51 protein-coding genes, 1 riboswitch and 1 other annotated feature (1 of these 53 running past the window's edge) are annotated in these 57,671 nt (G+C 35.0%); of the genes, 4 read left to right on the top strand and 47 right to left on the bottom strand.

The genetic code is table 11. From position 1 onward, the window contains the following. From JN09_RS05010 to JN09_RS04895, 24 genes are all read right to left on the bottom strand, one after another. A protein-coding gene (locus tag JN09_RS05010; RefSeq protein WP_204433382.1) for a 3'-5' exonuclease crosses the window boundary here: on the bottom strand, positions 1 to 507 show its 5' portion. The gene continues 168 nt to the left of window position 1, outside the view; only the first 507 of its 675 coding nucleotides appear in the window; the start codon lies at positions 505 to 507; the stop codon falls past the left edge of the window. A gap of 1 nt (position 508) precedes the next feature. Beyond that, the gene (gene holA, locus JN09_RS05005; RefSeq protein ID WP_204433380.1) at positions 509 to 1,459 is read right to left on the bottom strand and encodes a DNA polymerase III subunit delta; all 951 of its coding nucleotides are present in this window, start codon (positions 1,457 to 1,459) and stop codon (positions 509 to 511) included. A 36-nt stretch (positions 1,460 to 1,495) separates the two neighbouring features. After that, positions 1,496 to 3,574, bottom strand: coding sequence for a ComEC/Rec2 family competence protein (locus JN09_RS05000; RefSeq protein ID WP_204433378.1), 2,079 nt, complete (start codon positions 3,572 to 3,574; stop codon positions 1,496 to 1,498). Then, complete coding sequence (locus JN09_RS04995) at positions 3,543 to 4,046, bottom strand: helix-hairpin-helix domain-containing protein (RefSeq protein WP_204433376.1); 504 nt, start codon at positions 4,044 to 4,046, stop codon at positions 3,543 to 3,545. The genes JN09_RS05000 and JN09_RS04995 overlap by 32 nt, the downstream gene beginning before the upstream one ends. A 65-nt stretch (positions 4,047 to 4,111) precedes the next feature. Then, the gene (locus tag JN09_RS04990) at positions 4,112 to 4,759 is read right to left on the bottom strand and encodes a class I SAM-dependent DNA methyltransferase (protein ID WP_204433374.1); all 648 of its coding nucleotides are present in this window, start codon (positions 4,757 to 4,759) and stop codon (positions 4,112 to 4,114) included. 1 nt (position 4,760) lies between these two features. Continuing rightward, on the bottom strand, positions 4,761 to 5,075 hold the full coding sequence (gene rsfS / locus JN09_RS04985; RefSeq protein WP_204433372.1) for a ribosome silencing factor: 315 nt from the start codon (positions 5,073 to 5,075) through the stop codon (positions 4,761 to 4,763). Then, positions 5,072 to 5,626: a bis(5'-nucleosyl)-tetraphosphatase (symmetrical) YqeK gene (yqeK, locus tag JN09_RS04980; protein ID WP_204433368.1), complete on the bottom strand. Its 555-nt coding sequence runs from the start codon at positions 5,624 to 5,626 to the stop codon at positions 5,072 to 5,074. The genes rsfS and yqeK overlap by 4 nt, the downstream gene beginning before the upstream one ends. Further along, positions 5,626 to 6,669: a GTPase gene (locus tag JN09_RS04975; RefSeq protein ID WP_204433366.1), complete on the bottom strand. Its 1,044-nt coding sequence runs from the start codon at positions 6,667 to 6,669 to the stop codon at positions 5,626 to 5,628. The genes yqeK and JN09_RS04975 overlap by 1 nt, the downstream gene beginning before the upstream one ends. Further along, entirely contained in the window at positions 6,656 to 7,210 is a 555-nt protein-coding gene (locus JN09_RS04970; protein ID WP_204433361.1) for a YqeG family HAD IIIA-type phosphatase, read from the bottom strand. The genes JN09_RS04975 and JN09_RS04970 overlap by 14 nt, the downstream gene beginning before the upstream one ends. Before the next feature lies 1 nt (position 7,211). Beyond that, complete coding sequence (gene greA, locus JN09_RS04965; protein WP_204433360.1) at positions 7,212 to 7,688, bottom strand: transcription elongation factor GreA; 477 nt, start codon at positions 7,686 to 7,688, stop codon at positions 7,212 to 7,214. 59 nt (positions 7,689 to 7,747) lie between these two features. Beyond that, positions 7,748 to 8,386: a M48 family metallopeptidase gene (locus tag JN09_RS04960; protein WP_204433359.1), complete on the bottom strand. Its 639-nt coding sequence runs from the start codon at positions 8,384 to 8,386 to the stop codon at positions 7,748 to 7,750. Continuing rightward, positions 8,383 to 9,567 carry a peptidase U32 family protein gene (locus tag JN09_RS04955; RefSeq protein ID WP_204433358.1) on the bottom strand — a complete coding sequence of 395 codons (1,185 nt, stop codon included), beginning with the start codon at positions 9,565 to 9,567 and terminating at the stop codon, positions 8,383 to 8,385. Before JN09_RS04955 ends, JN09_RS04960 begins: the two co-directional genes overlap by 4 nt. Next, the gene (locus tag JN09_RS04950; protein ID WP_204433357.1) at positions 9,564 to 10,445 is read right to left on the bottom strand and encodes a peptidase U32 family protein; all 882 of its coding nucleotides are present in this window, start codon (positions 10,443 to 10,445) and stop codon (positions 9,564 to 9,566) included. The genes JN09_RS04955 and JN09_RS04950 overlap by 4 nt, the downstream gene beginning before the upstream one ends. Next, positions 10,442 to 11,023 carry an O-methyltransferase gene (locus JN09_RS04945; RefSeq protein ID WP_204433355.1) on the bottom strand — a complete coding sequence of 194 codons (582 nt, stop codon included), beginning with the start codon at positions 11,021 to 11,023 and terminating at the stop codon, positions 10,442 to 10,444. Before JN09_RS04945 ends, JN09_RS04950 begins: the two co-directional genes overlap by 4 nt. After that, complete coding sequence (locus JN09_RS04940; RefSeq protein ID WP_204433353.1) at positions 11,001 to 11,291, bottom strand: DUF1292 domain-containing protein; 291 nt, start codon at positions 11,289 to 11,291, stop codon at positions 11,001 to 11,003. Before JN09_RS04940 ends, JN09_RS04945 begins: the two co-directional genes overlap by 23 nt. Further along, positions 11,291 to 11,713 carry a Holliday junction resolvase RuvX gene (gene ruvX, locus JN09_RS04935; protein ID WP_204433352.1) on the bottom strand — a complete coding sequence of 141 codons (423 nt, stop codon included), beginning with the start codon at positions 11,711 to 11,713 and terminating at the stop codon, positions 11,291 to 11,293. Before ruvX ends, JN09_RS04940 begins: the two co-directional genes overlap by 1 nt. Further along, the gene (alaS, locus tag JN09_RS04930; RefSeq protein ID WP_204433400.1) at positions 11,713 to 14,301 is read right to left on the bottom strand and encodes an alanine--tRNA ligase; all 2,589 of its coding nucleotides are present in this window, start codon (positions 14,299 to 14,301) and stop codon (positions 11,713 to 11,715) included. The genes ruvX and alaS overlap by 1 nt, the downstream gene beginning before the upstream one ends. Positions 14,302 to 14,348: 47 nt before the next feature. Further along, positions 14,349 to 14,529 (bottom strand) — a binding site (T-box leader). A 38-nt stretch (positions 14,530 to 14,567) separates the two neighbouring features. Next, a complete protein-coding gene (locus JN09_RS04925; RefSeq protein WP_204433350.1) occupies positions 14,568 to 16,052 on the bottom strand; it encodes a CotH kinase family protein in 1,485 nt (494 codons plus the stop codon). A 4-nt stretch (positions 16,053 to 16,056) separates the two neighbouring features. Then, entirely contained in the window at positions 16,057 to 16,923 is an 867-nt protein-coding gene (locus tag JN09_RS04920; RefSeq protein WP_204433343.1) for a phosphatase PAP2 family protein, read from the bottom strand. Then, positions 16,910 to 17,911 carry a patatin-like phospholipase family protein gene (locus JN09_RS04915; protein WP_204433340.1) on the bottom strand — a complete coding sequence of 334 codons (1,002 nt, stop codon included), beginning with the start codon at positions 17,909 to 17,911 and terminating at the stop codon, positions 16,910 to 16,912. Before JN09_RS04915 ends, JN09_RS04920 begins: the two co-directional genes overlap by 14 nt. After that, complete coding sequence (smpB, locus tag JN09_RS04910) at positions 17,908 to 18,366, bottom strand: SsrA-binding protein SmpB (protein WP_204433330.1); 459 nt, start codon at positions 18,364 to 18,366, stop codon at positions 17,908 to 17,910. The genes JN09_RS04915 and smpB overlap by 4 nt, the downstream gene beginning before the upstream one ends. Beyond that, entirely contained in the window at positions 18,323 to 20,377 is a 2,055-nt protein-coding gene (gene rnr, locus JN09_RS04905) for a ribonuclease R (RefSeq protein ID WP_204433321.1), read from the bottom strand. Before rnr ends, smpB begins: the two co-directional genes overlap by 44 nt. A 252-nt stretch (positions 20,378 to 20,629) precedes the next feature. Beyond that, entirely contained in the window at positions 20,630 to 20,911 is a 282-nt protein-coding gene (locus JN09_RS04900; protein WP_204433318.1) for a hypothetical protein, read from the bottom strand. 1 nt (position 20,912) lies between these two features. Further along, the gene (locus tag JN09_RS04895; protein WP_204433316.1) at positions 20,913 to 21,068 is read right to left on the bottom strand and encodes a hypothetical protein; all 156 of its coding nucleotides are present in this window, start codon (positions 21,066 to 21,068) and stop codon (positions 20,913 to 20,915) included. A gap of 83 nt (positions 21,069 to 21,151) precedes the next feature. Between JN09_RS04895 and JN09_RS04890 the strand changes: the two genes are divergently transcribed. Continuing rightward, positions 21,152 to 22,057 (top strand): helix-turn-helix transcriptional regulator, encoded by a 906-nt coding sequence (locus tag JN09_RS04890; RefSeq protein WP_204433314.1) that lies wholly within the window; start codon positions 21,152 to 21,154, stop codon positions 22,055 to 22,057. A gap of 54 nt (positions 22,058 to 22,111) precedes the next feature. Here the strand turns inward: JN09_RS04890 and eno are convergent, their stop codons facing one another. The 4 genes from eno to JN09_RS04870 form a co-directional block, all read right to left on the bottom strand. Beyond that, positions 22,112 to 23,407, bottom strand: coding sequence for a phosphopyruvate hydratase (gene eno / locus JN09_RS04885; protein WP_204433312.1), 1,296 nt, complete (start codon positions 23,405 to 23,407; stop codon positions 22,112 to 22,114). A 110-nt stretch (positions 23,408 to 23,517) separates the two neighbouring features. Then, entirely contained in the window at positions 23,518 to 23,991 is a 474-nt protein-coding gene (locus JN09_RS04880; protein WP_204433307.1) for a hypothetical protein, read from the bottom strand. A 22-nt stretch (positions 23,992 to 24,013) separates the two neighbouring features. Beyond that, positions 24,014 to 24,712, bottom strand: coding sequence for a hypothetical protein (locus JN09_RS04875; protein WP_204433305.1), 699 nt, complete (start codon positions 24,710 to 24,712; stop codon positions 24,014 to 24,016). 69 nt (positions 24,713 to 24,781) lie between these two features. Continuing rightward, positions 24,782 to 24,897, bottom strand: a riboswitch (FMN riboswitch). A gap of 34 nt (positions 24,898 to 24,931) precedes the next feature. Next, positions 24,932 to 25,654 (bottom strand): DUF3137 domain-containing protein, encoded by a 723-nt coding sequence (locus JN09_RS04870; protein WP_204433303.1) that lies wholly within the window; start codon positions 25,652 to 25,654, stop codon positions 24,932 to 24,934. 233 nt (positions 25,655 to 25,887) lie between these two features. Here JN09_RS04870 and gpmI point away from each other — a divergent pair, with 233 nt between their 5' ends. Together gpmI and JN09_RS04860 are read left to right on the top strand one after the other, a co-directional pair. After that, positions 25,888 to 27,426 (top strand): 2,3-bisphosphoglycerate-independent phosphoglycerate mutase, encoded by a 1,539-nt coding sequence (gene gpmI, locus JN09_RS04865; RefSeq protein WP_204433301.1) that lies wholly within the window; start codon positions 25,888 to 25,890, stop codon positions 27,424 to 27,426. Between the two features lie 120 nt (positions 27,427 to 27,546). Continuing rightward, a complete protein-coding gene (locus JN09_RS04860; RefSeq protein WP_204433299.1) occupies positions 27,547 to 29,625 on the top strand; it encodes an alpha-amylase family protein in 2,079 nt (692 codons plus the stop codon). 141 nt (positions 29,626 to 29,766) lie between these two features. On the opposite strand, the gene JN09_RS04855 is transcribed toward JN09_RS04860, so the two are convergent. The 16 genes from JN09_RS04855 to zupT form a co-directional block, all read right to left on the bottom strand. Beyond that, the gene (locus tag JN09_RS04855; RefSeq protein ID WP_204433297.1) at positions 29,767 to 30,096 is read right to left on the bottom strand and encodes a YolD-like family protein; all 330 of its coding nucleotides are present in this window, start codon (positions 30,094 to 30,096) and stop codon (positions 29,767 to 29,769) included. Further along, the gene (locus JN09_RS04850) at positions 30,089 to 31,354 is read right to left on the bottom strand and encodes a Y-family DNA polymerase (protein WP_204433292.1); all 1,266 of its coding nucleotides are present in this window, start codon (positions 31,352 to 31,354) and stop codon (positions 30,089 to 30,091) included. Before JN09_RS04850 ends, JN09_RS04855 begins: the two co-directional genes overlap by 8 nt. A 276-nt stretch (positions 31,355 to 31,630) precedes the next feature. Beyond that, positions 31,631 to 32,098: a methylated-DNA--[protein]-cysteine S-methyltransferase gene (locus JN09_RS04845; protein ID WP_204433286.1), complete on the bottom strand. Its 468-nt coding sequence runs from the start codon at positions 32,096 to 32,098 to the stop codon at positions 31,631 to 31,633. 60 nt (positions 32,099 to 32,158) lie between these two features. Beyond that, on the bottom strand, positions 32,159 to 33,043 hold the full coding sequence (locus JN09_RS04840; RefSeq protein WP_204433284.1) for a DUF4097 family beta strand repeat-containing protein: 885 nt from the start codon (positions 33,041 to 33,043) through the stop codon (positions 32,159 to 32,161). A gap of 2 nt (positions 33,044 to 33,045) precedes the next feature. Next, positions 33,046 to 33,564 carry a DUF1700 domain-containing protein gene (locus JN09_RS04835; RefSeq protein ID WP_204433282.1) on the bottom strand — a complete coding sequence of 173 codons (519 nt, stop codon included), beginning with the start codon at positions 33,562 to 33,564 and terminating at the stop codon, positions 33,046 to 33,048. A gap of 4 nt (positions 33,565 to 33,568) precedes the next feature. Continuing rightward, positions 33,569 to 33,871, bottom strand: a complete 303-nt coding sequence (locus JN09_RS04830; protein ID WP_204433280.1) for a PadR family transcriptional regulator — start codon at positions 33,869 to 33,871, stop codon at positions 33,569 to 33,571. A 93-nt stretch (positions 33,872 to 33,964) separates the two neighbouring features. Further along, positions 33,965 to 36,538: an ABC transporter ATP-binding protein/permease gene (locus tag JN09_RS04825; RefSeq protein WP_204433279.1), complete on the bottom strand. Its 2,574-nt coding sequence runs from the start codon at positions 36,536 to 36,538 to the stop codon at positions 33,965 to 33,967. 14 nt (positions 36,539 to 36,552) lie between these two features. Next, a complete protein-coding gene (locus tag JN09_RS04820) occupies positions 36,553 to 39,129 on the bottom strand; it encodes an ABC transporter ATP-binding protein/permease (protein ID WP_204433277.1) in 2,577 nt (858 codons plus the stop codon). Positions 39,130 to 39,182: 53 nt separating this feature from the next. Beyond that, positions 39,183 to 40,634 carry an MAC/perforin domain-containing protein gene (locus JN09_RS04815; RefSeq protein ID WP_204433274.1) on the bottom strand — a complete coding sequence of 484 codons (1,452 nt, stop codon included), beginning with the start codon at positions 40,632 to 40,634 and terminating at the stop codon, positions 39,183 to 39,185. 525 nt (positions 40,635 to 41,159) lie between these two features. Continuing rightward, positions 41,160 to 42,794, bottom strand: coding sequence for an EAL domain-containing protein (locus tag JN09_RS04810; protein ID WP_204433272.1), 1,635 nt, complete (start codon positions 42,792 to 42,794; stop codon positions 41,160 to 41,162). A gap of 117 nt (positions 42,795 to 42,911) precedes the next feature. Continuing rightward, entirely contained in the window at positions 42,912 to 50,597 is a 7,686-nt protein-coding gene (locus JN09_RS04805) for a beta strand repeat-containing protein (RefSeq protein ID WP_204433263.1), read from the bottom strand. Position 50,598: 1 nt separating this feature from the next. After that, a complete protein-coding gene (locus JN09_RS04800; protein ID WP_204433261.1) occupies positions 50,599 to 51,297 on the bottom strand; it encodes a hypothetical protein in 699 nt (232 codons plus the stop codon). Positions 51,298 to 51,317: 20 nt separating this feature from the next. Beyond that, positions 51,318 to 51,896, bottom strand: coding sequence for a hypothetical protein (locus JN09_RS04795; RefSeq protein WP_204433259.1), 579 nt, complete (start codon positions 51,894 to 51,896; stop codon positions 51,318 to 51,320). A gap of 19 nt (positions 51,897 to 51,915) precedes the next feature. Then, positions 51,916 to 52,491 (bottom strand): hypothetical protein, encoded by a 576-nt coding sequence (locus JN09_RS04790; protein WP_204433257.1) that lies wholly within the window; start codon positions 52,489 to 52,491, stop codon positions 51,916 to 51,918. Continuing rightward, complete coding sequence (locus JN09_RS04785) at positions 52,488 to 53,147, bottom strand: hypothetical protein (protein ID WP_204433255.1); 660 nt, start codon at positions 53,145 to 53,147, stop codon at positions 52,488 to 52,490. The genes JN09_RS04790 and JN09_RS04785 overlap by 4 nt, the downstream gene beginning before the upstream one ends. 161 nt (positions 53,148 to 53,308) lie before the next feature. Continuing rightward, positions 53,309 to 54,094 carry a zinc transporter ZupT gene (gene zupT, locus JN09_RS04780; RefSeq protein ID WP_204433253.1) on the bottom strand — a complete coding sequence of 262 codons (786 nt, stop codon included), beginning with the start codon at positions 54,092 to 54,094 and terminating at the stop codon, positions 53,309 to 53,311. Between the two features lie 431 nt (positions 54,095 to 54,525). Between zupT and JN09_RS04775 the strand changes: the two genes are divergently transcribed. Next, complete coding sequence (locus tag JN09_RS04775) at positions 54,526 to 54,753, top strand: hypothetical protein (protein WP_204433251.1); 228 nt, start codon at positions 54,526 to 54,528, stop codon at positions 54,751 to 54,753. Positions 54,754 to 55,363: 610 nt separating this feature from the next. On the opposite strand, the gene trhO is transcribed toward JN09_RS04775, so the two are convergent. From trhO to JN09_RS04760, 3 genes are all read right to left on the bottom strand, one after another. Beyond that, positions 55,364 to 56,311, bottom strand: coding sequence for an oxygen-dependent tRNA uridine(34) hydroxylase TrhO (gene trhO, locus JN09_RS04770; RefSeq protein ID WP_204433244.1), 948 nt, complete (start codon positions 56,309 to 56,311; stop codon positions 55,364 to 55,366). 377 nt (positions 56,312 to 56,688) lie between these two features. Then, positions 56,689 to 57,096 carry a DUF5071 domain-containing protein gene (locus tag JN09_RS04765; RefSeq protein WP_204433242.1) on the bottom strand — a complete coding sequence of 136 codons (408 nt, stop codon included), beginning with the start codon at positions 57,094 to 57,096 and terminating at the stop codon, positions 56,689 to 56,691. Between the two features lie 332 nt (positions 57,097 to 57,428). After that, the coding region (locus JN09_RS04760; protein ID WP_204433241.1) for a zinc ribbon domain-containing protein at positions 57,429 to 57,671 on the bottom strand (243 nt) is incomplete at its 5' end.

Below are 57,671 nucleotides of genomic sequence, written 5' to 3'. Positions count from 1 at the left end.
AGTAGCCTTGATATCATCAATCGCTCTATGCGTGTTTTTTACTTCTACGCCATAAGTAGAGACTGCATTGTCTAGCTTGTGTGGGAATGGGTGTCTATCCTTAAACATAGCCATAACGTCTAACAAGTCATTATTAAGTTCATATAGCGAATCCTTTTGACGTCTAAAAAGCGCCTTTAGAAACGCATGATCAAATGCAATATTATAAGCAACCAACAAAGTCTTTTCATCATACATGTCAAAAAATGCTTGAAAAGCTTCTTCTTCACTAATGCCCATAGTTAATAACATTTCATCGGTGATATTTGTGATTTCAGTGATTTTAGGTGGAAGAGGTTTATTTTGTCTAATTAAAACAGATAATTCTTTATCCATACGGTACTGCATCATTTTCGGGTCTCTTTTCAACAAAATCGCACCAATTTCGATGATGCGGTCTGTGTTGGGATATAACCCTGTTGTTTCAAAATCGAACAACAATATTTTTTCATATTTTTCTACTAACATCTTATACCTCCAACAAGAATAACTCTAGGCCAAGCTTTTTATCAATTCTACCAGATTTAATATCATAATCTAGGTTGGATAATCTTTCATAGAGAGATTCCAAGTCTACTTTTTTCATTTGTTGCGCATTTTTCACCATATAATATGCCTTAGCGGATTTTACACCAAAATACGATGCAATCATATCCTGTGTATAGCCCTTATCCAGTAACTGTCTGGATTGAATGGTTTCCTTAAGCTTTACAGAAATTGAACTGATAATTCGGATTGGATCCTCATTTTTTTCAAGTAAGTCGTAATACACTTCCAAAATGCGTTTTTTATTTCTCGCAATTACGGCGTTAGTGAGTTCAAATATATTCTCTTCTAGATTTCTACTAACCAATTGCTTAATGTCTTTAAGCGTTATTTTCTTTTCATCGAAAGCGAACAATCTAAGTTTTGCAATCTCGTTGTTTAATAGGGAAACATCATAATTGGTTCTTTCAAGTAATTCATCAATGGCTTGTTCATCAATTTGATATCTTAAAGCATCAAACTGAGCTTTGACATAAGGTTTAAACGCGTCCTTATCCATGTCTTTTACGGTTTCAATACGAATGTACTTCTTTGCCTCTTTAACAACGTTTAAGCTTGAATCTAGCGCTTTAGTTGTCATAAAAATAACCGTTGTGTCCTCATTCGGACTATGGAAGTAACGGATTAAATCTGGTAACAAGTCATCGGTTTTGTCTTCATAGAAAAACCACGGATTTTTTACCTTAATAATTTTTTTGTCAGCAAAAAAAGAAATTGTGTTCATTTCTTGTAAGAGTTGGTCCATAGATTGTTCTGTTAAATCATAAGATAGTACATTAAATGGATCTATGTCTAATGACTTTACTAAAGACTCAACAGCATTTTCGACTAAGAACATGTCATTGCCGGTGAATAAGTAAATCAAATCTGGCATGAAATCGCCCACTTTCTACTGTCAATTATACTACAATTAACCGTCTTTGTGTACCCTAATACGATATTTACGATCATAATATTTTAACCTAACGGTAATGGTGTTACTGTGTTTGGTTTGATAGATATATATGCCATTATCAAGGTATCTTGTTAGAATGGTTTTGTGAGGGTGTAAATATGTGTTTCCCGAGGATATAATCGCATATATCGGATTCACGTGATTAATGAACCGGCTAGATGACGAAGTGATTGAGCCGTGGTGGGGTACTTTTAGAAAATCACTTCCTAGTTCTTTTTTGTATTTATTAACCAAATCAACCTCTGCAGATTCTTCGATATCGCCTGTAAAAAGAAAACTAAAATCATTCATCTTGAGTTTTATTACTAAAGAGTTATTGTTGGCATTTTTATAGTCTTTTAGGGGGCCTAATATCGTCATTTCTATCCCACTACATGTTAATTTCTCACTAGGTCTTACGCGTTTAGTTTTATGACTACTATCGACAAGTAACGCCTCGATATCCTGCTCATAGTGACTGATGATTATCTCTGAAACATTGGCTGTTTCTAAAACATCATACATCTTTAAGTAATGATCTTCATGTCCATGGGAAATGATTAAATAATCGATATTAACGATATGGTTGTTTCTAAGGTATCCTTTAATGTCTCCATACGCATCGATGACGATGACACACCCATTGTGTTTAGATTCAATGATGGTTGTATCGCCTTGCCCAACATCCAAGAATGTCACCTGATCGTAAGGTTTTACGTATCTTATACAAGGAATCATATAAAGGAATAAAATAAGAAAAAAGCCTTTAAGTAATTTGTGTTTTGCTGATTCCTCTAAATAGATTAGCAGCCATAATACCATATAAATCAAAATTAATATGCCAGACAGTCTTGGAATTAAGAAGCCTATTTGATCCTGATTAATATATTCAAACAAGCTTATAATCGCTTTAAATCCCTCTTCTAACAACTCTGCAATCGGTCTAAATAAAGAGAACCATGCCAGTGGCATCAAGGTATAACTAAATACCCTCATGATGACTGGAGAAAACAGTAACGCTAAAGGATACATTCTACTTTGAATTTGCGATAAAAAGGGCAGTATTAAGAGTTGAATGTATATGGTTGTACCGACTGAACTCATAAAATCTGGTTTAGGACGTTCTAAAATGAAAAATAGACTAGAAATAAAGGTGAGCGGAAAAGCAATCGATTTAAGGTAAAAGGGATTTAATATGATCATTATCATAAATGTTAGAGATAACGCATCGAGTCGAGTTATCTTTTTATCGTTAATCACGAAGTACTCGTAGATTAAAAACTGTAAAGCAGCTCTTAATAACGATAACGGCATCTTTGTGATAAATAAATAAAATCCTAAGATGACTGTATAGCAAACTGTTCTTGTTTTCGGTTTAAAGGGCTTAAATAAGTATCCGCACATGGTCATCAAAATCTGAATATGTAACCCAGATAAAACGAACAAATGACTGATTCCCAATTTACTCAACGTGTCTTTATTCTCAAACTCATAATCCCCTAACACTAAGCTTTTGACAAAATATCGAGCATTAGTAGGTAAAGAATCCACATAAGTGTAAAGTCTATCCATTACCTTATAAGGGCTCTTTTCGACTTTGATTACCTCAAAATCGACATAGTTAAAATAGCCATTAATACCTTGGGACTTATAGTAATCATGAGCATCAAACCCATAAGTGAAGCGAGCATGATCATAAAGATTAGGTAATGTTTCAATCATAATAACTGACCCAATTTCAATTTCTTGATTCGACTTCAAATGATATTTCTTCGAATTACTCCTAATTGTGTAAACGAAAGGTTTATCTTCTGAAACCCAAAGTACACGATAATACCCATTAGGTTTAATCAAGGTTCTTGGCGTTTTTACTATGAGAAATCCAAGTAAGATGAACAAAAGCGATAACTTTAAAAGTTTATGCTTTCTCATGAAGAATACAAGTATTATCATAAGCAATAGATAGTACAGATTAAGCGCACTAAGTGCGCCAATTAGAAACCCAAACCCTAATAAATGTGTATTAGACGGTAATAAGGTTTTTAAGTTTTTCAAAGGTTTGATCGCCAATGCCAGATACTTGTTTTAAATCCGAAATCGTTAGAAATGCACCGTTTTTTTGGCGGTACTCGATGATTCTTTTAGCGGTTGCTTCACCGATACTAGGTAACATAACCAGTTCTTCTAGTGACGCAGTATTGATGTTTACTTTTTGAGTAACGGGTTCATCTTTTTTCTTAATTTCTATTCTAATGGAATCAAGAATTGGTTCCTTTAAGTTAATGGTAGATAAGTCCGCTTCAAGTTTAGGACCTAACGCGTAGTTAATCAGTTTCTCATAAGTTGTCCCAGACTCAACATAGTAAACACCTGGAAGATTGACTTCGCCATAAATCTCGACTTTAATTAGTTCAGGGACTACAATAGGTTGTAATTTTCTAGATTCTACCGGTTTATTGAGTAGTTTAGGGATAAAGATTAATAATAGTAAAAACAAAACGAACAAACCAACTTTGATTTTTTTCATTATATCACCCATTTAATGAATACAACGTAATACTATAAAAAAAAGTAAAACCAGTCGGTTTTACGTTATTTTTTTAAAGTTGCTTTGATATAGTGCTTACGTTCATCAGGACCTGCTAGCGTGATAACTTCCATTCCTAGATTCTCTAAAATGGATGTGTAGTATTTAAGTGGATAAATGGATTGTGTCACCTTGTAAGTTTCGGTTGTTGTTATCGAATGCTTTAAAGAGGCATTGTGTACGGACACTTTCCATTCATAATAAAATGGTTCAGTATCGGTTTCTATGTACCCATCCATCACGGATAAATACTCTTCTTTATAAACGTCAAACAAAAGCGTACCTTTGGCGTTTAGGGCATTTTTCAAATTCTTAAAAAGCCTTTTAGCCCCTTTGAAATAATTCACAACATCATTTAGCAAGATGATTTGGTCATACTTAGCTCTAATAGGTTCTCGTAAATCATGTTCATATAAATGTGCGTATAGGGCATTTTCTCTCATTTTATCCCTAGCAATTGCTAGTGATTCTGAGTCTAAGTCAATCCCACTCGCATGAAACCCTAGTTTTAATAGAGGAATTAGAAAAACACCTGTTCCACAGCCTGCATCCAAAAGTGACTTATTTGGATCAAGTTCTTTTACAATGAAATCTACAATTGGTCCGTAGTCGATGTCCTCAACCAAAGCTTCATAAACCTTTCCGAAACTCATGTTATAATTCGACTCTTTTTAACCCCATAAGGCGTTTATCGAAGCCATAGAAGTCTCTTTGTTCTTCCGAGAAGATATGGATGATAATATCCTTAAGGTCAACCAATAACCAACCACCTGTTTTACCTTCAATGCCTTTGATTTGATTAGGAAGTGCTTCTTTAAGGTAAGAAACCAAGGCGTTAGCTTGTCGTTCATTCGCGGTAGCCACAACCACATAATCGAAGAATGGCGAGGATTTCTCCATGTCATATACTCTGATGTCGGTTGGTTTAACCAATTCTAATGTTTTGATCGTTTTTTCTAATAAGTTCATTTCGTCTCCTTGTAATACTCTATACATTCTAGTTGTTCTATATGTGGTGTAACATTATCTTTTAAGAGGTGTTCTACCGTGAATTGAAGCGATAATAAATAAGCTTCTTTAAGGTCTTTTAGCGCACGTTCATAGACAATTTTTGCTTCTTTAAAGTGTCTATTTGGTTCCGAATAATCAGAAACAACGATAATCATGGTTTCCAAGTTCATATCTGGTTTACCCCACATATGGTATTGAATCGCCTCAATCACTTTCGGATCGTTTATCCCTAGGACTTTTTTTACATAGGCGGCTGCAGCCAGTGCGTGATAAACTACTTTGGTATCTTGATATTTCTTCACTAGCTCTAGATCATCAATCATTTCTACTTGAGATTCGATTGTATCGTACTTACATAAATCATGTAATAGTGCTGCTTGTTTCAAAACAAATGGGTCTCCACCATGAATTAAACCAAGTTCTAGAGCGCGTTCATATACGCCCTTTACATGTCGTATACGGTCTTTATGATCTCCAAGTTTTTCTAAAAGAATTCGTTCAAAATCCATTAGTATAACGCCTCACTTAATACCACCCTAAAGTCTTTAGGGGTATATACCTCGACGACTGCTGGTCCCATTAAATGGACAAAGGCAATGTCCGCAAATGCAACTTCGTACCTTTTAGCTTCTTTGATTCTAAAGACTTGTTTGACAAAGGTAGTTGACACACTATTTTTGAACAGGTGTTCTTTTCTTGAATCAAACTTTACGTAGGATGAATCGTATTTGGTTCTATGCAATTGCATCTTAGATGATGCATAAAAACTAATCCCCTTGAATCCACCTTCTAAGTAGGAAAATACCCCAATGCCATCTAGATAAACCGATTGTTGTTCGTCTAGTTGATAAATCGTTGGTTTAACTCTTGATTCAATCAATAGTTCTTTATAAGCCTCATATGGTAGAAATTCTGCAATACCACCGTCAAGGAAAATACCTGGGGTATCAATAATCTTTCGATCATTAAATGGCATGTCAAATTCTCCCTGTGTTAAACCTGGTTTTTTACCAGATAAAACGTTCGTTCTATGTTTCATTTTTTCAGCAATACGTCTAAATAGTAAGGATTTTCCTGAGTTTTGGAATCCTACTAAGTAAACATTTTGATGGTTTTGATAGTGACTAATCGTATCGATTAAAAGGTCAATATTATAGTTTTGAAGAGCAGAAACCGGAATTATTTCTTCAAAACGCATTTTAAGGATGTTTGCTTCTTCACGTATTTTATGAATCATTCGGTTGATATTTACACTTTTTTCAAGCGTATCTAGGTGGTTTAAAACGAGTATTGTTTTCGAATTTGGGAAATGTCTATCTAAACGATACTTCAGTCTTAATGACAAGTGATTAACACTTAGTACATAGATGATCAAAGCTTCTTCTTTAATCGTTGGCATATCGCCTTTTAAGATTTCTTGATTCGTTACTTTTGAGTAATTTTTCAAATTAAAACAATCCACACATAAATCATGTTCTATAGACTTGACATATCCTAAGGCTTTTTCGGTGTTTGTTTGTAGAATAACGCCACAACCACTACATTTTTTCATCTAAAAACCTCTCTTTATACAGTTCTTTATGGTGTTTTTTCGCCTTTTTCAAGAAAAAAGCTTCCATTTTTCGGTTAATTCGTGTTGGTAGGATGTCAGACTTTCTCATGATCGGATTCACAAAAATAGTGTAAAAACCCATTCGATTTCCACCTAAAATATCGGTCATGATTTGATCGCCAATGTTTATTACCGTGGTCTTATCGTTAACCCCCAACAGTTTAAGTGCTTTCTTAAACCCTTTTTTAAGAGGCTTACGAGCACTCGCTAAATATGGGTACTTTAAATCCTTTGAAAAGAGTGATACCCTTTGTTTATTGTTGTTAGAGATTAATAGGATTTTAAAGCCAATTTGTTCGATTTCATTGAGTAGGTTAATGGTCTTTTCATTAGGTGTATGTTCTTGATAAGATACCAATGTGTTATCGATATCAATTAAACATACTCGGAATCCTTTCTGATATAAACCTAAAAAATCGATGTTGTTCACCGATTTTTGATGTTCATTAGGAATAAAATTCAAATAACGTTTCTTCGCCATACTATTTAATGTCTAGTATTTGGACATGGAACGATTTGCCTGTTTCTAGGTGTACTTCTACAGAATCCCCTTCAACAGCACCAATGATTGCTTTTCCAACAGGTGAATCTGTTGAAATCTTATTTAACATTGGGTTTGCTTCAATGGTTCCAACCAATTGATAATCTACAGTTTTCTTCTTTTCTACGAAGAATAATGTTACTGTTTTCCCGGTTGTAACTTTGTTATCGGAAGATGCTTTAATTAATTTAAAGTTTTCTAAGATATTTTCAATTTCTTTGATGCGCGCTTCAATTCTTGCTTGTTCATCTCTAGCTGCATCATAATCAGCGTTTTCAGATAAGTCCCCTTGTGCACGAGCTTCTTGAAGCGCGATGACGTTTTCAGGACGTTTTACATCTTTTAAGTGAGATAACTCAGCTCTTAACTGATCGACACCTTCTTGGGTCAATTCAAAGACCTGTTTATTTTTTGCCATAAAATTCACTCCTTGTTTTACATTTTATAATTATACTATAATTCCTATGAATTAGATAGTTAAAGATGATGTTTCTTTAATGCTTTTTGTATTTCTTTGTGCCCAGGCATTAGTAGATCTAAGACATCATAGAACGGTTTTTGATGATTGGGCACAAGTATGTGTGCGTATTCATGCATCAATACGTATTTAAGATAGATGGGGTCTAGTTTTGCAAGATAGGCATTTAGAGTAATGACTTTTTTTCTAATATGACAACTGCCATATTTGGATTTTAGCCATTTTATTTCCGTTGGAAGTGGTTTCAAACCTATTGGTTTTAAAGCCTCAAAGAGCCAATCCTCGAGTTCCATTAACTTTGTTTTCAATACTTCTTTATAAAACCTCTTAAGTGCTTCTTCCTCGGTTTTTGTGTAGTAGATTGTGACTTCATCACCAACGTCATAACTAAATCTTTTACTTTGGATGTAGGTGATAGATTTCGTCAACCCAAAATAATTAGGGATGGTTATTTGTCGAGTCATTTTTTCATAAAACAGATCATATTTTTTATGAATATAATTAATGATTTCTTGATCACTAATATGTTTAGGACGAGTTATTAGTACATAATCGTCTTTAAAATGAAAATAGGCGTGTTTGATTTTTTTAGTCTCAAATTCAAAGCGCAGTGTTTTCTCACCCTTAATTAAAATCATAGTACTTTTCTTAACATATCAAAGGCATGAACTTCAAAAGGCACTTTGATTTTCAAGATTTGTTTAGGGTGTCTTGCTGCATCTAATAGATTCATTTGTTCATCATAGATGTTTTCAACGACCGTTTTACGTTGGTATTTTGGTCCAACAAGCTCCACTTCTTCACCTGGTTTAAAGTGATTACGTTGTTCAATCGTCGCATACCCTGTAATTGCATCATAATCAATGACGATGCCTAAGAATTCTTTTGTTGGTTCTTCACTGCGTAAGTTATATAGTTGTTGTTCTGCCTTTGGCATCCCAGCTAAAAACCCGTATGAGGTAAGTCTATTTTCTGCTTTTCGAATTTCTTCTTCATAATAATTCATATCTTTAACCGTACCAGTTTGTGTATACTCATCAATTAGTAACCGGTAAGTTCTTACAACCGTAGCAATATAGTGAATACTCTTCATACGCCCTTCGATTTTAAGTGACGCTACATTTGCATCCATTAATTTAGGGATGAACCTCAAAGTTTGTAAGTCTTTAGAAGACATTGAAAACGGCATTGAGTCGTCTGATATCTTTTCATCATCACTATATAAATCGTAATTCCAACGACAACTATGGGCACAGCCACCTCTGTTTGCGTCACGATCAGTCATATTATTCGAAAGGGTACATCTTCCACTGTAGGAAGCACACATTCCGCCATGAATGAATACTTCAATCTCAACTTCTGATTTCGAAGTAATCTCACTAATTTCATCAATGTCAAGTTCACGACCTAATACAACACGTTCGGCGCCCATATCTTTCCAAAATTTAACAGCGCTACTGTTAACCACCGATTGTTGAGTGGAAATATGAACTGGAATACTTGTATGATCCAAAGCGGTTTTTACGATATATGGGCTAGCCGCAATTATCGCGTCTACACCAGCACTTTCTAATCCCTTTAGATACTCAATTAATTCACCCATATTTTCATTATGTGGAATAATATTGGTTGTTACATAGAGTTTTTTGCCAAATTGGTGCGCGAAGTCAGCACCTTCTTTGATGTCTGCCAATGTGAAGTTGGATGCTCTTGCACGTAATGAAAACTCTTGTCCACCAATGAATACCGCATCTGCCCCATATAAGATTGCTATTTTTAGTTTTTCTAAATCGCCTGCTGGCGCTAATAGTTCTGTCATTTCAATACCTTCTTAGGTTTATATACAGTCTTCTTAAATAAGAAGCCCGTATCCCATTTTTCTTTATAGTTATCCAAAATTTGTGCTTTTGCTTCTTCGGATGGTTCTTGATAGTATTTTAAAATCTCTAGTGTGTATTGATCGTCGTGAAAAATGGTATCAAAAACAATATAATCGACTGAATTACTAAGTTCATCTACATAAGGTAATCCGCAAAACACATTTTCTCTAAAGATATGTGTACCTGCTTCATCTTCCAAAGCTTTATAGCGAAACTCAGGTCTTTTTTCTTCTACCACAGATAAGTTTCGTTTGTCATGATAAGGATTTGGAAGGTTCTTATTTTCAAAATAAGCATTTACTAGTTGCCTTTTGGAATAAAACATATCTAAATATCCATGAATGTACATAAAGAGTGGATATGGTCTATTTTTCCCAATTTCAATGATGTCTTCCAAAATAATTTCCTTAGCTAAGAAAACACCTTTAATGCCTTGTTCATGATAGTAGTGAACATCAAAGACATTCGCCAATAAAGTTTCAGGATTATAAACCATCTTATGAAGGATATTCAACTTTTTGGCAATCGATAACACACCTATATCGGCAATAATGTATCCTGTGATTGCCTCACTATCGACACTCTTGATAAAGTCTTCGTAGTGGTGTTCATCTTTATCGTGCAAAATGCGGTTCATAAGGATATATACTTCTTTTTGTGCGTCTTTGGCCATGTTGGAAGCAATGACAATCTCTTCAGAACTAAAACTTCTTGTTAGTCTTGTAGAGACTTTATCTTGTCCCACGATAAACCCATCACAGTAGTTCTTTAAGAACTCGATTGAGTTCACTTCAAATAATGTTACTAATTTCTTCATAGCGGTTTCCTCACTGATACGCTCATGCCATCACCAATATCTGTAAATGACGTTTCGAATTCTTTGTTTTCTTGTAAAAATGTTTTAAACCCGTTAAGTCGCTTGATGAGATTTCTTGTCCCACGCTTAACTTTGGTTATATCCAAATGGTGAAAATTTAAGTTATCTGTAATGATAAATCCGTTTTCAGTTAATTGGTTTTGATATTTTAAGAAGAATTTCTCATATTGTGCTTTGGCTGCATCAACAAATATACAGTCATATAAGCCCGATACATCTTCTGTTAATGCGTCTTGAAGTAATACTTTAATCTTTGATTCTAAGCCAAAACTTTTAACGTTTTCGACAGCTTGTAGGTAACGTGCTTCATCACGTTCAATGGTAACAACCGATGCATTTGTATGAACCACCATTGCGATGGCACTATACCCAACTGCCGATCCAATCTCGAGAATGGTCTTAGCTTTATGATCTAAAATCGTTTTAACCAAAAATAAAAGCCCATCGTCAGATAGGATTGGTATTTGATTCTCTAGGGCTTTTAGTTTGAGTTCATTAAGCTTCTTCTGCATCTTCATCGTCATCTGCATCGTCGGATTCTTGAGAATCGCCAATGAAGTTTTCTAACAACTCATCAAGCATTTCCCATTCTTCGTCTGTTTGCACGTCTTCGAAATAGCCTTCGCCATTCTCAGTCTCAACGAATACTGCTGCACTAATTTCATCGCGGTCAGAAAATTGAAAAACAACATAGTTTTTCATAGTTTCTTCGCTGTAATGTGTGAATAGAATATCGCACATTACTTCTTCGCCATCGTAAATGATGGTTAATTTGTTTTCATCCATTATATCGCTCCTTTGTAGTCTAGATAGCTCTGCAAGATGATTTGGGCAGCCATTTCATCTTTTTTCTTTTTACGCTTATCTCTTTTTACGCCTGCTTCAATCATTTGGTTTTGTGCATGAAAGGTTGAGAGCCTTTCATCCCAAAGAATAACGGTTGCTTTTGTTTCTTTTTCAATCATTTCCTTAAATGATTCGCTGATTTTGGCACGAATGCCTATATCATTGTTCATATGCTTCGGATAGCCTAGAACCACCACATCGATTTGTTCTTGGTTGATGTAATTGTTGATAAACTTACTGGCATCGTCATAGTGATTTTCATAAAATCGGTAGGTCATTATCGCTTGTGCTAAAATCCCTGAGTCACTTCTGGCTATGCCAAGTGTTTTTTCACCTAAATCAAGACCAATGTATGAGGTCATTAAAACCACTCCTTGAAGGATTCGATGATGTCGTTAATCTTTGTTTTATCGCTGGTTCCGCCTTGAGCAAAATCAGGTCTTCCTCCGCCTGAACCATTGGATACAGCAGCTGCTTTCTTAACCATTAGATTAGCATTGTTCTTATGTGTTTTACATAGGAACATCAGTTTATCTTCGGTTTCGTTAATTAGGCACACAGCATCTGCTTTTATTTTATCATAGATTGCATCTATAAGTTGTTTTAAAACATCTTTATCCATATCTTTTACAACAACAATTGGGGTTAATGTATCTCTCTCATAGTATTGTTCAAGATTGGATAATGCAGATTTACCTTTAATTTGTAGTAGTGTTTTCTCTAAGTTCTTATTATCGTCTTTATAAAGCTCGATGTAGTTTCTGAAGTCAATAATGTCTCTGTAAGACCCAATGAATTGTGGTTTCACTCTTGAGTTAAATTCAAATTGAGGATCAATCGAGTGAATTTCTTCAAGCAATCTTTGTTGTTTAGCCTCGAGGGTATGAAGTTCATCCATGTAAGCGGAAACTGAAGCAGCAATCTTGGATTGAACATCCCCAGTAATCGCTTCAATACGATAAATACCAGAACCAATTGATTCAAATGAGGTTAAGGCAAAACGTTTGATTTCTGAGACATTTGATACGTGTGTTCCCCCACAAAGTTCGATGGAATACCCACCGATATTTACCACTCTAACGATATCATGGTACTTTTCACCAAACAGTGCCATTGCACCTAGTTTTCTCGCATCATCAATCGGCATTTCTGTAGTAACAACATCGAATGCTCTTAAGATAGCATCATTAACAACCGCTTCAATCTTCAATAAGTTTTCTTTTGAAATGGATTCATAATTGTTAAAGTCAAAGCGAAGTGTCTCATTCGTAACTTGTGAGCCTTGTTGGTTAACGTGATCACCTAAAATGACTTTTAGAGCTTTATGTAAAAGGTGTGTAGCTGTATGGTTCATTGCAATATTCAAACGGTTATCTTGATTGACTTCTGCGTATACCACTTCGCCTTCATCAAAGCTTGCGTCTAAAACATGTAATGCTTGTCCGTTTGGCAGTTTTACGACATCAGTAACTGGATAACCATTTATGGTTCCAATGTCAGCTACTTGTCCACCCATGGTTGCATAAAATGGGGTTTTATCTAAGATAATGCCATTTTCAAACACTTTAATGACTTCACTTCTAGATGATAGTGTGTCATATCCAATAAATAAGGATGGCTCTTTAAATGCGAGGTATTCTGCTTCTTGAGCTTTCATCGAATTGTTTTGAACACGATTTCTTCTGGATAATTCTTTTTGTCTATCCATAAGTTCGTAAAAACCGTCCATATCGACTTCTTTATTGTGTTCTTGTGTAAGTTCTAACGTTAATTCAATTGGGAATCCATAGGTGTCATACAGTTTAAAAGCGTCTTCTTTTGTAAGAACATCCACTTTTTCTAAAGCATCTAGTAAGTGTTTTTCACCTAAGGTAAGGGTTTCTAAGAACTTGTTTTCCTCAGATAAAATAACGCGTTTAACCATTGCTTCATTTTGAACAACGTTTGGATAATAAGGTGCCATAATGTCTCTAACATCGTCCACTAATTTATGTAAGAACGCTTCAGTTAACCCTAGCTTCTTACCATATTTAGTTGCACGTCTTAATAATCTTCTTAAAACATATCCTCTACCTTCATTAGATAGAATGGCGCCATCGGCAATTGCCATGGTTAGGGTCTTGATGTGGTCAGCTATGACTTTAAATGCCATTTGTCCATCGTATTTAACCCCTGATAAATCTTCGGTATGTTTAATGATTGGCATGAATAAATCTGTTTCAAAGTTAGTCTTTGTGCCTTGTAGTACACAAGCGAATCTTTCAAGACCTGCCCCTGTATCAATGTTCTTACTTGGAAGTTCTTTGTAAGATTCTCTTGGTGTTCCAGGTTTTGCGTTATACTGGCTAAAAACAATGTTCCAAATTTCAATAAAGCGTTCATTGTCTAAGTCTTGTTCAATGAGTTCTTTCCCGCGCTTATCATAGGATTCGCCTCTGTCAAAATAGATTTCAGTATCTGGACCTGATGGGCCTTCCCCAATTTCCCAGAAGTTTGATTCCAGTGGGATTAAGTGGTTAGGATCCACACCAAGCTCGACCCATTTATTATAAGCAACTTGGTCAGAAGGATAATAAGTCATGTAAAGCTTTTCTTTTGGAAAGCCATAATAAGCTTCGCTGGTTAATAGCTCAAACCCAAATTCGATGGCTTCTTCTTTAAAGTAGTCTCCAATAGAAAAGTTTCCTAACATCTCAAAAAATGTGTGATGTCTTGCAGTTTTACCAACATTATCGATGTCATTGGTTCTAATGCATTTTTGGATATTTGTTAAACGTGGTTTTGGTGGAATGGCTGACCCATCAAAATACTTCTTAAGCGGGGCTACTCCAGCATTAATCCATAATAGTGTTTTATCGCCCATTGGAATAAGCGAAGCACTTGATTCAATTTTGTGGCCTTTAGATTCGAAAAAATTAAGCCAAGTTTCTCTGATTTCTTTTGATGTCATGTATCTCATATGTGTCCTCCATAAAATAAAAAAAGTCCTTAGAAAATTCTAAGGACGACAAAGTCGCGGTACCACCTTAGTTCTAGGTTTCCCTAGCACCTCAATTTACTGTTATGGCCAGTTTACCATTGCTCCCAAGTAGCTTCATGATTGCATTTAAGTTACTTTCACCAACCGTAACCTCTCTAGTTAAAATTCATCATTACTCATCTTGTTCATCGCTATACAACCTATTTTAACATAAAACTCTTATTTTTCAAGTAAAATCACGGACGAGATGATGGGTTTTCTTTGTAGAATTCCAACTGTGCGATTACATCATTTCGTTTGTCTTCAAAATAGGAATAGCCACGTTCTTCAAAAGGAACTTGGATTAGGCCTTTGGTTGAATGTTGGTTAAAGATGTTTTTTTCTTCTAGATGTAGGGCAAGATATCTATCATAAGTAAAATACGTACTTATCAATAGATTAAGGGCATTTTCATATTTTTCTTGATAGTCATCAAATGACAGGATTTTATCCGATAGTGGGTGTTTAACTTCTTGACCCCATTGATGGGTGTTTAAGTTCCCCCAGGTATAGATGTCTGCCCCAACTGTATGATTAGTAAATACGGGTGCGCCATCCCATCCTTGACCTAAGCCATGATCATAATCATATGGAGTCATGAGCCATTTCTTCTTGTCTGTTTGATAATATAAATAGTAATTATTCCCCATTGCACGGTAATCATCTGGGTTTCCGAGCATCACCCCTGTTGCAAGCAAATTAATAAACGAATCTACTTCGAAATTAGCTTCAATATAGGTTTTAAAGGCTTCACCCTCTAAATCATTAATGTTTTTAATGAATGACTTAAGTTGCTGGTGAGTGCTTGTTTTCTTATTGGTTTTTAAGTCATAACTTGGAAAGTAATTAATGCTTTCATCCTTAACCCCAATAGCTCTACTATCATAGTTATCTTCAAGAGCAGCTGGACCAAATTGTTGCCATAGCACTTTGTATAAATCGCCATCATCGTTATTAAGGTTTCTATTCAAAAATGATCGGTCTATGGATTCAAATATGTGGTATACACCCATGATGGTTTTAGTATTGTCTATTTGTAACGTTAATAGAACAGGAACCATTTTAGGGGCTAATACACCCATATCATTAAATAAATTATAACTAAAGCGTTCAGTCACATAGGATGTGTCATAGTTACGGTTGTATTTTAAATTCAGTTCAGTTACGCCAAATACTGTTCTATCTTTAATCTTTTGAAAGTCTTTTGATGCTTCATCTATTCCGATTGGGTCATTAAAATCAATCTTAAAATGGTTTCGATTGAGAGTACCTTCAGAGTCAAATAAGCTGGTTCTGGATGTATTACCTCTCGTTCTAAACCCCACATTATACACTGTTTCAGTAAAACTATCTGTTTCATAAACCAGATCAGCAACTATTTGATAATCTGTTTTAAACGATCCAAACTTCTTGTTGTGTTCATGCATTTTTTGGTTTAACTTATCGGCATCATTCTTAGATATCTTAATTGTTAAAGCATGATAGTGCGTTTCTTCAAATAAGTATTCATAGGTTAGTTTGGACTCAACAACAGGATCTGGATTCGATGGTAAGATCGGATCTGGGTTTGATGGTAAGATCGGATCTGGGTTTGATGGCGCATTTGGATTAGGTGGTACAACTGCCTCATCACACCCCACTAGTAATAATACTAAAAACAATCCTATAATGAGTTTTTTCATACATTTATCCCTTCATAAGTACTTTCTTATTAATCACCATTAACCCTAAAGAAGCCCAAATGGCGATTAAAAAGTATCGAATAAAATCAAATACTAAGTCTAATACTAAAGGGTTAGTATCAGCGGTTGCACTATAAGGTAAGATAACCTTCAAGCCTTCTTTTAATAAAAGTGCTACACCAATCCCTAATACGACTTTCACGACTTGTACGATTGGTTTCGCATTCACTTTGGATTTAACATATAGTTTTTCAATATAATACCCAACACTTAGCCCGATATAGGCGCCAGCGGCTACATAAAGTTGTTCTTGTTTAATAAAGAACATTAAAATGATAATAATTGGAACTGGGTATAAAGCACGAATGTGTTCTCTATCTGGTTTACCAACCCCAAGTAAAAACATGAATAAACTACCTAATATGAGCCCAAGTGCAAGGCCAACTATAACGTCTTCTAAATAGTGTTGACCTAAATATACTCTTGAAAGTGGTACTAAAATGACTAATAGAACCATTAACGTACGAATCACTTTCGAGAAATAGTATTCATTCCAAAGGTTAATACCGATGGCTCCAGCTGCTTGTGCATGCCCACTTGGCATTGATGAGCCTGATGTTTCTTGTAAGATTGCTCTAGCACCTTCCTGATAAGGCCTTGGTTTATTGGTCAGTGATTTGATGCCCCCATTAATAAAGGCACTACCTAAATAGGCAATCATAAAGCGAAATGCAAACTTCTTATCTATTGTCCAGTATAATATCGCTGACAATAATATAAAGAAATACTGATCACCAAACTCTGTGATGATTCGCATGATTACGTCTAATACTGGATTTGAAAACTGTTGTAAAAACTCAACTATTGCCATCTTTTTTACCTCTCTCAATCTTCTTACTTAATTTGGTCTTGATCTTCGTTCGTTTCTTTTCTTCTTTTTTCGTAATGACTCTTTGTTTCTTAAGTTCTTTAATCTTCTCATATGTGTGTGCTGAAGGTTCGATATAAGTAAACTTTGAGATAGATCTATAAGAGTCTTTCAAAGAACTGTCTTCATTCAATATACCAATATCGATTAAGTTATTAATGACTTCATTTGCGACAAAATAGCCATAGTTTTGTCTTTCTGTCAACGCATCATCTGTAAATCTAATGATGTCATAAGCCATTTGGACGGGTTTATTTGAGAATAAACTTAAGTCAGTCATATTAACGATAAGGATTTTGTCATTAATGTATTTGCTTAAATTCAAGTTATAATCTAGCGGTACTGTGATTATGACATTACATCCCTTATCAATTAATACATCGATTGGGTTATTGTCTGTTAATCCGCCATCTACATACCCATCTTCATCGATATACGTAGTCCCGAAAAACAGTGGAATGGATGCACTCGCAATGACTGTTTCAAATGGTTTTTCGTGAGTGTTAACATGAAACACTGTTTTCTCGTGATTGTCTTTTCTAATTTGTGAAACGATTTTCTTTGGATCAATGATTTTTGAGGCAACAACGTATAAATCCTTGTCACATTTGGTCAAGTCTTTAAGCTTTACGTAATGGGTAAAGATATCTCTTAAGACATCTAAGCTATATAAGCCTTGTTTGTCTTGTTTAAACCTGGTAAACCCTTGTTTATAAAAACCAGACTCTTGAGCATATTCCCATACTTCAACGATTTTATTTGCATCATTCAGTGTACAGAGCAATAATCCATTGATTGCGCCAATTGAAGTACCTGCAACGACTTCAATGTCATCTAATAGATTATGTTCTTCTAGTGCTCTAATAACCCCTAATTGATACCCACCTTTAGCCCCGCCGCCCCCAAGCATTAACCCTATCTTGGGTTTCATCTTCTAAAGCTATCCTTTAGTGTTTTCTTCATGTGTCTTTGGGCGTCTTTTTCTTTCAAGTCTTCGCGTTTATCGAACAACTTTTTACCCTTAGCCACTGCGATTTCTAACTTGGCTAAGCCTTCATTAAAATAAAGCTTTAGGGGGATTAATGTGAAACCATCTTCTTTAGATTTAGCTTCCAGTTTGAGGATTTCTTTTTTATGCATTAATAATTTTCTAGTTCTAGTTTCTTCATGGTTAAAGATATTGCCGTGTTCATATTGGGCAACATGCATGTTAAAAATGAATATCTCACCATTTTTTACCGTCACGAATGCATCGTTTATATTGGCTTTGTGTTGACGGATCGATTTAATTTCTGTGCCCTTTAGCTGCAAGCCGGCTTCATAGGTTTGTTCTATGAAGTAATCATGCCTTGCCTTTTTGTTTTGGGCGACTATATTTTCTTTCATACTTTTTTTCCTCTTTTACAATAAATGTCAGTTGTCTCAACTTAACATCAACATCTTTCAATTTTACTTCTACTTCTTGCCCAATCTTAAAGAGTTGCTTAGTATCTTTACCCTTTAGCGTCAATGCTTTTTCATCAAAATAGTAGTAATCATTCATCATTCGCATTGGACATAAACCTTCAATACCGTTTTCGAGACGCACAAATAATCCTGCTTTTGTAACACTAGAAATAACGGCCTTAAAAGACTGATTAACTTTATTCGCCATAAATTGAGTGGTTTTAAGTTTATCGGTTTCTCTTTCTAGTTCATCCGCTTTTCTTTCCATCACTGAGCAACGTTCAGATGCAACATTAACATAGGCTTCATAGTATTGATAGTTCTTATCAAAATCAGTTGTATCAATTAGGAATGCTTTGATTAAACGGTGTAATAAAAGGTCAGGATATCTTCTAATTGGTGAAGTAAAGTGAGAATAGTATTTAGAGGCTAATCCATAGTGTCCAATGTTTTTTCCACTATACTCCGCTTTTTGCATTGAGCGTAAAAATAGTGTATGGAACACTAATTCAAGTGGATGTCCTTCTAGTTTATTTAAGATATTTTGAAGTGTTTTAGGCGTAATATGATTAACCTTTGGAATCTTTAATCCCAACTCTTTTACCATTTGCATGACTTGAATAAGCTTGTCTGGATCTGGTTTATCATGGACTCGGTATATGCAAGGTAGTTCTAAACTTGATAAATGAAGGGATACAGTTTCGTTCGCTAAAACCATAAAAGACTCGATAAGAGCTTGGCCTTTGCCAGTAACGTAAGGATGAATGTCAATAATATGACCCATCTCATCGGTTTCATATTTAAACTCTAAGCTCTTGAAGTTTAACGCGCCACGGTCTACCCTTTTTTCTTCTAGAATATAGGATAGTTGATACATGTCTTTAATGGTTTGTTCTACTTCCTTATTAACTAAAGAAGACCCATTATCCAAGAAATCGTTCACTTCGTCATAATTCAAACGGTAATTGACTTTTACCCATGTCTGCTCAATTTGGTGACTGATTGGATTACCATATGCATCTAGTCGCATGGTGACACTTAAGCATTTCTTTAACGTATCGGCATTTAAACTACACAAGTCGTTTGATAAGCGTCTTGGTAACATTGGAATGACCCTGTCTGCTAAGTATACAGACGTCGTACGTTCAAAAGCTTCTTTTTCCATAAATGAGTTGGGTCTAACATAGGCACTTACATCGGCTATATGAACTGCCAGTATATAGTCGGTCCCATCTTTCTTTAAACTAATCGCATCATCTAAGTCTTTAGCGTCTTTTCCATCTATGGTTACAATAAGTTCGTTTTCAACAACTCTTCTTGGCATCGTATCGATAGATTCAATCTCATCCGCTTCTTTTAAAGTCTCTTGCGAAAACTCATAAGGCCAGTTGGCTTCATAAACAAGTTCTAATATATCCATCCCTGGATCGGTTTCAAACCCTAGACATTGAACAATCTGACCAATGGCTTTCTTGCCTTCATAACTTTGAATCTCAATTAGTAGCACTTCACCACCAATAAAATCCTTTTCTTCAACTTCAATTTGAAGTCTAAAAGGTTTAATTGGTAAAAACATAACGGTTTGATTGACTTTCTTCACATGAACAACGATTTGCTTAACTGTACGTTCAAGGACATCAACCACCTTGTTTTTTACTCCTACATGAACCAATACTAAGTCTCCGTCTAAGCTCAAACCTAGGTCCTCTTCATATATGAATAAATCGTCTTTTTCTTGTAATAAAAAGGCAAAGCCTTGGTTCTTTACATCCAAAAAGCCCACTCTATAGTTAGGTCTTAATTGATATAGGTCGTTTTTGTAGTCTAGTCTTTTTTGACTTACTAACTGGTCTAGCGCTTCCGTTAGCGAAATAACATCCATTTGAGTTATTTCCAAAAGTTCATCGAAGCGATAGGCTTTACTATCCTTAAATAATTTTAATAGTATCATGGAATCACCAACTTATCTTACAAAAATTATATCACACACGCGCGTACATTAGCGTATCAAAATCCAATTATTCGATTATTTTAGTAATTTAATTCATATTGACCCACAACAAAAATAAAAAGCACATTTTATTATGATGTGCTTTTGGTTATTTTTAAGTATGGACAGAGGGGACTATCCAAACTGTAAAAAACTAAACTTTTAAAACTCAAAAAGTTAAAGGCATGATAAAATATACTGTGTGGTTATTAACTAAACTTGTTTAGGTTCGTTAGCAAGCACGCTTTCCAAAAGTTTTTTAGTTTCCAAATGGTCTTCTTTATTCGATATGTAATCATTGACCATAATTTCATCAATTGTTTTGTCATACCAGTTAACAAGCTTTTCAACGATGACGTAAATCATCTTTTCATTATGATCGTGTAAGAAACGTTTTAACGATTCAATGTATCCGATAATATAAGGATTTCTAGTGTAATTTGTGATGGTGCCAGAAATACCATGTAATTCGATTTCTAATAATTCAATGTTCATACTATCCACGTCCTATACTATTAATAAATTCAGGAAAATCTGGGTCTTCATAATCCATCGTAACATTTGAATTTGAGTCTTCTTTCGATATTGATAAGACGATTGAACTTCCAAATGATACAACAAATAGTAATACCAAAATAATTAGTTTTCTCATGACTTTTCCCTCCTACACTTATATTTTAGGATGGATAAAAATATATATCTACGGCACATCTGTCATACTTTTGGGGGTATTTTATGGAAATTACCAAACTTTTAGTCTTTATGGACAACTTAAGATACGCTAGAAAGGTCTCTCAAGAAGACTACTTGCTAGACATTGTTTCTCAAAGACAGTATTACAGATACGTCAATGGTGATTCATTACCACCATTTGACATCATCATCAAACTGTCTGAACGGTTGGGAATGAGTTTTGAAAGATTAATCAATCAGTTTATCGAAGCATCTGATGATGAAAACAAACACGTAAAAGCTTTCTTCAATTTGGTTATTTCTAGGAAAGATTCTGAAGCACTTAAACTATTTGATGGTTTCTCAAAACAGAGATTACTCGAAAATGCCAACCATAAATTCATCATTATTGGTAAGAGCATACTGGACTATAATAGGGACCGAATGCCAAAACATGAATTAATCCGAATCTTGAAAGAACAAATCGACTTCGCAAGCATCATGAAGAGTGAGATTTTGCAGGATTTAGAACTCTATATTTTGGGGTTGGTTATGCAATACAGCGATGAAGATAGAAAACCTATTCTAAAACGCATTCTCTACTTAAACAAGGAGAATAAACTCTATACTTCTGGAAACCGACTTTATATTTCTCAAGTGTACTTTTGGGTTTTAAAGAATCTGGGTGTAGAAAAACGTTATGATGATTTATTGCAGATTGCCGATGATGCAATTCTATTCGCGAAAAGTGAATATTCAGTCTATTTACTCGAATATTTCTACTACTATAAGGCATTAGCATACTACAAGAAAAAAGACCTACCTTCATTCGAGGCGGTCCTATTTGACTGTATTAGTGTCTTAAAGGTGTCCAATATGCGCACCTATGAACATTTTAAAGAAATGATTCTAAAAGATACTAAGATCCACATTGATGATTTTTACGTTTTAAAAATAAAAATTAAATAAGAAAAGCGGAAACTCTTTAAAAAGAATTTCCGCTTTATTTTTGGGAATAAAACTCTATTTTTTTAAGTTATAGAATGATTTTAAACCGTGGAATTGCGCAGTTTCACCTAATTCATCTTCGATACGAAGTAATTGGTTGTACTTAGCAATTCTGTCTGTACGTGATGCTGAGCCTGTCTTAATTTGACCCGCATTGAACGCAACAACGATGTCTGCGATTGTTGTATCTTCTGTTTCACCAGATCTGTGAGAAACAACTGCTGTATAACCAGCTCTCTTAGCCATTTCCATAGCGTCGAATGTTTCTGTTAAAGTACCGATTTGGTTTACTTTGATTAAGATTGAGTTAGCGATACCTTTTTCGATACCTACTGCTAATCTTTCAGTGTTTGTAACGAATAGGTCGTCACCAACTAATTGGATTTTAGATCCTAATGCTTCAGTCATTAATTTCCATCCATCCCAGTCGTTTTGGTCGAAACCGTCTTCGATTGTGATAATTGGATATTTGTCAACTAAACCTACATAGAAATCAACTAATTCTTTAGAAGTGAATGCTTTTCCGCCTTCGCCTTCTAATACATATTTCTTAGTTTCAGCGTTGTAGAATTCTGATGCAGCAACGTCCATACCTAAGAAAATATCTTTACCAGCTTCAAAGCCAGCTTTTTTGATTGCTTCAAGAATAACTTGGATAGCTTCTTCATTTGAGCCTAGGTTTGGTGCAAATCCACCTTCATCACCTACAGCTGTGTTGTAGCCTTTTGATTTTAATACACTCTTTAAGTTATGGAATACTTCAGTACCCCATTGGATAGCTTGTTTAAAGCTCTTTGCACCAACTGGAAGAATCATGAATTCTTGGAAGTCGATGTTGTTGTCAGCATGCGCACCACCATTGATGATGTTCATCATTGGTACTGGAAGTTGTTTCGCATTGAAACCACCTAAGTAGTTATAAAGTGACACACCTAGGAAGTCTGCAGCTGCTCTTGCTACTGCCATTGAAACACCTAAAATTGCGTTTGCACCCAATTTAGCTTTGTTGTGAGTACCGTCTAGTTCGATCATTAATTTGTCGATTGCAACTTGGTCAGTAACCGCATAACCAATCACTTCTGGAGCGATGATTTCGTTTACGTTTTCAACTGCTTTTGTAGTACCTTTTCCTAAATATCTTTTTTTGTCGCCGTCTCTTAATTCAACAGCTTCGTATTCACCTGTGGATGCACCTGATGGAACGATTGCTCTACCGAATGCGCCACTTTCTGTGTAAACTTCTACTTCAACAGTAGGATTACCGCGTGAATCTAATACTTCTCTTGCATACACATCTGTAATAAATGGCATAATTTTATATCTCCTTTTTCTATTTTTTAGTATCTCTATATTACCAAAAGTATTATACCCCAACATGCTTTCAAAATAAAGCATTTCAGGTATAAAAGCGTTTACTATTTTTATCTTTTCATCTGCATATATATCGTCCTACAAATCCATACATATATTAGAATATATAGAAGGTTAAAAAATATGACTGAAATGTCAAAAGACCACTTCCATACAAAATCAAAATAAATAAGCGGATTTAAGAATTTATGATAAAGAGCAATGTTTCCTGTGATCACTTCTAAATAAAAAATTTGTGAAGTGAACCCCATCATATATACCCCTATTAACAAGAATACAACAGACAAAATAGAGTATATAATATGGTACTGATTGAAACTTCTAAAAAGTCTATTTGATAAGAAGTAATAGAATATCAAGAATGTAAATATGGATAATATGGATTGAAAATAGACTGTTAAGTAAAAATCTAGTGCACCAATAAATGCTCCAAATATAATACTACTTAGTATCCCTTCTACCAAGAACCTCTTCAAATCACTCTTAATCAAGGGTTGCTTAAGTTCATATAAGAAATGCTTCATCTACTCACCACCTTTAAGATAATTATAACTCAACTTTATCCAATCTTGACTTAATTGGCAAAAATAACATAGTTGTGATTAACCCTTTTGAAACATTTAATAAGCCATAGTTCGTTATGATGTATGTAATATATAAGTTCCAGTTTGACAGATCTACACCGAAAATATTGTTCATACTTGGGTCTTTCATCATTGTAAAAGCCGTAAAATGAAACTGACTGAACCCAAACATACTTGTAGAAGCATCAAACGAACTTAAATAAATTGGTGTTAATACAAAAATATTTAACGTAATTAGTGCAACTGTCAATGTTGTAGTTACACCAATCACAACACTAAAGAATTCCTTTTTAGAGACTGGTTTAGGGTCCACAATAGATTCTAGTAATAGGGGTGCTTTATGGGTTTTAATCATTTTCGAAATTAGGTAATAACTACCCAAAATGATTAGACTTGCTATCACTGCGATCAATTCTCCGACCATCTCATGTGGGATGAATAAATCCCCTTGTAACCCTTGTCTAAGGATTCCTCTAACAATAATTAATGTAAATGCGCCTTTGTATCCGACAACGACTGCAGCTACTAGTAGAGCGATCTCGCTCACATCTAGTTTCAACCATGGTAATCCTAGTGGTATTTCAAACAACCCAAATACCACTGAAATGGCTGCAAGCGTCGCTACAAAAATAACTTTTTTTGTGCTGTAATTTGTTCTCATAATTTTCCTCCTTAAGAAACAAAAAATGCCGCCACTCCAGGGTGACGGCAAAAAACAGGCACAAAAACCTTGTTTCTTCTCCCATCCAGACTATACTGTCGGTACTGGAATCGCACCAGTTCAACCAAAAAGGTTCGCGGACTTTACCGCCGATCAAGGAATTTCACCTTGCCCCGAAGTATTAACTCAACCACATTATAAAACAAATAAATAACTTAGTCAATTCAAAATGTTTTCTAAAACACTGATCATTTCCTCTAACTCCTTGAATTCATCCTTAATTTCTTTGATGTAATGGTCATTAAATGGACGAAACATTTTTAAATCAAAAGCGTCTTTTTGGTTATTGATTGCAAGTATGACTTTATTACCTATAAACCCCATTACGAGTTTGTTATACTTCTTTTTCAAATGAACGATTTGTTCCATAACATTTGGCTTAAGTAGTTTAAATGTTTCGAATTGACTACTGCTAAATACATCAACCATCTTGTTAAAATCGATCCATTCAAGTTCGATTTTCTCAAGACTATTTCGCTTCCCAAAAAGGGTTGTATTATTATTTAATATATGAATCGGTTCAGGAAAGATTCTTTCAGTGGTAATCTCATAGTATCTGCCTCTAAAAATCGTCACAACCGTTGTGGTTTTACCATTGCTTCTGACGTCTTGAAGATGGACATCAGCACATCTAAAATAATGATCGTTAATATACCCAGTTATCATATCTTCACTGCTAAAGCGGTCCTGTTTTAACAATACGCCCGCATTGTAAACCTCTTCTTTTGAAAACCCTCTTTGTGTATCATATGTCGCATTAGTAATTGAAGATAGAATTGCTTCTTTAACATAAGACTCTTTATAACTATTGCTCAGTTTTTTAAACATACTAGGCGTAATAATCGTCAATACTATTCCAAAACCAATTACAACAAAACCCATATAGGGATTTACTATAAAACTTAAAAAGCCAGTGACGGAAAGCAAGATTCCTATTACCTGTATCCATTCATATATTTTCTTTTTTCTGATTATTTCTTCTTTTGTCATAGTCACGAATAACCTCTATTCTAATAGTAAAAAATGTGATTCAAAAAACAGTAAACACTTTCAATTTTCATTTTAACATACTATGTTATATAATAATTATGGAAAAATAGAAATGAGGCTATTAAATGAGTAATAAAAAATTTGTTGGATTAATCATCCTAGATGGGCAAGGTTTAGCTCCAGCTAGTGACTCCAATTCAGTCACTTTAGCACATAAACCAAATTTAGATCATATTTTAAGTGAATTTCCTAACTCAACATTACAAGCTTCTGAAGAAGCAGTTGGCCTACCTGAAGGGCAAATGGGCAACAGTGAAGTTGGACATTTAAACTTAGGTGCTGGTAGAGTAGTGTATCAATCCTTAACTAGAATCAATGTTGCGATCAAAGACGGTTCTTTTTATGAAAATAAGTCTTTTTTAGATGCCATTGAACATGTTAAGAAACACAATTCAAAACTACACATTTTAGGTCTTGCTGGTAACGGTGGTGTTCACGCATCTAGCCAACACATCATTGCGTTAATTAACTTAGCAAATAAACATGGTCTAGAACAAAAAACTTTCTACCATGCTTTCTTAGATGGTAGAGATACCCCTCAAACATCTGGATTAGCTTTCGTTAAAGAGTTAATTGAAGCAGGCGCAAGAATTTCAACTGTATCTGGTCGTTACTATGCAATGGACAGAGACAATAACTGGGACCGTCTTCAAAAAGCATTCGATGCAATGACCATCGGAAATGCCCCAGAAAAGGATTGCCCAATTTATGGTATTACTGAATCTTATGAAGCAGGTATCACTGATGAGTTCATGTTGCCGTTTGTGGTTAACAGAAAAGGCTTAATCGAAGACAACGATGCGATTATATTCGCTAACTTCCGCCCTGATAGAGCGATTAGAATTGCAACTGCATTCTCTAACCCAGAAGGCGTAAAAAACTACTACTCTGAAGGCAAAGCAACTTTTGATGCATCTCATGCACCAAAGAATATCCACTTTGTATCCATGATGCATTATAATGAGTCTGTTAAAGGGGCGATCGCGTTCCCACTTCAAGACTTACAAAACATTTATGGTCAAGTCATCTCAAACGCTGGATTGAAACAACTAAGAGCTGCAGAAACTGAAAAATATGCACACGTTACGTTCTTCTTTGATGGTGGTGCCGACTATGAGTTACCAGGTGCTAAACGTATTTTAGTTCAAAGTCCAAAAGTACCAACATATGATTTAAAACCAGAGATGAGTGCTTACGAATTAACGGATGAAGTCGTCAAGGCTTTAGAAACTAAAGAATATGACACAATGATTCTAAACTTCGCAAACCCTGATATGGTTGGTCATACTGGTTCCATTGAAGCTACAAAATTAGCTGTTGAAGCAGTCGACAAATGTTTGGGTAGAGTATTAGAAGCAATCGACAAGATTGGCGGGGTTGCAATCGTGTTGGCTGACCATGGTAACGCAGAAAAAATGCGTGACGAATTCGGAAAACCGCACACTGCTCATACTACTAACCTAGTTCCTGTGGTTGTTACGAAAAAAGGCATTACACTTCGTCAAGGTGGCGCTTTATGTGATGTTGCTCCAACGATGTTAGACATCCTCGGTGTTGCTCAACCTAAAGAAATGACGGGCAAATCATTAATTAACAAAAACTAAGATGGTCACCCATCTTTTTTTTCGAGCAGTTCTTTGTGTAAACGCTTTCGGCTTTCTTCAAATCGGCTGTGATTTTCTTGTTATAATGTTATAATAATTTTGTTAAAGTGAGGAAATATTATGTCTAAATTACTAAAACTCCGTGAAACCTTAGCTAATAACAAACCAAGTTACCCGATGAACTATTCTATTCCATCGATGTTTAACTTATTTGGCCATAATGCTATTTCGGTTTTAAGCAATGGGGAACACTTAGTGAACCCTTATGATTTTCTAATTGATTTAATTGATCAAGTATTATTAAAAAACTATGAAAGTGCCCCAACTGGTTCACTTTCAACAATCAAGGGTGTAAAAGTCTCTAAGTCTAATAAGAAAATGGGTGGAGACTGGATTCTAAAATCTACTGTCTACTCAATGATGATTAGAACTTCTACAACTTGGGACCATGATAGAAATGGTTATATCGATGAAAACAATATTTACCACATCAAAGAAACTGGTACGTTCTTAAAAACACTTGCGTTACTCCCACTTCTAGACAAGATGGGCGTAGACTCAATTTACTTACTACCTATTTCAAAATTTTCATTAAAAAATAAAAAAGGTGAACTAGGATCTCCTTATGGCGTTTCAAACTTCTTTGAACTAGATCCTTCATTATCCGATCCAATGGTTGAAAATAACCTTTCAGTAGATGAACAGTTCCAAGCGCTTGTTGAAGCTGCACATACATTAGGCATGCGCGTGATGATTGATATTATTCCACGTACTAATGCTACTGAAAATGATTTAATCATAGATCATCCAGATTGGTTCTATTGGATTAAATCCAGTGACCTCAGCTTATACAAACCTCCATATGTTGACGAAATTGCTGAACGTACAGTTTCACCAACTTCTAAATTTATGCCAACTGTATATAAGAGCCCATCAGTTCTAAATCACATCCAAATGTTCCAATTTGACCCTCAAACACAAGATAGCACTAAGTGGTCAAAACTAAAAAAAGAATATGCTAGAAAAGGCGGTTCCATTCTCGAGCTAGTTGATAAATATTATGGCCTTACCATCGCACCAGCTTTCTCAGACCATATTAACGATATTCAACCACCTTGGACAGACGTCACATTCTTCAGAATGTATATGGACCATCCAATCGAAACATCAAAATACCTAAAAGATAAAAATACTGCGCCGTATATTCTATTTGACACGATCAAGTCAAACTTATATCCAGGTCATAAACCAAATGTCGAATTGTGGGATACATTATCAAATATTATTCCTCATTACCAAAAGACTTATGGTATCGATGGTGCGAGAATTGACATGGGGCATGCTTTACCAAAAGAACTTGTTAACCAAATCATTACAACCGCTAGAGCTATTGACCCCGACTTCGCATTCATTGCTGAGGAATTAAACCCAGATAATGCTAAACATGCAAGAAAACTTGGTTACAATATGATTATTGGTAACGGATTCTCTATGGAACCACATATTTGGGAAGGCAAACTTCACCACTTCTACTATAAATCTGTTGAATTAGATTGTGCTGTATTCGCTTGTGGTGAAACGCACGATACACCAAGATTAGCTGCACGAGATGGTGGACAAAACCTATCCAAGTTCTTAACCGTTATGAATATGTTCATGCCAAACGGTGTGCCATTCATTAACTCCGGTCAAGAGGTTTATGAAAAACAACCAATGAATACAGGTATTGATCCAAGACCTAATGAGTTATACATGCTTGAGCCAAACGATCCTTTCTATGGCAAACTTGCTTTATTTGATAAATTCGCTATTCATTATCTAAATCACATGCACAATGATATTTCAGATAACTTAGCCAAAATCAAACCAATTCGTAAAAAGTATCTAAATGTTATTACCGACAAGAATAACTATATTCCAGTTCACTTCTTAGATGGGTATAATCCAGTTGGATTTGCCTATGAAGCAAAGAATGAAATTCTATTAATCGTTGGTAACGCTAATCCATTTGATGCACAACATGCAAAAGTTGACTTGTCAGCAATTCGCAAACGTTTCAACATTCAACAAAATGAAGCTAGATTACTTTATGCAATGCATGAATCTGGCCCAAGAATGTTCTATGAATTTGATGAAAATAAAAACCCTTACTTCTTCTTAGGAGCAGGCGAAGTCAAAATTCTAGTATTCAATAAATAATCGAAAAGACGCTTATAAAAAGCGTCTTTTTTTCATTTCAAAACCGTATTTTAAATATGCAAATATATTTTAACATTGGCTATATAAATATGTATAATATATCTTTTTTATAATCATATATACTATGTATATAATATCTCATTAATTAATTTCATCAATTTGAACGATATCATCCAGAGATAAACTGAGTCTTGGACACATAATAAGTTTCCGATACAATCCATCATATTTAACAATTTCTCCTACTTGATAATAAATATATCCATCTAAGTAATAGCTGATTCTTACGATTTTGTTTAACCTAATGGCCTCTTTAATAATACGGTCCATTTCGACTAAAGCATCTTCAAATAATACAGGTTTATCACGCTTGTTTTTGAGATAAATCATCTCATTAATCATTTCATGATACCCTGCTAGGGCATCAAATGGATGCCATTTCATAAGTCCTCTGTCTTGATAACTAGCCATGATGTCCTCCAATCATTTTATTACGTGCTTTAATGGTGGAGGATTCTAGTTCACTTGAAGCTCGGTTGATGCTGTTTTTTCCAAATCGCATCTTAATTTCATCCATAGCCACCCCTAATTGAAATTCTCGATACGTTTCATCTAAGTCTTCGAATAAATTGGGTTGGTAAATCGTATTGTCCATTAAGCTTGAAACGGATATATGAACATGGCGAATTGGCAGGTCCTCATAGTGCGTTTCAAAAATACTCTTACACGTTTCAAAAATCACTTTAGGGCTTGATGTATGACTAGTGAGTCCTAGTTGGCGGTGAAACCCACCTCCATATAGTTTGGAATAAGCTACGCCAAAATGAATTACCTTAGCGTGTTTTTTGTGAAGTCTCAATCTTCTACTTATCTCATCAGTCATTTCTAGAATAATCTGATAAATGTCTTTTCGATAATAGTCTTTAAATAATGTTTGACCCATTCCATAACTTTTGGAGACCACACTCATTTTACCCTTATCTTGGATTAAAGACATATCAATGCCGTGTGTATGATAGTAAAGTTCTTCACCCAGTATACCAAACTGTTTCTTGAGTCTTTTGACATCCGCATTCGCGATATCACCAATGGTCCAAAAGCCCATTTGGTTTAATCTTCTTTGCATATTTACACCAATGCTCCACATTTCAGACAGTGGTGCAACCGGCCAGAGCTTATGAGGAATATCTTCATATGTCCATTTTGCGATAAAGTCAGGCGATTTCTTTGATTCGATGTCTAAAGCCAGTTTAGCCATTAACATGTTTTCGCCAATCCCGCAAGTTGCGAATAAGTCTAACTTGTCATGAATTCTCTTGAGTATTTCTTTTGCAAGTTCGTAATCGTTTTTTTGATAGTAAGTTAAATACTCAGTGACATCTAAGAAAGCTTCATCAATTGAATAAACATATAAGTCTTGTTCAGAAATAAACTCCAAATAAACTTTGATAACCTCTGTTGAATACGTTAAATACGTATGCATTTGAGGCTTTTGAATCATAATCCCTAAATCTGTAGGCAGTTCATAGATTCGACATCTTGAAGGTACGCCTTTTGACTTTAAATACGGGCTTACAGCTAAGACAATCCCGCCGCCACCCCTAGAATCATCCGCAACCACTAAAGGGGTCTTAAATGGATCTAATCCAAGTAATGCGCATTCAACAGAGGCATAAAAACTCTTTAAATCTATACAGAGTATCTTACGCTTTAATTTGTATTCGTCCATTAAAATCCCCCCTTTTTAGTGCCATCATTATATCAAGATTTTTGAATGAAAACCGATGAAAATCCGTTATTTGTAATGAAACTAAAAAGGGGTTTTTCAACAAAAACCGGGTATTGTTTTACCTATACGGTTATCACGTAAATCCTTGGTTTTGAGAAAAAAAGTCACCTATCCAAAGGTGACTTATGCTCGTATTATATGCTGTTTTTGAATTATTGCAAACCCTTATCCGCTATTTAAAAGGTTTCCCAGTTAACTTCAAGTATTGTCATATTTTTAAAGAATTCTATCTTTCGATAAAACGGTTTTTTCATGATCGAGTAATCGTTTTTTCAAGTCTAATCCACCGTAAAAACCCACTAAATCGTTGTTTTTCCCAATAATCCTATGGCAAGGTATCACAATCATAATCGGATTCTTATTCAGCGCCTGACCAACAGCTCTTGAGGCATTTTTATTACCAATCATCACTGCAATTTCCCCATATGAAGCGGTTTTACCAACAGGTATCTTACGGGTGGCTTCGTACACTTTGAGTTGAAATGGCGTTGCCATTGGTTGTATCGAAAAGCTGAAGCTGGTTTCTTTTTCAAAATAAGACAAAAGTTCTTCACGTGCCTTGATCAACAGTGGCGTTTCTTCGCTAGATGTTACTTCTAAATTCGTCAAATCAACGCGAACAATCGAGTGATTACTCTCTTCAACTAATAGATTTCCAATTGGGCTTTTAAATATCGTTTTCATAGTGTACCTCACAGTGTCATTATACCAAATAATTTCAAAAGAAAAAGTGTCCAAGGACACTTAGTCTAATGTAAAGAATATTTCGATTCTTCCGTTTGAAGTAATCGTTTTGACATATGGCGTTTTAGTTTCGTTATAGGTGTCATTACCGTAGGTTTGATCGTTTATTTTAACAGAGCCATTAGAGGTCTTTGTACGCACTTTGTAGTCTCTAAAATGTCCAACTACGTGAATTCTAATTGGACCATTAGAAGTGTAAATATCAACAAGTTCAGAACTTAGGTTACTTCCTGTAACGGCACCATTAGAGGTTTCCATAATGAGTTCATCTGCTGTGATATCCTTAAGTGTGATTGCACCATTAGAGGTCATGCCATCAACTTCCTTACCAATAACGGAATCAAGTGTGATTGCGCCATTAGAAGTCCTTAAAACTGCGTTATTAATCGTTACACTGGATAATACAATCGCTCCGTTAGAGGTCTTGAGATTAACATTGTTCGCATCCACATCATCAAAGATGATTTTGCCATTGGATGTTCTTAAATTATAATCGAAAAGTTTTTCAGGAACATGGATATAAACTGTTCTATCTTGCATGATATCCATAAAACCAACAAACGTTGAGCCTTTTAGTAGATTATCCCACCAGTTTGCGTATACCTTGATATAAACTTTCCCATCTGTAGTTAGGTTTTCTACTTTTTCATAATCGTAATGTTTAAATGTAATCTTAATTTCCTCATCTTCGGCAACCAAAACCTTGATTGGGTTGTTCTGAACAGAAATCTCGATGCTTGTATATAAATCTTTTTCGAATGTGAATGATTCAGAAACTAGATTAGATTCATCTTTTAGTTCTTCTCTAGCAATAACCCCAAACACAACCGATACAGCTAAACCAACGATAATTAACAACGCACTAATCTTTATTAGTAGTTTCATGATTACTTTTCCTCCTCATTAGCGATAGTTTTAATCTTACGTATGCTTTTTCTAAAGGCAGCGTTAGCATACCACATTAATCCGATACCCATTAAACATAATCCAATTGTGAATATCATTTCACCGATATAATATATCATGACCTCGTTTGTGGATGCATTCCCCATGTGTGAAACGCTCTTAACCGTTTGAAATCCCCCACCTACTATAAAACTAAATGAGACAACCATTAGTAGCGCATATCCAGACATAATAAGCGTTTCTAGCAGTAATCTTGAAACCTTTGAAGTGGTTTTCTTAACTACTTCAACGCTTTTGTTTTCTCTTTTTTTATAAGGTGTTTTGTCCATTTGCTTAATAATGTCGTCGATTGGTCCAAGTCTATCGATAAACTGACTTTCAATCTCACCATTAAGGGTTGCTTCATCGATTAACTCGTCATAGTAATTAATGATTTCTTCCTTGTCTGCTTCGTTTTTCAAGCTTAACCTTAATTCTTTCAAAAATTCTTTCTTTGTCATTGTCTTACCTCAATATGTAACGATAGATTTTAGTAATCTCTTCGTAATCTCTCTTTGATTTATCTATTTCATTTAAACCAGATTGTGTGATCATGTAGTACTTTCTAAGTCTAGATTGATGCTGTTCTGTGTATGTTTTTACAAACTTTTGTTGTTCAAGCCGTTTAAGTATTGGGTATAAGGTGGATTCTGATATGTCTATAATTTCAGAGACATCTTGCACGATTTTATAGCCGTAAGACGGTTCTTCCTTAAGTGATGCCAAGACAAGCACTTCTAAAAACCCTTTTTTTAGTTGCGGATCCATAATATACCTCCCTTCACGTAATACTATACAATGCATAGTATAAGATGTCAACAAAAAAATGCGAAATATTCGCACTTTTGTTTAAGATACAAATCATAGTGATTCACTCTTGATTGAATCCAATGGATTCCTTTTTACATATTTATATACAGGCAGTATTGTACTTAATACACCTAATAGCGTAGTAATCAATGCTAGTAGTATGTATTGTCTTGGCATAATCATGATGATATCAACCTTTACATAAATGGCATCTTTTACAATCCTATTTATGACTAGTGATGACAGTTTTAACAGTAACGATGAAGCAATCAAACTACTATATAATAGGATCATGATTTCAGATGTAAACCAAAGATAAATATGTTTATAGCTTGCTCCAAGTGATCTCAATATCCCTATTATCTTTCCCTCACTTTGAATGGTCGTTAATATATAGTAGAAAATAATAATCACCGCAAGTACTAAAACAAATCCGCTAACAATTGATAATGGAATTTGAGTTAGTCCACGAATATACTCTATATAGTTCACGTTACTGATTATGTCATTATATCCGTCCATTCTTGCTTCGCCACTTGAAAATATGTCTTTCAATAACATACTATCTGTCACATTGTATCTCATTATCAATGAATCGTAGGTTTTAACTACACCTGTTGAAATAAGATTATTATATCCTGCACTGGAGAAAATAACGTTATTAAACTTGTCTGAATTGTTATCTATAAAGAACCCTGCTATTTCATAACATCTTTCAGTCCCATTCAAGTCCATGCAAAATGAATGGTTAATCTCATTTAATATATTGCTTATAATCGTTTTATAAGCCTTACCATAAAAATAACGGGAATCAAAACCTGGATGATACTTGTTTTCAGAAGCATAGTTGATGTATTCAAAATAGGATTCATACTCCGGCTCATTGAATGTATCTTCTATTTCATGAAAATGTTTTTCGACAAAAGACTCAATAAGTGAGTCCATTAACGAGAAAATGTCTGAACTATCATAGTAATCGGATAGTAAAAAGTTATTTAGCAACACTTGATTCTCGTTTAAGTTAGCTGTTTCATTTATCCAAATCACAGCATACTCTTCGGGTATGAAGCTGACTATTTTCGTAATCTCGAAATGGTATTCACTATTGGATAACCCTAAAGCCCCACTTTCATATAGGTTTGGTTCAAAATACTTCGTATTCATAATCGCTTTCATTTCATCTTCATTAGATTGTGAAATGAAAACCATGTTATGAATGCTGTTGTTCATATCTGATAGTTCTGTTGAGATGATGCTTTGAAAAAAACCACTCATATGTTTTTTTAATAAATTGTCGTACTTATTAAAATCAAAAAATGTGTCATAGATTCCAACGATCTCATAATTGCCACTCTCATCAAAATCAATAGTCTTACCAATAATCGACTCGTAGTTACTTATCTCTACTCGTTGTCCTTCATCGTTAAAACCATACGATTTGAGTATATTAAAGATACGATTAGTAATCGCTATTTCATCGGATTTAACAGGCATTTTCCCATGTAACAAATGGATGTTTAGCATAGATTCAGCTTCTTTATTTACGGCTACCGCTCCATTAATACTATATGGGTATAAGTCACTATCTGGAATCGAGTCATAAACAAATGCATCCAACGCTTTTTCAAATCCTAATCTGACTGGATACATCTCGTTTTCATATTTCAACTGATACTCTGAAACATCACTCTCACTTAGTAATGAGGTATCATTATTATTCTTGACCAGTTTAATATAAGGCGCCTTTGACTCCTTTAGTGAATCACTGGCTTGCTCATACTTATCATAATTGGATAAAGCATCAGTTATCCCTATAATCAACAATAGTAAAGTGGATATAATAATCGTTAAAGTTAATCTAAAAGACACCTTTTTTACACTTCTAAAGCCTAACAAAAAAGACTCTGTTATGTTCAATCTTGGTTTTTTTAGTTCAATGTTGGTTGTACTTGGTGCATCATGAGGATTTGAATCCTTGATGATTCTACCGTCTTTAAGTTCTATTACTCTATGTCCGTACTTACTAGAAGCGCTTTGATCATGTGTTATGCAAACCACCAAATAGGATTTAGAGAGTTTTTCTAGTAGTTGGTATATTTCTTCTGAAGTTGTTGAGTCTAGTGCCCCTGTAGGTTCATCTGCTAATAACACCTTAGGTTTTTTTAAGATTGCCCTGGCAATCGCGACTCGCTGACGTTCTCCACCTGATAGTGTATTTGTTATTCTATTTGAAAACCCTTCTAATCCCACTTCTTTTAACACTGTTTCAATTAGAACTCTATTAGGCTTTTCCTTTAATGATAAAGTCAATCTAAGATTTGCATATACAGATATCGAATCAATCAAGTGTGAGTCTTGAAAGACAAAACCAACAACTTCATTCCGGTACCTATTTAACCCCGCATTAGATAGTTTAGATACCTCATGATTCCCAAAGAACATGCTTCCCTTAGTAGGCTTATCCATTCCACCCATAATATGTAATAAGGTGGACTTTCCACTACCAGATTTACCTACAATAAAAACCAGTCCGATTTCTTTGAATGATAGATTTATATCATCTAAAGCGACAAATGGACTTTGGGTATTTATTTTATAGGTTTTCGTTATATGTTCTAATTTCATAATTCCCTCTACGTTTACTTAATCGACTTTATCGGGTTTTTAATTGCATAATTTAAGACCGGAAAGAATGATGTTACCAGTGCGAACACCAAGCCTATCCCAAAAATTAAATGATACTGACTAATCGATGTAACCATTATATTTACACTTGTAAGCGTAGCAGCCTTTATCGATTGATTGATGTAACTAGTCAGAAAAAACAATGCCGCTGAGCTGATAACGCTGGATATCATTAAAATGATCAATGCCTCCGATAAAAACCAACAATAAATCGTATTGATTTGTCCACCTAATGCACGAATAATCCCAATGCTTTTTCGATTATTTCTAATTTTTATACTGACGAAACTATAAAGAATCACGAAAGCAGATACAATCAACACAACATTGACAATCGATAATAGATTTCTTGCTTGAGTAAAGAGATCATTAAGATAACTGACTGTGATTGTCACATCATTAAAATTCACTAAATTGTGACTCTCACTACTTATAAGCCATTCAATAAAAGCCTTTGTATCCTCATTATTCTTGTTAATATTCACCACTAGCCCGCTATACTCGCTAATATCTTCATTTTCAATGATAGTGGTATGTAAATCTTGATCGATGTAGATGGTTCTAGAATCGATATAGTTGTTTGAATAAAACACACCGACAATGGAAAGACTATAGACGATTTCACCCGGTATGAATTTAAAGGAAATTTGATTTCCTTTTACTTGAAGCAAAGCTCTAATCATCTCAGTTCGTGCTTGGTTGGTGAAGTACTCACCTGTCATACCAGGATGATAATCATTGACACTAGAATTGAAAATATAGTTCTTGTAGGCTACCTTATCACCTATATATTCATTTGAGATTTCGTCAAAATGATTGTCAATAAAATCGTCAATGAGTTGATTCTTTTTAGTACTAACATCCCATTGGTTTATTTGGTTCATAAAGTAGTTATAGTTGAGAATAATCTCACCACTTGATAACTTGTCTGTATCATTAAGCCACATTACCTCATCAGATAAACTGTTGTAGTTTTTGATTTGCTCAATGCTGTAATCGGTATTTTCACTTTGAATAATATCAATCGATTTATCGAAACTACTGGGAATAAAACCAACACTTTCCTTAAAGTTAATTTGATGATCAAGTTGATTTTGAGTAATGAATAATGCCTCATGGATTGAGTTGTTCATTGAATTAAGTTCATTATTTAATATCTCAAAGTAGATGTCATTTATGTTCGGTTTCAACGTCTTTATCCACTTATTGATGTCAAAATGAGTATCAATAATCCCAGTTATTATGAAAGTCTCTTGATTATAATCAAGTTCAAACCCAATTAAGTCGTGATAAGTATGGATTTCCCTTTTGGTATCTTTATCGTTTATACCATATTCCTTCATAATATCGAACACTCTCTTGGTAATTGCTACTTCATTAAACTTCGAAGGTAAATCTCCAGCAAGTTTCGTAAGACCTAATTCATTCATGATTGAATCATCTATGACCATCCCACCAGAAAACTCTAAAGGATACATATTTGTATATTCAGGTTCTTCTAATAGTAATTTTCTATAATTATACGCATATCTTGTGATGATTGGGTGAAATTTGATGGTTGGGTTTAAGTTTTCAAACTCTTGTACATCCTTATCATCCAATCGAGCAAACTTGACCCCATGAACCTCTTTAAGGTGAATATAAGGTGCTTTCGAGTCTTTTAATGATGAGTTTACTTGGTCATATTGATCGTAATTTGATAACGCATCTGTTATGCCAATACTGATGAGAAATAGTGTAGATACTAAAAAAGTTAATACGAGTCTTACAGATATCTTCTTAATGCTTCTTAAGCCAATCAAAAATGATTCAGTTAAACTAAACCTTGGTTTCTTTAATTCTATTTCCGTATCGAATGGTTTATCATTTGGATTGGTATCACGAATGACTTTGCCGTCTTTTAGCTCAATCACTCTATCTCCATACTGATTTGCTGCAGTACCATCATGTGAAATACATATCACAAGATACTTCTTAGAGAGTTGTTTTAATAATTGATAGATTTCCGCACTGGTGACCGAATCTAGAGCACCAGTAGGTTCATCTGCTAATAACACCTTAGGTTTTTTTAAGATTGCTCTTGCGATAGCGACCCTTTGTCTCTCTCCTCCAGACAATGTGTTTGGACTTCTTTTTGAGAATCCCTCTAATCCGACTTGTTTTAGCACATCTTCTATGATTGGCTGATTCGGCTTTTCTTTTAATGAGAGCGCTAGTTTTAAATTGGCATATACAGATATCGAATTAATCAAGTGTGAGTCTTGAAAGACAAAACCAACAACTTCATTCCGGTACCTATTTAACCCCGCATTAGATAGTTTAGATACCTCATGATTCCCAAAGAACATGCTTCCCTTAGTAGGCTTATCCATTCCACCCATAATATGTAATAAGGTGGACTTTCCACTACCAGATTTACCTACAATAAAAACCAGTCCGGTTTCTTTGAATGATAGATTTATATCATCTAAAGCGACAAATGGACTTTGGGTATTTATTTTATAGGTTTTCGTTATATGTTCTAATTTCATTCTGACCTCATTATAAAAGGAGGTGCTAGTCCTACTAACACCTCGTGTATATACTAGTAGAAAATCAAAGTTACATGCAGATTTTTATTATCCCAATCATCATTCCCTACCCCTTTAGCACCATAGCGAATGGTAAATCCTTCCTCTAATAAAGAAATTGGAATATCAAACTCAAAAGTATGAGTTCTCCAATCACTTAGTTTCGTTGAGCCTCCATGTTCAAATGATATTTCTGCAATTGGAGTATTTGATTTGTTATCTTTATTATCGTATATATAAATATACTCAACACCATCATCTTTCTCATACACATCAAGTTTTATATTAATTATAACATGAGTAAGACCATTATTTTCAAGCCAATTTTTGGTTAGCCCTGAGCCCCAATTATTATATTTCACTACATCATACTTATTATGTTTAAATCTACCAGTATCATTTATTTTGTATGTTGTATCTCTAACCAACTTGGTCTCGTACACGCGACTTGAATTTCCAACATATCCTGCGTCATAACTTTTAGCATAGATTTCAAACTTGTTTTGCATTTCAGCCTTCACTTTAGGAAATCGATTTGGAATAATTTCCCAAAATGGAACTAATCCGTTATTTCCATATTCAACAATTATAGGAGATGAACTCACTGAGTTGATCCATTTCGCATAATCTGAACTCATATTTCCTGGTGTGAAACTTGAAAACTCTGCCCCTCCGACGGCACGTGCGAAATATGTAGATTCTAGTTCTGATGCACTTATTGTAGTTAGTGCACTAGCATTGTAAGAAGTATTGAGACTAGCCCGTTCCTGTGTATATTGAATTCCTCCATGAACATAGTTCTCAACTTCGTTCTTGTTTACAGAACTAAACGAAGTTGAACTTGATGTTACGGCATAATTAATGTCTAATCTTCCCCCAAGAACTCCTTGTGCAATAAAGTGTGTGCCATATGTGTCAAAAAATTCATCATAAGTCAGTGCTCCTGTTTCTAACTTATCAAGATTATTAATCATTGATGCAGATAGGTTCTCTTTGAACTGATCTTTATTTCCTAAGAAGTCTTTAATATATACCATCTTATCTGTTTTAACTATGCTCTTTGTGAAATAGTATTGCCCAACTTTTCTATAATCATCTTTTGAAATAGAAGAAGAAAAGTTCGTCGCAAAAGTTCCATTAAAAAGCTTGTATGTTCCTGTTACACTTACATCTGTGTTGTACTGAGCCGATACACTCGAATAATATAGATCAATTGAATACCCTGCATAATCGGAAACTTCTATTGAACTTTGCGGAGCTTCAAGTAACAAAGATGAGTCATTTAAGAAACTCGAATTAAATATCTCAGCCCCAAAAATAGGTGTTTGAGGACTTGCATAAGAAGATTTAACGATGTTGATTCCCTTACCAATTCCTGGCAAGCTTTGAATAGTTGCAGCTTTAGTTTCCATTCCTAATGAAAATGCTGCTAAAAGTGTTATTACTAATACTAAGATTTTTTTCATGTAATTATCCCTTTCTTGTAAATTATTTCATATTGAGTTTTCTATAAATCATATTAAGGACTCATGATTGTTAGTCACCTCGAATACATAATTTTGTAAATCTAATTAATCAATTTATTATAAACTATTTTAAGTTTATTAAACACGGCACATCTGTCATATATTTTAAGAAATACATTCAAAGTGCTTTGACTTTTTTCGAACCGAACATTTTAATTGTATGTTTCATGTAAGAATGATCAATCGTGAAATGTTTAACTCAAGTTTGAAAAGAACCCCATAACTCTCTTCTTAGTTCTTCGACACGGTTGTTGTTTTCGGCGTCTTTTTCTAATTTTTTCTTTTACGACTTTATTATCAGTCAAATACCATTATTCTGCTTATCCGTTCTCGAGAACTGCTTTTAGCAAAAAAAAGACACAAACTGTGTCTAATTAAAAGAGTTATTTAGATTCAATCCAATCTAATCGGGCAATTTAGCTCCATAGTTTAGGGGATAGTAATTAAAGATGTCAAAAGTTACTGTTAATTATTTTGAGTGCTTAAATAAGTAAGTAAATCTTCTTCCTTCATTGGTCTAGCAAAGTAATAACCTTGTGCATAATCACAATGGATACTACGTAAGTAATCAGCCGTATCCAACTCTTCGATTCCTTCAGCAACCACTAGGTATCCAAGTTCCTTAGACAGATTGATGGTTGAAGATACAATTTGCTGGATTTGTGGCTTAAACATCAAGTTCTTCATGAATATTCTATCCATTTTTATGATATCAATTGGAAACTGTGTTAGATAGGCAAGAGATGAATACCCTGATCCAAAATCATCTAAGGAAATCTTAATCCCTTTTTTGGCTATCATCGAGAGGATCCTTCTGGATTCTTCTGGATTCTTCATAATTTGGGTTTCTGTGATTTCAAACTCAAGTCTCGTAATATCTGCTTTATGTCGCTCGATAGTTTCCATAGAGCGTTCAAAAAATTGTGGATCTAATAAATTTTTAGAAGATACATTGATTGATACCCCGATATCAAAATTCAAAGTACTTAGTTTATCCAACATTGAAAGTGCGGTATCCAAAACCCAATCTGTCAGTAGATGAATGAGTTTGGTTTCTTCAATCAGTGGGATAAAACGATCTGGTGGTATGTTGCCTTTTTCTGGATGATTCCATCTAATTAAAGCTTCTAAAGAATGTACTTTGTTTGTTTCTAAGTGGATTTTGGGTTGATAAGCTAAGTAAATTTCTTTCTCTTCAATCGCTTTTTTAAACCCCGCAACCAATTCAAAGTCTTGACGTTTTCGTATTTTTTCATTTTGATATATAAATGAAGATAGATTATTTACTTCAGCATGTCTAGCAGCGATATCAGATTCTGTAAATAATGAAACGTCTGCAGCATCTACATCTCCAGTGTATTGGGATGCACCTAGTGCATAATCAACATAAAGAGGAATATGATTAATCGATCGCGCTTTATCAAGTATATTCTCAATATAAGTGACGTCTTTCTCAATCGTTGTTCTCTCCATTACAGCCCGTAATAAAGATTTATCTGGTTGTATGACAAAGATGTCTCTAGATTGGTGGGTCAAATCAAAGTAAATGTCTTTCATTAATTGGTGATAGACATCAATTCCTAGTACGTCAGCGATATTTGTATTATTTGAAATGATTACTGAGAAAACCGATAGGTTTCGAGAAGTAATATGCCTAGATAAATGTCTCAAGTAATTCGTATTTGGAATACCTGTTTCCGAATCTCTTGAAGAGAGTTCATCAATCTTATCAACATTGCTTCTTAGTATGTTTGAAGCATACCCACTAATGAACCCTAATAAAGAAAATATTAGTAGTCGATAAAACCAGTTAAAAAACACTTGTTGGGTTCCTTCAGATACTTCAAGAGGCATAATCGGACCCATAAGTATCCCAGCAACGACGCCAGTTAATAATCCAATTTTAGGACCCAAGAATATTCCGCTAATTAATATCGGAATATACATGGTATGAGAATAGACGTATGTAATCCCACCAGTAAGATAAACCAATAAGTAAATAAGTGGCAAAGATATAACTACAGTAATGCTAGCAGTTAATTTATTCTTTTTTCTGTTTAACCAAAGCTCTGATACATTCTTATATAGTCTAATTGGCATACTAAAACCCCTTTTGTAAGCGCTTTACTATATTATACAACATTTTATACATGTTCGCACCAAGATTGATTATTTTCGATCGATATTTAAGAAAAAAGAAATCTCTTGCGAGATTTCTTAATTAACTAGTTGTTCATCAAAACTAGTGTAGTCATCATATAGGCCCCATTGGTCCCCGATGGTTGATTCTTCGATTACAATCGCAAACTCACGAATGATTAGTCTTAAAGCACCTGGTTGATAATAGTACTTACCGACAATTTCTCCAGTAGAATCAAAGTTTGGTAACAGATAGTTTGAATGATTCCAAGGCAATTGTGTCCCACCCGAAGCACCTGTCTTCAAATAAATGTTATACGTATAGCGTAAGCCATTCTTTAGTGTCTCTGTGTTTACACCGCTGTATTTTGGTGCAACTACGCTAAATGAATAAACCCCTGCTGTGTTACGAGCAAATGTTTGAATGTAGTTATTGGTTCCTGGTGGCAATGGGAAATAGAACATGGTTGCTTGGTTTTGAATAAGGGTTAGTGGGGTCCCTGGATTATTATCTAAATCGGCACCAACATAGTCTATGACACCACCTTCATAAGGATAAGTGATATCACCTGTTGGACCTACCACTACTGGATAAGTAACCCCTTGTTTCAAGTAGTAATTCTTCATATTGATCAAGATAGCGCTATTCTTGATTGGAGAAGTTGCATCCCCTGCATCAACGATTGTGCCATCTGCAAATCTAAAGTGAAGCGAGAAACGAACGGTTAAGATGTTGGTTAAGTCAAAGGCAGTAACGTCGTAATACACAATTCTCGAATCGGCTAAATCTACATATAAATCAACTGCTGATTCAACAACTGCTTCTGGTAATACACGGTATCTTACCACTGTATCGACTTCTTCGTCAAAGGTACTATAATCTGCCCTTAATTCATCTGTCCAAACGTTTTCTCCGACTTGTCGTTGAATGATTGCGCCAAATGGTAAGCTGAATGTTGGGCTAAAATCGCCAATGTTGATTTCAGATGAAACAAACCCATCCACTCTAAAGTATCTTACGCCGTCCGTATCTGAATTGTTGTAGAAAATCCCTTCAAATACGACACGAGGGTCATAAACTGAACCAGTAACGATAGAACCATCTGCATTGATTTGATAGATTTCAGGGTAATAGATGACGATTTCATCACCAGCTTTAAAGCTGATGTCTTGTAGGTATCCATTGATCCCTAAACTCTTTTCAATATCGATGTCACCAAGTTCAAAATATATATCGCCTTCGCGGTGCAGTTTAAAAGCATAATTCTTACTACCTGGTTCTAACAAATAGGTAATATCTATTTCAAAGAATTGATTTTGGAAGAACTCAATCTTATCTGGAGTAGGCGTATAAAGGCCATTTATGTCCGTTATGGTTGTAACAACATCGCTATATAGGTTAGCATAGGCAAATAAGAAATCAATTCTAATTGCTGTCATTAATGCTTCACGTTCAACCAAGATTAGATCATTAAACTGTTGGTTACCATTTTTGTACTTTTCAAATGCTGGAAGGTCTCTTTCAGTAATTGTATGAATAATGGTATCTTCATTCTCACCAGTTAACGTAGAATAGGTAAGTACATATTGTCTCTTACCTGAGGCAGTATACTGATATAGTATGGTTGCATCCGTTAGTTCAGAAAACGGTGAAAGTGTGAGTGTACTTAAATAGTTTCCATCCAACCAAAGTTCATAAGATTCTACATCATTCACATAAGTAAGCTCTGTTTCGATGGTATTTGAAATAATTGAGAGTACTCTTGAGGTAGATAATACGCCATTAAATGTAAACCCAAATGACATAAATGTTTCAAATGTGATGTTTCCAGTTGGCAAATCATATTGAGTTGTAAATACGGTATTGCCTTCTAAATCAAAGGAATAAGTCGGATAACTAACACCCAAGACATCCGCACCAGATGGAGATGCTTTAGTAAACTGAAGCGTAGAAATTTGTGACCCTTTGTAGTAACTAAATCCAATGGTATATACCCCACTTTCTAGGGCATCACTCAGCATCATTTCAAATCCGAATATACCAGAAACATTAGGTGATATTGAACTGCTGTAATACATTGAATCGATTACGGTTGCACCCTTCATCAAATACCTAATTGTCATTGTATGACCTTCAGAAAGTAGGTTTGTTGTGTCGTCAAAGACCGCTTCAATTGTTCCATTTGGACTCATTTCAAATTGACTTGACAGCGTATAGTTTGTACCTGATAGTGTTGGAACTGTAACTTGGTTATCACCATCTAAGATAATATCGATTAGGCTCACGGCTAAGGTATCTGTTTTCCTACGAATGATGATTTCATAGGTCGTTTTATAGGTATCTACTAAACTCTCATCCATTGCGGCAACTTCAGCATAAACGGTTAAATATAACTTAATCTCATTATTTCCATCAAAGGTTTGATTTAAAAACTCAACCTTATAATCCCCACCAAGCTGATTAGTGGTTCTAGCTATATAAGAATTCATGAACGTTTCATGATCGTCAGTTAGACTGTTGAAGTTCGCGATTGCTGCATTTTCTGAAAGTGTTGCACTTTCTACTTCATAATTCACCATATTAGAAGGAAATGCCGATTGAGATACTTCAAATGTAATTTTGTTATTGACTGTATCCAATATTCCACCCTCTAAGGTCGGGCTAAACCCATTAGGATCTACTAAGACCAAATCCGCAAGCGAGGTTCCAGAAATAGGTAAAACAGAAGATTTATCTGCGAATTTAACTTGGAACATCAATCGATACTTACTTAATAGTTCACTATTACTAATAGGGTCATTAATCAAATTATCATTTCTTGGATTGTCTAAATCCACATATTGATATAAGTCTTCATTAATATCAAAGAACTTATCAATTCCAATGTTTTGAGGTAAAACACCTCCTGCTGCTCTACCTTTTGATGAAGCAAGAACGTACATCGCTTGTCTTGTAGATTTATAGTTTGATCCACCAAGTCTAAATCTATCAGCTAGTACCTCAATTTTAGCTTCATAAATATAGTTGGATTGTGCAGGGTCTTTAAGAGGGAAATCATTATCAAATATATAAGTTTTGGTTGTCTCTAGTTCATTGTCTGTAACTACCTCTGCGCGATAATCTGTTTCAGAAATCGTCGAAAGAGTAATGGGTGTTGAAAGATTATAGTTGTTAACACTATAGGTTGCAGTATCATTCGAATATAGTAAATTTCTTACATTTCTAGTAGTTAATCCAAAGTAACTTAAGGCTCTTTCTGTGGACACCGTTACAGAAGTTGATGGTAATGTAACACCTGTATACTGTGTATTTGATCCCGATATTTGAACTGTATTGTTTACATTATTTGTGATGTAACTGTAGTTAATCAAATTAGGATCAAGATAGGTCCCAACGTATCTTGTCAAACCTTGGTAGTCTAAATAATTAACACTGCTGCCACTAACAGCGATAACTTCATAAGAGTAATTGTTTGAAGACCATGTTCTTCTTATTGTCAAATCCAATCTAGAGGCACTTTGAATGGTATATCTTCTGGTTGTTTGAGCAGGAAGATATCCAACAATACTGGATGGAGATGTGTCGTTACTTCGCGCTGTATAATAAGTATCTTCTCTACCTGGAACACTAAAACGATAGTAAATAAAGCTACCTAAAGTGTTTTGGTCAGTACGTCCTACCATGTCTATTGCATCATCCATATTAAGAATGTTAATGAAGTTTGTTGATTCCATCAATCCGTAAGTACCACGCTGTAATCTACCAAATATGCCACCAAATCCAGGTTTATTTGCAATATTTCTCGAAGTAATCCCTGATGGGAATAAGAATGCATCGTTGTCTGGATAGAAATAGGTAGTATTAGAGATGTTTTTTGAGTTAGCATAATTAAATGATGAATACTGAGATCTCTTCGCTGCTTTAACCTTACCATAGTGAACGGCTGTATCAATATCAACAATCGTTACAGGAATCGATGTACTTGCTGTGCTACCAACGATATATGTCCCACCAACGATACCACCGGCAACATCAGTTGAACTAACAACGCCGTGATTAAGCATGCGTTTCATTCTAAACAGACCATAACCAACAACGCCACCAGCCGATGCGAAAATACCAGGTCTTTGTGCAAGACCAGTTGTGCCAGTGCTATATGTATGAATTGTATTTGTAATGGCTGTTATATTACCAAAGTTTAAACCATTTGAAACGAGACTTACGGACACTGGGTCTTGTGACCCTGTGACGTTTGAAGAAAAACGTTTAACGGCATTACTACTAGTTGCATTATCAGTTCCTGCAGTTATTTCTAGTCCTAATGCTACTCCAATAATTCCACCTACACGAACATACGCATTGGCTTTGGCGTAGATGTCTCCATTATTAGAGGTATCTAAGACTTCTGCAGTGATCGAGGCCCCTTTACCATAATCTGTTAGGATATTGGCGTTAGTATCTGCCATTAAAGCAGATATACCTCCTAAAACAATGCCACCAGTGTAGGAATAAACTAATCCTGCAAATAGCGCGGAACCAGATAGCGGATCTGAACCTGATGACACGTTGGTTGTACCAGTACTAGTATTTGTAAATACGATTTTCCCCATGTTGGCAGAATCTTGAATGTCATTATAGTTTATCGTAGAAATACCACCAACAAACGTGTTGGCTGTACCAATGACTGTATTGGAAATATCCCCAGCACCACTAATGTCGCCTAGGTTAATACTGTTAGTGATTCTGCCTACGTTTAGGTTAACGAGACCAGCAACATATAAGTTTCTTGAGACAAAGTCGCTCTGGAATGATGAAGCGCTACCGGCAGTTCCTGAGTGACTCGTAATTGAACTTGCCCCTTGAAAATCGGTAATAGTGATTCTACCTTTGTTGCTGACATTTTCCATTAAATAGGCTCTTGAGTTCGCAGTATTATATGGTAACACATAAGTGACACCAGCGACGAACACTTCAGAGGCTGTGTTATTGATTTTTAAAAGTGAAATATTTGAAGAAGACGTAACATTTTTATAGTCTACTTTTGGAGTCAATGTAATCCCTGCTACTTGAAGTAGGTGTCCTACTTCTGTGACATTTGTACCATTACCGATCGTGATTGACCCACGGTTATCCACATATTTCAATTCTTTATCTTGAGTTGATAGTGAAACAAAGAATGGCGCAATCTTAATGGTTGTGATTGTTAAGCCTTTAGAGTTGATGAAGTAACTCGAATCATAAGTAAAATCAGCAGTGTTATAGGCTCTTGAAAGAACGATACCACCAGTGGTTTTATCGAGAATCGTTGCTGAATAGTAAATGTATTGATTATCCGTACCCATATCAAAATCTGTGAACAAGTATGTACCACTATTGGTCATATAGGAGAATTCTGACTTGGTCTGTGTCGTAGATGCCACACCAATACCAGCTGTATAGAGTTTGGTATAGGTATTTACATAGCCACCACTCATGGTGCCATTATTTTGCCATCTACCATTTCTAAATACATATTCTTCGTTAACTGTCCCTGGGAACTTAACGTCAAAGATTGTAAACTTATTGCCTAAAACCTGACCAAAAACCCCACCTAGGTAGTTTTCTACTTCTCCTAGAGATTTACCAGTAAATTTAAGCGCGTTTATTGTACCGTGATTGGTTAAATATAAAATCGAATGATTGGTACCAGAAGCATTGGTGATTTCACCAATAATTCCCCCAATTCTATTCGTCACTTTTGTCCCTGAAGTCACATTAAATGTTTTACCATCGATTAATCCAACGCTACTTACTGCCCCGAAGTTAACTGAGTTTGTAAGTAGTAATGTTTGTGAAGCAGTTGCGCCGACAATACCCCCAATAGAGAATGTCGCATTAATCGTTAGCCCGCCAAAATCATGTGAGTTACCATTAATCTTTCCTAGGTTTGCATTGTAAGTTACGGATCCACTAGCAAGCCCAACGATGCCACCAGCATACGTCCTACCAATGGCTTTATCTCCTAAATTGATGGCTGTATTAGAAACCACGTTTGTGATGGTTCCACCACTTAGAGAACCAGCAATTGCACCGATATTAAATACCCTACCATAGTTGGCTAAAGTATCTGTTAAGGTAATCGTATTATCGATTAAGTTAAGGTTCTTAACTACACCTGATGACCCAATCGTACTAAAAAGGCCCATATAGTAGTTTGAACTAATAATGGTTGGTTTTGTGATATTGAAGTGATAGATATAGTAGTTACTATTCGTTGGACTAGATGAATAATTGGATGTCCCTCCAATAAATTGACCATTAAATGGGGTTTTAGGGGCTGTATATCCAGAATAATTTTGCATATCTATGTCATTGACTAATTTATAGGTTGCTTCATGATAGTTAACACCACTTTCGTGAGCGGAGGTCATATCAATCATTTTTCTAAACATCATTAGTTCAAGTCCATTACTGATTTGAAAATGATCTGTGTCATAAGTTAGCCCAAATAAGGATGGGTATCCATCTGATACATAATAATGCCACATGACGGATTCATCATAAAGTGTGTCCAGTGCTGTATCATTAATCTTAATTGGTTCAGATGCACTTACAAGTCCTGATCTAAACTGGCTTCTAGTATAGACATAAACCTTACTGTTTTGCACTGTTGAAGTTACATTAGGTACCATCGTTTGATCATAACCAACATTTTCAATCGTACCTGAGTTGGTGTAAAAGAATGGTTTAGTTTCAAAACGAGTCGTGATCAAAGGCGAAATAACATCCGATGATATGATGTAAGAGTTATAGATTTTACCTGTTGAAGCGTTTGTGTGAACAAATCCACCAGCTGTATATGTATTATAAGTGGATTGTGAGAACTGAACATTAAATCTAATACCGGCCAATGATGTCCCGGTTTGATTGATCTTAGTGTCAATAACACCAATGTTATAGATTAAGCCCTCATTGACGCCAACAACCATGGAAGCTTTTGTAAGACCTTCTGGGGCATCCATCAATTCGTAAGTTGGATTAATGAGTGTGAAGTTTTTTACGATACCTGTCACACCGACATTAGAGAACATTGAATAACTTTCAATGAGTGGAAAATCTTGTAGGTTTTCACCTTCTGCGTCTAGTTTATGAACCATTGTGATGTAGTTATAATCTGACAAATAAAGGTTTGATATGGTAAAGCCTTGCCCATCGAATGTCCCTGTAAATGGCAATAATCTATCGTTTACATCATCTGGTAAATCCAGATCAATTCCAATTGGATTAAACCTTTTCGCAACATAACTTGAATAGTTAATGTCATCTACCAAGATATAGTGCTGATTAAGCATAAGCTGTATGGTTTGATAATGTGGTTCATTTAAGACGTTTTGTGATTTTGACCAGTTATAGGACACAATCATCGAGAAGTTGTATAAGTCTTCTGCATTCTCAATAGCGATACGTCTGCCAGCGATTGCTGTTGTGAGTCTTGACACTAGATTCGAATCTCTCTGTGAGGTCGTAATACCAGTGTTATTCATCTCTTCAACGATGATGGTTTGAAGAACTGAAAACTTAGTAGTTGCTTGATCAGCAGAGATTGAATCTATTTTAGAATTATCGATGTTATAGTCAAAAAATCCATTGTTAAAAACGGATGTTTGTATGTTAGGTTCTTGAAATACTTTTTTAGATGGCACGAGTTTGGCGAGATTAAAAACGATAATCCCGGTAAACAAGATAACCAATAGTGATGAAATTGTTCGTTTAAATAGTCTCATTCTACCACTCCTGTTCATCCCATGGTCTATATGGCATACCCCAGTTTATCAGCGGGCCTCGCTCTGATTGGACGGCTTCGATGATAAACCCTAATTGAAGGGTATATTTTTTTTCATAAAGATTGAATGGTGTTAGACCGAAATCCACAATAAATGGAATTTCAAGTTCAGTGGTTTCATTCACTCTTTTTACTCTGCTTGTGTAATAGAAATACCCATCATTATTACGGTTATCATAAAAGTAAGGGTTGGTGCCATCATTCATATCTTTATAGTTAAATGGCATAGGTTCTGCTTGAGTGGTCGCAACCTCTACGGTTTTCCCACCCGATTGATAGGTTAAGGTCAACTGTTCATAAGGCGCAATTCTAAAATACGTATCCACCGTACTAGCAATCTTAATAACCACTCTAAACTTTGTGATAAATAACGGGTCTGTTGGGGTTGAAAGATTAATCTTATAAACCCCATTTTTGAAGAATGGGTTTTCGCCATATGGATGGGCATCGTAATAAACATCCCCTTCATATGGGTAACCATCGTTGTCATAATAGGCTTCAATAGACACAACAACATCCCCAACCAAAACAGGTTTTGTATCTGTCTTTAAACTTGATAACCACCCAGCTAAACTAATGACTAAAACGGAAGTCAATAGTACTACGATTAAGCTGGTTTTAATGATTAATTTTTTTGTCATCCTATTGACCTCCTTCCACTTTATTGATTTTCAATTTGATTCATCGTCAGTTCAAATTGAGTAATGATAATGGATTCACCTTGAATGGTGTAATCCAAACTAGGTTTAACATATATTTGAAACAGAAAATCATAAATGGCATCACTAGCCATTTCATAGTCTTCAAATAAAGACACATTAGTAGTTGATAAGTTTATTTCGGATTCTAGGTTTGTATTAGGATCTAAATAACGAATGCTAAGTAAATTAAACAAAGCTGGATCCGATGGAATAATGTCTTTGATGTCAATCGATAAATAGCCAGTTATGGATCCTGTGTTCTCAACCACGATTTTATAAGAGTATACTTCTCCTGGAATCACAGCCCCGAAGTCTAGACCTGCTTCTGTAATCACTGTATAAGTCCCATCGTCTAATGTGCCGTCTTTATTAGAATCAACACCTTGATAAAAGGTGCTTTCCATTGTTACGGTGCCCGATTCAATCAAAATAGGGTCTGATTTAAAGGTGGAAATGATCCACGCGAAAACAATGCCTGATAATAAAATGACGACAGATACTAGCATAATGATTGAAGCGATGAAGTTTTGTTTTCTCATTTTATCATCCTTTCTTGTCTTATGGATTGACTTGATAATTAACCTCACCTAAAGTTTCCCAGTCAACGAAGTGACCTTGTTTAGCTTCAAATGAGAATGTAAAAGATAAAGGGGTTAATGCATGATTATTTGAAAACTTATATCCATCTAACTCTAGGTAGGATAAAAGTGTAATAATCTCAGAATCTGGGCTGATGATGTATGCGCCTTCTTCTAATGTAGACTCTAGGCCTTCATAATAATACTTTTCATCGGTCTCATCATACCGCCAACCTTCTCCGAGTGTGTAAAAATCTGAACCAATCATGTCTTCTAAAGACTCTGTCCCAAAGACAGCTGATGCAACTTTCACACTAACCCTAAGTTCGGTGTCAATCGTAGAGATATTATCAAGCGTGATTGGCGTATCAATTAGATTTACGCCTGGCATGATATACCCAGTTAAAAATGAACCAGATAGATTGTATTCAATTTCTCCAATAGTCATATTTATGTCGCTTGTTTGTTTTTTATCTGAAAAATAAGCTTGAATGACTACGACTAATAAAACCAGTGTAGATAGAAAAGCGATAATAGAAAATATTAGTTTTTTCATGCTATGTCCTCCTTAGAATTAAGGACGACAACCAGTTTTCCTAGTTTCAACTGCCCTGCTTGATAAGCACTTAAAGCTGTATTAGAGTCAAACACCAAACGAAACTTAATTACTAATAACTCACCTTCCACTAAGGATTGTTCTGATTTGAGAATTAACTTACTTTGAAGATTAATAAGGTTTTTGACTCGATAAAGATTAAGCGTTTGTCCACCAATTGTGACTGAGTCTAAGTTATTCGGTGTAAGAGTAAGGGATTGGTTGTTAATGGATACTGCCCCATTATCGATATAAAACACATCCCTCATGTCATAATTCGTATCAATAGTAACGTTTGTAACCGGATCTAGAAAGACATCTGCCATTACAGAAACGTTTGATTCATTCTTAATGATGATTTCAAAATCATAATAATCACCAGGTACTGTATTAGCAAAAAAAGCCTGAATCTCAGACTCTGTTTGAATGATTTCTGCTGCTCCACCATTTTTCTTTAGGTTTAAAGTAATGTCTGCTTGATAATCACTGACTGTAACAACAAACCCTTCTAAGCCTGCTGATGAGGTGATCGCAAACCATGCATAAGAGGTCACTGTTAGTAAAAGCAATGACAAAACAAACATTGATAGCGTAATGCTCATTGACTTACTCTTCATGTGTTTCGCCCCCTTCTACTATTAACATAGTTAACACTTCTTTTTACGCTCAAATTATACCATCAAAAAGGTCTTCTAGTCAATTTCAGGAGAATAGATGAACGAAATATAAAAAAAGTGTACATTCTACACATAATTATGGAAGAATACACACAATGTTTTTAGATAAATAGCAACAAGCTCACTGCCATCAATGCCATACCTAAGACCAATCCATAGATTACTATATGGTGTTTACCATACTTTTCAGCAGTAGGTAAAAGTTCATCTAGAGAAATATAAACCATAATTCCTGCTACAAAGGCAAAGACAAATCCGGTTAGACTATCCGATAAGAACGGTCTTAAAATAAAATATCCAACTAATGCTCCTATTGGTTCTGATAACCCAGATAAGAAGGCATACCCAAACGCTTTCTTTCTCTTTTTCGTCGCATGATAAATTGGAATCGCGACGGAAATACCTTCTGGTATGTTATGAATTGCGATTGCGACTGCAATCCCAATCCCTAATGATGGATTTTCAAACGCTGCCATAAATGTTGCAAGGCCTTCAGGGAAGTTATGAATTCCAATGGCAATCGCACTGAATATACCCATTCTCATTAATGCTCTTTCGTTTGGTTTTGATGGGTCCACTATCTCATGAGGATTGACTTTATTAGGCACAAGCCAGTCTATTAATCCAATTGCAAATATGCCTAAGAAAAAAGCAACAGTCGCATATAGATAGCCCTTTTCCATACCATGCTCGAGTATTAGTGTATCCCTACCCTTAGCGAATATTTCCACAAATGAAACATAAATCATCACACCTGCTGAAAATCCTAGTACAAAGGAGAAAAACGTATGACTTTTAGATACTTTATGAAAAGCTAGTAATCCACCTATTCCAGTAGATAAGCCAGCAATAACAGTTAATCCTAATGCAATCCAAAAATTACTCATATTACACCTCATTTCTTTCAAAATATGCTTAATTATATAATTTTTGAATATGAATTTCAACACTAATGATAATAATTATAAATAGTGATTATTGATGCTATAAATAAGACTATCCGTTCAATTTTATACAAACTAATTCAAAAAAAGAGAGGCTATATGGCATCTCTTTTAGACGTAATCATGTTACTTTTTGACTGCTTTTACCGGATTTTTTGTCCATCTTTTTAACTAGTTTAGGGATGTATTCACGGTAACGGTAACCTAAGTATCCAATTGGAATTAATAGTAGTAAGAACCACCATCCCCAAACTTTCGAAGGTTTATCAAAAGCAATGGCATATTGTGAGAGCTTGTCTGTTTCAAATGTTATCGAAGAATCGTTTTCATCATAGGTACTCTCTAAGACTTCTGCTTTCCCTTCTTGAATACGGATGACACGATATGATTATGCCTTAACCGTTACTGAATCCTATACAAAAAACGATACTCAGTACATTAACAACGGTTTATACTTTAAAAACGATATCGGTGAACTTGAAGATTTCTTAATCGACTATGAAGTTGACATTTTCGGTGTATTATATGACTGGAATCCAAACCGTAAGAACTGGAGACTGTATGTTTCCGATGAGTTAACTTACCAGAACTTATTTGGATAAACCCAAAATTAAACCCTTAAATAACTAATTTATAATGAGATGCCATAAGCGTCTCATTTTTTCATATACTATTCTTAAACGAAATAAGCATTACACCTTAATAAGAAGTAAACCTAGCGTATGATTTCTCTAATCTTTCTTCAGATATTTTTCAATGCTCGCAATGGTCGATCCTAAAAATACAAATATGAGCAGTATTGCAGTTTTTAAATATTCATTATCGACAAACCATCCCAATCCAAAAAATACTAAACATATAACCAAAACAACACAAGGTAAGGTAAACACCACATACCGGTTATATTTTAGTAGTATATAAATCAGTTTTATCATAGAAAAAGAGCACAGTATATAAAACACGAACACTAATCCTTGAATGAATACATTCATTATCCTGTTCCTAATCGATAAAGATTAGTGCCTCCTTAATATCATAATCATCTTCTTTTATGAGTATATTATCCACCAAAAACCAGTTCTAGGCAAAAAAGAAAACCCAATAGAACTCAAAAAAACCTAGTTTTGCTTATAAATGAAATACAACGATCGAAATTACCCTAAATATCAATGAAAAAAAGAATCCTTTATGTAAGAATTCTTGTTTTTTAGATTAAACTGATTTTAGTAAAGCGATACGTTCAGCAACTACTTCTTTTGACAATTGATGTTTGATCACGTATCTGTTTCGAGGATGGATTGAGCACTCAAAGCTACATCCTCCTAAATACTTATCTTCATTTTCTACACTTGTTAAGATTTGTTCATTACAATCAGGGTTTGCACAATTGATATGTCTTTCACATGGGGTCCCATCAAAATGGTCTTTCCCAACGATCACATGTTCAACTTGATTGATTGGGACGCTAAGTCTCTTATCAAAGACATAGCATTTACCATCCCATAACTGACCTTGTGCGATAGGGTCTTTTCCATATGTGACAATACCACCTTTTAGTTGACCCACTTCAGTATGGCCTTCTGCTTTTAAGAACCCCGACATTTTCTCGCAGCGAATGCCACCCGTACAATAGGTTAATATCTTTTTACCACGTAACATGGTTTCGTTTTCTTTAATCCATTTTGGGAGTTCTCTAAAGTTTCGAATGTTTGGTTTAATGGCGCCTCTAAAATGTCCAACTTCATGTTCATAATCATTTCTAGCATCGATGACGATGGTGTTTTCATCTTGCATTCGTTGGTAGAAGTCTTTTGGTTCGACATATTCACCAGTTAGTTTCTTTGGGTTGATGTCTTCTTCTAAAGAAAGGTTTACTAACTCTTTTTTGATTCTAACATGCATTTTTTCAAACGCATGCTCGCTAGCTTCATCGATTTTGAAAACAATGTCTTTGAATCGTTCATCTGTTCTCACATAATCCATATATGCTAAAACATCATTCTTTGGCCCTGATAGCGTGCCGTTAATGCCTTCTTTTGCGACATATACTCTGCCTAATAATCCTTTACTATTGCAAAATGCATGGTGTGAATCTCTGAAGGTATCTAAATCCTCTATGGTGGCGTAGTGATAGTATAGTAATACGTAATAATCGTTCATATTAGTTCTTTGCTCCTTGTTTTATGTATTAATTTAATCATATAGAAAAAGCCTTTAATACGCAAAGAAAATGCAAAGATTGTCGATAATGGGGCGGAGGTAACTATACCTATTCTACTGTATTCTAACGGTGAAGGTACGGGATTTTCCAAAGAGACTTGGCAAGGATTTCAGACTAATTTCGTAAGTAAGAACATCAATAGAACGATCATCATACTCGACTCTCCACATTATGTTCATGACTATGAATATGAATCGATAAGCACTGAAATTACTCTTTTTATCACTGATTTGGTTGATTAGATAATTGTATAACCCCATAAGGTCTAATATTAGAAAAGCAAGCGTGAATTACTACCGCTTGCTTTTCTTAATCTCTATTTCCTAAGTAGGTTTAACCATTCAACCCATTGATCATCATTATCTTCTTTGGCTTTAGTTATTGCCTGATTTACATATGCTTCAATTTTCGAATACAAAATCTTCTTTAGTCTATCCAAAATGATTGTTGCACCAGGCCAGTTCAAATCTTGTAACCAAACAAGAAGATCTGGTAATAGGCTAATGATTTCACCATCGGACTTATTACTTATGACGATAGCACAACCTTCAGCAACATTTTTCCACCATATTTCATTAGTATCATAAAGTTCAACTTGTAATGGTGATATTAGCACTTTCAAATCATAATCTTTCCTATTTGATAATGCCTTAATTGCTCTATTTTGTTTTTCTTTGTTATTCCAATCTAACTCTAGCAATAGTGTTCGAATCTCACTTGTCATTTCATCATACCCTTCTTTTCTTTAGAGTAAATATTAGTAAATTATTCTTTATCAATTTATGAGTAAATAGACTTACATCATTTGTTAATCACTTATTCTATTATCGCTCATTTTCATAACACCCTAAGTGTTCTTCTAGTATTCTAGGGATTAGTTATCTAAAAGGTTTGTCACAAAAATTGCCTATTTAATGCCTATATAAATTGCTAAATTGTTAACAAGGGTGTGAACTACCCACCACTTAATCGAAGCGGGGGCTTCCTATCCAAACCGATGTACCCACCAGTGACTCAATAGGCTATCCCCGTAGTCCCTACGGTTCTATAATCCTTTTATAACTGAAATGCTAACTTATATTGTCTTAATCCTTCTTTTTTGATATTGATCGCTGCGTTGTGATCTCGATCTAGGTGTAGTCGACAACTTGGACACTCAAACACTCGGTTAGAGAGTTTCAGTTCAGTGTGAATCTCGCCACAGTGACTACATAACTTCGATGATGGATACCATTTATCCATCGTCATAAGTGTCTTGCCTTCTTTTTCTAACTTGTACTTCAAAAATGTGATAAACCG

It is taken from the genome of Paracholeplasma morum, assembly GCF_016907055.1.
GTDB classification, from domain to species: Bacteria; Bacillota_I; Bacilli_A; order Acholeplasmatales; family UBA5453; genus Paracholeplasma; species Paracholeplasma morum.
Note: the sequence above shows the minus strand (reverse complement) of the source record. Positions and strands in the feature narration are given on the sequence as shown.

Bases quoted from the DNA above. Each gene is read 5' to 3' on its own strand.
- rsfS (WP_204433372.1), bottom strand. From the start codon at position 5,075: ATGAACTTATTAGAAAAAACGATCAAAACATTAGAATTGGTTAAACCA.
- JN09_RS04845 (WP_204433286.1), bottom strand. From the start codon at position 32,098: ATGAAAACGATATTTAAAAGCCCAATTGGAAATCTATTAGTTGAAGAG.
- greA (WP_204433360.1), bottom strand. From the start codon at position 7,688: ATGGCAAAAAATAAACAGGTCTTTGAATTGACCCAAGAAGGTGTCGAT.
- JN09_RS04900 (WP_204433318.1), bottom strand. From the start codon at position 20,911: ATGAACATTGAATTATTAGAAATCGAATTACATGGTATTTCTGGCACC.
- JN09_RS04795 (WP_204433259.1), bottom strand. From the start codon at position 51,896: ATGAGAAAACAAAACTTCATCGCTTCAATCATTATGCTAGTATCTGTC.
- ruvX (WP_204433352.1), bottom strand. From the start codon at position 11,713: ATGACCTCATACATTGGTCTTGATTTAGGTGAAAAAACACTTGGCATA.
- JN09_RS04765 (WP_204433242.1), bottom strand. From the start codon at position 57,096: ATGACAAGTGAGATTCGAACACTATTGCTAGAGTTAGATTGGAATAAC.
- JN09_RS04960 (WP_204433359.1), bottom strand. From the start codon at position 8,386: ATGATTTTAATTAAGGGTGAGAAAACACTGCGCTTTGAATTTGAGACT.
- JN09_RS04880 (WP_204433307.1), bottom strand. From the start codon at position 23,991: ATGAAGCATTTCTTATATGAACTTAAGCAACCCTTGATTAAGAGTGAT.
- JN09_RS04890 (WP_204433314.1), top strand. From the start codon at position 21,152: ATGGAAATTACCAAACTTTTAGTCTTTATGGACAACTTAAGATACGCT.
- JN09_RS04820 (WP_204433277.1), bottom strand. From the start codon at position 39,129: ATGAAATTAGAACATATAACGAAAACCTATAAAATAAATACCCAAAGT.
- JN09_RS04895 (WP_204433316.1), bottom strand. From the start codon at position 21,068: ATGAGAAAACTAATTATTTTGGTATTACTATTTGTTGTATCATTTGGA.
- JN09_RS04990 (WP_204433374.1), bottom strand. From the start codon at position 4,759: ATGAGTTTCGGAAAGGTTTATGAAGCTTTGGTTGAGGACATCGACTAC.
- JN09_RS04825 (WP_204433279.1), bottom strand. From the start codon at position 36,538: ATGAAATTAGAACATATAACGAAAACCTATAAAATAAATACCCAAAGT.
- JN09_RS04810 (WP_204433272.1), bottom strand. From the start codon at position 42,794: ATGCCAATTAGACTATATAAGAATGTATCAGAGCTTTGGTTAAACAGA.
- yqeK (WP_204433368.1), bottom strand. From the start codon at position 5,626: ATGGATTTTGAACGAATTCTTTTAGAAAAACTTGGAGATCATAAAGAC.
- JN09_RS04800 (WP_204433261.1), bottom strand. From the start codon at position 51,297: ATGACAAAAAAATTAATCATTAAAACCAGCTTAATCGTAGTACTATTG.
- JN09_RS04940 (WP_204433353.1), bottom strand. From the start codon at position 11,291: ATGGATGAAAACAAATTAACCATCATTTACGATGGCGAAGAAGTAATG.
- JN09_RS04830 (WP_204433280.1), bottom strand. From the start codon at position 33,871: ATGGATCCGCAACTAAAAAAAGGGTTTTTAGAAGTGCTTGTCTTGGCA.
- alaS (WP_204433400.1), bottom strand. From the start codon at position 14,301: ATGACATCAAAAGAAATCAGAGAAACTTGGCTTAATTTTTTCGAATCT.
- JN09_RS04915 (WP_204433340.1), bottom strand. From the start codon at position 17,911: ATGAAACCCAAGATAGGGTTAATGCTTGGGGGCGGCGGGGCTAAAGGT.
- JN09_RS04945 (WP_204433355.1), bottom strand. From the start codon at position 11,023: ATGAAGATGCAGAAGAAGCTTAATGAACTCAAACTAAAAGCCCTAGAG.
- JN09_RS04785 (WP_204433255.1), bottom strand. From the start codon at position 53,147: ATGAAGAGTAAGTCAATGAGCATTACGCTATCAATGTTTGTTTTGTCA.
- JN09_RS04955 (WP_204433358.1), bottom strand. From the start codon at position 9,567: ATGACAGAACTATTAGCGCCAGCAGGCGATTTAGAAAAACTAAAAATA.
- JN09_RS04840 (WP_204433284.1), bottom strand. From the start codon at position 33,043: ATGAAACTACTAATAAAGATTAGTGCGTTGTTAATTATCGTTGGTTTA.
- JN09_RS04870 (WP_204433303.1), bottom strand. From the start codon at position 25,654: ATGGGTTTTGTTGTAATTGGTTTTGGAATAGTATTGACGATTATTACG.
- JN09_RS04860 (WP_204433299.1), top strand. From the start codon at position 27,547: ATGTCTAAATTACTAAAACTCCGTGAAACCTTAGCTAATAACAAACCA.
- JN09_RS04790 (WP_204433257.1), bottom strand. From the start codon at position 52,491: ATGAAAAAACTAATATTTTCTATTATCGCTTTTCTATCTACACTGGTT.
- JN09_RS04970 (WP_204433361.1), bottom strand. From the start codon at position 7,210: ATGGCGAAGAAACGTTATTTGAATTTTATTCCTAATGAACATCAAAAA.
- JN09_RS04975 (WP_204433366.1), bottom strand. From the start codon at position 6,669: ATGAAAAAATGTAGTGGTTGTGGCGTTATTCTACAAACAAACACCGAA.
- JN09_RS04805 (WP_204433263.1), bottom strand. From the start codon at position 50,597: ATGAGACTATTTAAACGAACAATTTCATCACTATTGGTTATCTTGTTT.
- gpmI (WP_204433301.1), top strand. From the start codon at position 25,888: ATGAGTAATAAAAAATTTGTTGGATTAATCATCCTAGATGGGCAAGGT.
- JN09_RS04995 (WP_204433376.1), bottom strand. From the start codon at position 4,046: ATGAAAAAAATCAAAGTTGGTTTGTTCGTTTTGTTTTTACTATTATTA.
- JN09_RS04925 (WP_204433350.1), bottom strand. From the start codon at position 16,052: ATGAAAAAACTCATTATAGGATTGTTTTTAGTATTATTACTAGTGGGG.
- zupT (WP_204433253.1), bottom strand. From the start codon at position 54,094: ATGAGTAATTTTTGGATTGCATTAGGATTAACTGTTATTGCTGGCTTA.
- JN09_RS04775 (WP_204433251.1), top strand. From the start codon at position 54,526: ATGACACGATATGATTATGCCTTAACCGTTACTGAATCCTATACAAAA.
- JN09_RS04920 (WP_204433343.1), bottom strand. From the start codon at position 16,923: ATGGCAATAGTTGAGTTTTTACAACAGTTTTCAAATCCAGTATTAGAC.
- JN09_RS04855 (WP_204433297.1), bottom strand. From the start codon at position 30,096: ATGGCTAGTTATCAAGACAGAGGACTTATGAAATGGCATCCATTTGAT.
- holA (WP_204433380.1), bottom strand. From the start codon at position 1,459: ATGCCAGATTTGATTTACTTATTCACCGGCAATGACATGTTCTTAGTC.
- rnr (WP_204433321.1), bottom strand. From the start codon at position 20,377: ATGATACTATTAAAATTATTTAAGGATAGTAAAGCCTATCGCTTCGAT.
- smpB (WP_204433330.1), bottom strand. From the start codon at position 18,366: ATGAAAGAAAATATAGTCGCCCAAAACAAAAAGGCAAGGCATGATTAC.
- JN09_RS04835 (WP_204433282.1), bottom strand. From the start codon at position 33,564: ATGACAAAGAAAGAATTTTTGAAAGAATTAAGGTTAAGCTTGAAAAAC.
- JN09_RS04850 (WP_204433292.1), bottom strand. From the start codon at position 31,354: ATGGACGAATACAAATTAAAGCGTAAGATACTCTGTATAGATTTAAAG.
- JN09_RS04815 (WP_204433274.1), bottom strand. From the start codon at position 40,634: ATGAAAAAAATCTTAGTATTAGTAATAACACTTTTAGCAGCATTTTCA.
- trhO (WP_204433244.1), bottom strand. From the start codon at position 56,311: ATGAACGATTATTACGTATTACTATACTATCACTACGCCACCATAGAG.
- eno (WP_204433312.1), bottom strand. From the start codon at position 23,407: ATGCCATTTATTACAGATGTGTATGCAAGAGAAGTATTAGATTCACGC.
- JN09_RS04950 (WP_204433357.1), bottom strand. From the start codon at position 10,445: ATGAAGAAATTAGTAACATTATTTGAAGTGAACTCAATCGAGTTCTTA.
- JN09_RS04875 (WP_204433305.1), bottom strand. From the start codon at position 24,712: ATGAGAACAAATTACAGCACAAAAAAAGTTATTTTTGTAGCGACGCTT.